The organism is Nonomuraea fuscirosea (genome assembly GCF_003001935.1).
GTDB classification, from domain to species: domain Bacteria; phylum Actinomycetota; class Actinomycetes; order Streptosporangiales; family Streptosporangiaceae; genus Nonomuraea; species Nonomuraea fuscirosea.
The window spans coordinates 112,088-165,569 of sequence record NZ_PVNG01000006.1 but is presented as its reverse complement, the minus strand read 5'-3'; the positions used below and the strand labels follow the sequence as shown (position 1 = coordinate 165,569).

Here is a 53,482-nt window from a genome sequence, read left to right as displayed (position 1 = left end):
CGTCAGCGGTTGAACCAGCGCGCCGCGGGCGCGGTGAGCAGCGCGCCGGCCACCCCCAGCGGCAGGAGCACGCTCAACGGCAGCGACGCCCACACGAAGCGGCCCGCCACCAGCATCGACACCAGGTTGCCGCCGCCCAGGACCGCCTCCACCGCCACCGCGGCCCACCGGACGAACGAGCGCCGCGACGACCACCGCAGGACCAGCCACACCATCACCACCAGGACCACGGCGGGAAGCAGGAACAGCAGCAGGAACAGCGAGGGGGCGCTCGCCGCGGCCGCCAGCACCCCGCCCATCACGACCAGCCCCAGAACGCTGGCGGCCACCTGCACGATCAGCACCACCCGCGCGGCCCGCACGAGACCGGGCATGGGCTCCGCGGGAAGACTGTCGCTCGTCACCCGATCATTGTGCCGCACGCGCAACCGGCCCAGCGTGCCCTGGCCGGGGAACCGGGCAGGAACCGAGAAGCGCCCGGCACCGGGCCGCGTCTAGCGTGATGGTCATGGACATCGCCATTCACGCCAGCTTCCTGCCGCACGACGACCCGGACGCCTCCCTGGCCTTCTACCGCGACCTGCTCGGCTTCGAAGTACGCGACGACGTCGGCTACAACGGCCTGCGCTGGATCACGGTCGGGCCCGCCGGCCGGCCCGGCGCGTCCCTCGTCCTGCAGCCGCCCGGCGCCGACCCCGGCATCACCGCCGCCGAGCGCGCCACCATCGCCCAGATGATGGCCAAGGGCACCTACGCCGGCATCCTGCTGGCCACCGACGACCTCGACGGCCTGTTCGAACGGGCGCGGGCGGGCGGCGCGGAGGTCGTGCAGGAGCCGGTCGAGCAGCCGTTCGGGGTTCGTGACTGCGCCTTCCGAGACCCGGCCGGCAACCTGGTCCGCATCCAGGAACAGCCCTGAACCGCGCTCGTCCCGACGGCGACACGGGCGGTCACACGGGCGGTCACACGGGCGGTCACACGGGCGGTCACACGGGCGGCGGTCCGGTCGCCGACGCAGCGGCGGGCGCCGAAAACCGCGCGCGCCGGGGAGCGAGAGCCCGGCTCTCCGCCACCCTCTCCCCCTTGGCCGAGCCCGGCTTCCGCCGCTACTACCTCGGCCAGACCGCCTCCTTCTTCGGCGACGCCCTCACCCCCCTCGCCATCGCCTTCGCCGTGCTGCACCTCACCGGCTCCGCCGTCGACCTCGGCATCGTGATCCTCAGCACCCGGCTGCCGATCATCGCGCTGACCCTGCTCGGCGGAGCCGCGGGCGACCGTTTCTCGCGCCGCTCCATCATGCTGATCGCCGACCTCACCCGCCTGGCCGCCCACGGCGTCACAGCCGTGCTCCTGCTGACCGGCAGCGCGCACCTGTGGATGCTGGTGGCCCTGCAACTGATCGCCGGCGCCGGATCGGCGTTCTTCAACCCGGCCGCCGTCGGGCTCGTCTCCTCCCTGGCCGGCAAGGAGAACCTGCAGGCGGCCAACAGCCTGATCTCGATCTCCCGCAGCACCGTGTCGATCGTCGCGCTGGGCGTCGCCGGAGCGCTCGTGGCGCTGGTCGGGCCGGGGTGGGCGATCGCGATCGACGCGCTGACGTTCGCGGTGAGCGCCGTCTTCCTGTCGCGGCTCCCGCGCCTGCTCCCCGGCGGCGACCGCGGTCAGGGCCGCGGGCTGCTGGCCGGGATCGGCGAAGGACTCGCCGAGGTGGGGCGGCGCACGTGGCTGTGGGTGTGGATCGTCCATCTCGCCGTCGCCAACGCGCTGGTGATCTCCCCCATCCTCGTGCTCGGCCCGTACGTCGCCGACCGGTCACTCGGCGGGGCGCCGGCGTGGTCGGCGATCGGCATCGCCTACGCCATCGGCGGGCTGGCCGGAGGTGTCGTCAGCGCGCACTGGCGGCCCGCCCGCCCCATGGTGGCCGCCCTGCTGGCGTTCCTGCTGATCGCACCGCTTCCGGCGCTGCTCGCTCTGCCCGCGCCCGTCTGGCAGCTGGTCGCCGCGGGCGTGGCCGCGGGCGGGCAGGTGACGGCGCACAACGTCATCCAGACCACGGCCCTGCAGCGGCATCTGCCGGCCGGCGCGGTGGCGCGGGCAGCCTCGGTCACCATGCTCGGCGGACTCGTGGCGGCTCCCGTCGGCATGGGCCTGGCCGGGCCGGCGGCCTCGTTCTTCGGTACGCGTCCCGTTCTGCTGGCGTGCGCGGCGACCGCCGTGCTCGTCACCGCCGTCACCTTGCTGGTGCCGGCGGTCTGGCGGATCCGGGACGACGGCTCTCGCGAGCCGGTGCCGTCATGACGGGTGGGATGGTCCGGGGCTGCGGCCGGGTAATAACTGGTGGCCCGGGGACACGGTGGATCCGTGGCCGGGTTCGGGACGTCCGCGCGGCCGCGCGCCATTCGCGGTCAGGAGGTCAGGGCGGCGTGCGGGCTCGTTCGCCCGGCCCGCGGGCTCCGGGACCACCGCGCCCGCTCCGGCCCTGACGGCTCCGCCCGAGCCCGGTCCGGCGGGTCGCCGTAATAAGCCCGTGGCCGGTCGCATCCCGCGGCCGGCCCGTCGCAGCCGGGCGGCCGTCCGGGCTCGCAGGCGGCCGCCTTCCCTGTCGTCCGTCAGCGGGCGTGGCCGTGACGGCGGTCTCTCGCCGGTACGTACGTTCTCACCGGGCCGCCGCCCGGCCGGGCCCCGGGCCCTGCGGCGTGCACCGGCGCGCCCCCCCGCGGCAGCTGTTCTTCTCGCGAGCACAGGTGCTAACTCCAGTCGATCAGCGCCCGCCCCGCCCGCGGCCAGGGCGGCACGGCCCCGGATCCCGGACGACGGCAGGCGGGAACGGTCAACGACCCAGGACGAAGAGGCACAGGGCACGGCGAACCGGAGCCCGGCGCCGGCCACCTCGTGCCGGCGCCCGGCGAAGCGTGTCGCCTCGGCCGGCCGGTCGCCCGCACGGCGCCTCCGGGAGGTCCTGATCGTCACCGCTGTCATGGTCGCCTTCAACCGACGCGGGCAGCGGGTCGCCGAGTGCGCCGCGACCCCGTCGTCGCCACCAGGCTATGTCCCCGCGACGGCGTGAGTGTGCCCTGGTCAAGAAGCCACAGCAAGTTTTGACCTGGCCATGAGATTCGCACGGCACACCCCCGGCGGGGCCCGATCGCGATCGGGCCCGGCTTGACCCGCACGCCACGTCACCCGGCAAGCTGGACCCCATGAGCCACTCCGTCGGACAGGTCGCCCGGATCGCGCGCATCACCGTGCGTACCCTCCACCACTACGACGAGATCGGCCTGCTCACCCCCAGCGAACGCACCCACGCCGGCTACCGCCGCTACACCGACGACGACCTCACCCGCCTGCAGCAGATCCTCCTCTACCGCGAGCTCGGCTTCCCGCTCGACGAGATCGCCGTCATCCTCGACGCGCCGCACACCGACGAGCTCACCCACCTGCGCCGCCAGCACGAACTCCTCACCCGCAAGGCCGAGCACCTGCACGAGGTCATCGCCGCCGTCGAACGCACCATCCAGGCCCGCCAGGCCGGCATCGCCCTCACCCCGGAGGAACGCTTCGAGATCTTCGGCCACTTCCGGCCCGAGGACCACGAAGCCGAGGTGGAACGCCGGTGGGGGCACACTCCCCAGTACGAGCAGAGCCGCCGGCGCGTCGCCTCCTACACCAAGGCCGACTGGCTGCGGCTGAAGGCCGAGACCGAGGCCATCAACGACGACTTCGCCGCCGCGTGCAAGGCGGGGCTGCCCGCCGACGGCCCGCACGCCATGGACCTGGCCGAGCGGCACCGCGGCCACATGAACCGGTGGTTCTACGACTGCGACCACGACCTGCACGCGTGCATCGGCGACCTGTACGTCGAGGACAGCCGTTTCACCGAGGTCATGGACGCCGTCCATCCCGGCCTGGCCGCGTATCTCCGTGAGGCGTTCCGCGCCAACGCGCGCCGCGCCGCCGCGCCCTGACCCCTTAACATGCACTTGCGGGCATATAACCGGTCGAGTATATTCGCCGTCATGCCCTTCGACGTGCTAGCCGAACCCGCACGACGCCACATCCTCGACCTCCTCCTCCAACGCCCCCACCAGGTCAACGAACTCACCCACCACCTCGGCCTCACCCAGCCCGGCACCAGCAAACACCTGCGCGCCCTGCGCCAAGCCGGCCTCGTCACCGTCCGCAAAGACGCCCAACGCCGCTGGTACGAACTCAACCCCCAGCCCCTCACCGAGATCGACGCCTGGCTCACCCCCTACCGACGCCTCTGGAACACCACCCTCGACCGCCTCGAAACCCACCTCGACACCATGGAAGACCACACCCCATGAACGAGACCCTCACCCTCCACCCCGACGGCCGCACCACCCTCCAGCTCCAGCGCCGCCTCCCCCACCCACCGGAAAAGGTCTGGCGCGCCATCACCACCCCCGAACACCTCTCCGCCTGGTTCCCCGCCGACGTCACCATCGACGGCGACCGCATCACCTACGGCTTCGGCCCCGACGGCCGCATCACCGTCAACGACCCGCCCCGCACCTTCGCCCACACCTGGGGCGACGACGAACTGCGCTGGCACCTCCAGCCCGACGGCGAGACGACCCTGCTCACCTTCACCCACACCTTCGCCGACCGCCACGGCGCCGCCAGCTTCGCCGCGGGCTGGCACACCTGCATCAAGGCCATGCTCGCCCACCTCGACGGCCGCCCCGCCCGCCTGCCGCAAACCCCCGACCCCGCCACCTCCGCCCGCCTGCACGAGGACTACATCGCCATCCTCGGCCTGCCCTCCGCCGCCATCGACAGCACCGCCGGCCGCGACGGCGTCCGCGTCGAACGCCAGCTCACCCGCCCCGCCGAAGACGTCTGGCAGCTCCTCGGCGGCCCCGCCGCCAGGCCCGGCAGCCCGCCGCCCGAGGCGTTCACCGTCCCCGGGCTCAAGGCGAGACCCGTCACCCGCGCCGAGCCCGCCAAGCTGCTCGCGTACGACACCCCGGAGGGCGGCGTGCGCTGGGAGTTCACCGAGGGCACCGGGCAGGGCCCCCGCCTCGTCGTCACCCACACCGGCGACACGGCCTTCCTCGACGCCTGGCGCGTCCGCGTGGAGGATCTGGCGGCTTCCCTCGTCGAATGAGGTTTGTCGAGTGTCAGGGTGAGGGTGCCCTCTGAACAGCCTTGCCCTTTACAACGTAGATCATTAAGCGGTGAGACCCAGCGCGGCCGCCGTCACCGCCCGCGCCCGCTCCGGCGCCACCAGCAGATCCGTCGAATCCGTCAGCTGATCCACACACCCCAGCGGCGGCAGCCCGGCGACCGCCGCATCCCCCACCGCCGCCATCAGCGCCCCCGCGAACCGCTCCCCGTCGATCACCCGGAACGGCCGGTCGAAGAACGGCCGCACCCGCTCGTCCTGCCGCTCGGCCAGCGCCGCCCGGTTCTGCCAGCCCGCCACCCGCGCGTACGCGGCCGACAGCCCCTCCTCCCGCTCCCGCCACGACCGCGCCGCCACCGCCGACCCCAGCGACTCGGCCAGCTCGGCCGAGCCGGGCATCCGCGCCAGCGCACTGCCCAGCCATTTCGCGTACGGCGGATAGCGGCGGCGCAGCAGCAGCGCCAGGCGCATCACCTCCCGCGCCAGCCGCGCCCCCACCACCGCCGAGCCCAGCTCGTCACCCACCTCGCCGCACCGGCCGGGGAACGGCTCCTCCTGCCAGACGCGGCGCCACTGGCAGGCCAGCACATACCGCCACACGTCCTGCGGATACCAGCGCAACGCCGCCCTGGCCGCCTCCAGCCCCGGCTCCCCCAGCCCGTCGCAGAACACCTCGCCCCGCGTCACCTCCGCCAGGCGCTGCCACGGCACCGACAGCCAGTCCAGCAGCGTCACCCCCTCGCGCGGATCGAAGCCCAGCCGCCCGCGCAGCCACCCGCCCAGCTCCGTCACCGTCACGCCGGGCCGCAGCGCGCCGTGATAGCCGAACACGGTGGGGAACCCGGCGAAGCGCTCCGGCAGCCCGGCCACCACCTTCGCCTCCACCTCGGCCACCCGCTCCCCCGGCACGAACAACAGCACCCTGGGGCCCCAGTCATGGTCGGCCGAACGCGCCGTGTCGAACTCCAGCACCTCCGAGCCGGGCCCGATCAGCGCCGCCCCGTGCGCGACCCCGCTCAGCAGGGGGGCCACCACTTCGCCGTAGAAGGCGCGCGACAACTCGATACCAGGTACAAAATCGGACATCACTCCGCCAACTTTGCACCAGCGGTTCGCGAACCACATCCGGTTTTTCCGCCGGGGCCCGAGACCGCCGACCGGGTGCCGGTTCAGGGGGTGACATGCGCGGCCATCACCGGCCGCCGCCGGTAGCCGATCCGCTCGTACACGCCGATCGCGACGGCGTTGACGTCGTCCACCATCAGCGCGGCCCGCCCGTAGGCCGCCACCAGCTCCCGCGACACCCACCGGCACACCCGCTCGGCCAGCCCCCTCCCCCGGAACGCCGCATCGGTGGCCACACCCGCCAGCAGGCCCACCGTCGGCGCCGACCAGGCGTCCGCCGCCACGGCGGCGAGCCGCCCGTCCACGCGCACGCCCGCCCACCGGCTCACCCCGGCCGCTCCCGGCACGGCGTAGGAGTGCGGCGCGGCGGCCGCCAGCAACGCCGCCACCTCGGCCTCCGCCTCCACCCAGCCCACCGCCTCGCCTAAGACCGACGCAGGGATGGGGGCGGGGGCGGCGGGCAGGCTCATCCACGAGAACCGGCCCCGCTCACGCACCCCGTCCAGCCTCGCCGTCACCTCGCTCATCAGCTCCGCCTCCCCCAGCGGCCGGTACGCGGGCCCCAGCTCACCCAGCGCGTGCCGCAGCAACGCCGCCGCGCAATCGGCGCCGCCCCACACCGCCAGCCGGTCCCGCCGCGAGATCAGCGGGCTGCCCGCCACCACCGCGTCACCCAGCGCCCAAGCCCGGCCCGCACCCGTCAGGCCCTGCGCCGCCCACATCACCAGGTCGTCGTCATCGCAGGCCGAGCCGAGCTCGCGGGCCGAGCGCAGCTCGATGATCACAAGATCGCGCCGGGACGATACCCGGCCGCCTCCGGATGCGCCGCCACGACCTCGCCCACGGCCTGCACGACCGCCGCCACCTGATCGGCCGCCGCCCCCGTGAACGACACCCGGTCGGCCAGCAGCTCCGCCAGCCCGTCGCGATCCAGCGGGAACCGCTCATCGCCACCCAGGCGATCCAGCAGCTCGTTGGCCGCGCCACGCGAGCGCATCGCCAGCGCCGCCGCCACCGCGTGCTCCTTGATCAGCTCGTGCGCCTGCTCGCGGCCCACCCCGGCCCGCACCGCCGCCATCAGCATCTTCGTCGTGGCCAGGAACGGCAGGTAACGGCCCAGTTCGGCGGCGATCACCGCTGGGAACGCCCCGAACTCCTCCAGCACCGTCAGCATCGTCTCCACCAGCCCGTCGAAGGCGAAGAACGCGTCCGGCAGCGCCACCCGGCGGACCACCGAGCACGACACGTCGCCCTCGTTCCACTGGTCGCCGGCCAGCTCGCCCACCATGGAGGCGTAACCACGCAGCACCACGGCCAGGCCGTTGACCCGCTCGCAGGAGCGGGTGTTCATCTTGTGCGGCATCGCCGAGGAGCCGACCTGCCCCTCCTTGAACCCCTCCGTCACCAGCTCCTGACCCGCCATCAGCCGGATCGTCTTGGCCAGCGAGGACGGCGCCGCCGCCAGTTGCACCAGCGCGGTGACGACCTCGAAGTCCAGCGAACGCGGATAGACCTGCCCCACACTGGCGAAACGGTGCTCGAACCCCAGATGGGCGGCCACCCGCCGCTCCAGCTCGGCCAGCTTGCCCCGGTCGCCGCCCAGCAGGTCCAGCATGTCCTGGGCGGTGCCGACCGGGCCCTTGATGCCGCGCAGCGGATAGCGGGCGAGCAGCTCCTCCAGCCGCCGGTAGGCGACCAGCAGCTCATCGGCCGCCGTGGCGAAGCGTTTGCCCAGCGTGGTGGCCTGCGCCGCGACGTTGTGCGACCGTCCCGCGATCACCGTCGCCTCGTGCTCCTCGGCCAGCGTGGCCAGCCGGGCCAGCAGCGCCACCACCCGGTCGCGTACCAGCAGCAGGCTGTCGCGCACCTGCAGCTGCTCGACGTTCTCGGTCAGGTCGCGCGAGGTCATGCCCTTGTGCACCTGCTCGTGCCCGGCCAGCGCGTTGAACTCCTCGATCCGCGCCTTCACATCGTGCCGCGAGACGCGTTCACGCGCGGCGATGGAGTCCAGGTCGACCTGCTCGACCACCTTCTCGTAGTCGGCGAGCGCACCCTCGGGCACCGCCACCCCGAGCTCGGCCTGCGCCCGCAGCACCGCCAGCCACAACCGCCGCTCAGCGATGATCTTGTATTCGGGCGACCACAGGCGGGCCAGCTCCGCCGAGGCGTAGCGGCCGGCCAGGACATTCGGGATACGCGGCTTCGACGTCACGTCGGACAAGTCTATTCACACCGCCCGCGTGCCGGATCAGGGGCCATAGAGGCGGGAAAGGCCGTCCCGCCCCCGTCCCGAGCGACCGGCCCAGGCGCGGTAACGAACCCCTCCGCAGCCTCGCACCTGGCACGACTGTGCAAAGCTCGCAGCCCTTACCTCGTCGGTGTTGTGGCTGTGTAGGGGTTGGGTGTGATCTGCAACATTCCAGCGCCTTTACAACGTAGATTTCTTATTGGGCGAAAGGACGCGCCCGGGCCAACTTCCGCCGGTTCCCCCGCGTCGTATCTGTCGTGGATCTTGCCAGACCCCCGGGGACGCGCATCGCGGCCGCGGCCATCACCCTCCTCTTCTCCCTCGGCGTCGCCGATCAGCTGAAGTCGCCCGCCCTGCCGGCGCCCGCCGCCGCTGCCACCTCGGTCGAGGAGATCGCCGATCGGCTCCGCCGGCACCTCGACGACGACGCCACCCGCGCCCCCTACGTCATCCCTCCCAGCGCTCCCCTCCTCGCATGGTGCCGGCCGCAGGGCGTCGATACCCGGACGCCGCCCGAGGGTGTGCCCGCCTACAGCGGGGAGCTGCTCCTCCCGGAGCTGGAGCAGCCCTTGCGGGTCCGCTTCTGGCTCATCTCCCCCGAGGCGGCGGCCGGCGCGGTCACGGCCGCCCGCCGGGGCAGCGGGGAGTGCGATCGCCCCGGTCGTGACGCGCTCCAGGACGTGGCGGGGTTCGACCGGCTGGGGTGGCGTGGTGTGCGGGCGCTGGTCGCGATGGACGCCTGGGACGACGGCGAGCCGGGCGCCGTGGCGACGATCGTGGCCGCGCGTGGCGGGCTGCTGGCGGAGGTGACGTGGGCCTGGCCGTTCGAGGTGGGCGCCGGGCCCGGCCGGCAGGTGCTGCTCCAGGGCACCGCGTCGGCCACGTCCGTGCTGGGAGCCGTCGGCGGCGACCCTGCCGGACCCGCGCCAGCCACCGCCACGCGGTCGGCCTCGGCCAGGATGGCCGCCGCCCTTCCCCCTGCCTCCTCGTACGGCGAGGACATGACGCTGTGGCCGGCGCCGGGGGCCGGGCCGCGCTCGCACGAACGGGTCTGCGGCGACCCTTCGCACGAGCAGAACGCCCATGCCGGCGCGCCCGCCGTCACCCGCCGTCTCATCGGCGGCGTTTCCGTCCGCGAGGACGTGCTGTTCCTGCCCGACGAGCACAGTGCGGAACGGGCGCGCGCCCGCCCGCTCGGCTGGGACGGCTCATGCTCCTCCGACGAGGACGAACCGTCCTACAGCGTCGATCCCCGGCTCGACCCCTTCACCAGCGGCCCGTGGGCCGGACAGATCAGGACGTTCGCCGTGCGGCACCCCGAGTCGCCGCCCCGGCCCAAGGGCGCCTTCCGCCGCTCGGTCGCTCATGTCGCCGTGGGCGTGCGCCACGGCACGACCGTGGTGCACCTCCGCTGGCAGGGCCCGGCGGGAACGGACCCGGCCGCCGCCCTGCGCACCGGCCGCACCACTCTCATGCGCACCCTCGCCCGCCTGCCCGCCGAAGGCTGACCTGCCGATCCGGTCCCTGATACGCGTACGGCGGGCGACGATCCGCATCGCCGCCCGCCGTACGCGTGTCAGCCTGCCGGAGGTCTTACGCGGGCTGGCCGGCCAGTTTCTCCTGGCCCGCCTCCCCTGCGCCCTCCGCCGGACGTCCGGAGGCGTGCCGCGAGCTGCCGCCGCGCTCCCGGCTCACCACCACGTACAGCGTCGGCACCAGCACCAGGGTCAGCAGCGTCGAGGAGATCAGGCCGCCGATCACCACGATCGCCAGCGGCTGCGAGATGAACCCGCCGGCCCCCGTCACCCCCAGCGCCATCGGCGTCAGCGCGCAGATCGTGGCCACCGCCGTCATCAGGATCGGCCGCAGCCGGCGCCGGCCGCCCTCGATCACCGCCTGCACCACGCCCATGCCCTGCTCGCGGTACTGGTTGATCAGGTCGATCAGCACGATCGCGTTCGTCACCACGATGCCGATCAGCATCAGCATGCCGATCAGCGCCGGCACGCCCAGCGCCGTGTCCGTCGCCACCAGCAGCCCGATCGCGCCCGTGGCCGCGAACGGGATCGACACCAGCAGGATCACCGGCTGGATGAAGCTGCGGAACGTCGCCACCATGATCATGAACACGATCGCGATCGCCACCAGCATCGCCAGCCCCAGGTCGGCGAACGCGTCGGCCTGGTCGGCCGAGACCCCGCCGATCTCGTACGAGGCGCCCGCCGGCAACTGCAGCCCGTCCAGCTTCGCCGTCAGCGCCTGCGTCACCGTGCCCAGGTCGCCGGAGTCCTCCGCCTTGGCCGACACCGTCGCGGAACGCTCCCCGTCGATCCTGGTCACCTGCGTCGGCCCGGCCACCTCACGCACGTCGGCCACCGACGACAGCTTCACCAGCCCGCCCGCCGTGGGCAGCTTCAGGTCCCTGATCGCCTTCAGGTCGTCCGGCGCGTCGGCGCCGCGCAGCACCAGGTCGCTCGTACGGCCGTCGAGCACGATCTGGCCCAGCGGCGCGCCGCGGAACGCCTGCGCCACCGCCTGCCCGACCTGCGCCTCCGACAGGCCCCGCTCGGCGGCCTCCTCCCGGTCCACCACGACCTCGACGCGCGGCGCGCTGGTCTCCAGGTTCGACGACAGGTCCCGCAGGCCGGACACCTCGCCCATCGCCTGCTTCACCTGGTCGGTCGCGGCACGCAGCGCCTCGGTGTCGGGCGCCCGTACGATCACGTCGATCGAGTCGGAGGCGAACCCTCCCCCGCCGCCGCCCCCGCCGCCGACGGTGACCTCGCCGACCCCGGACAGGCCCCCGATCGCCGTACGCAGCTCCTGCTCGATCGTCGCGGTGTCGGAGTCCTCCGCCAGCGTCACCGAGTACGAGGCCCGGTCGGCGCCGCCGCCGGTGCCGCCCATCATGGCGTTGCCGCCGCCCACGTTCACCTGGTACGTCTCGACGCCGTCCTGCGCGGCCAGCACCTCCTCGACCTTCTTGGCCGCCTCGTCCGTGGTCGCGAGGTCCGTGCCGACCGGCATCCGCTGCGACAACGACAGCGTGTTCTGCCCGGAGGAGTCGAGGAAGTTCGTCTGCAGCCCGCCGGCCAGCCCCATCGTGGCGACGAACACCGCCACCCCGATGAGGATCGTCACCAGCTTGAACCGGGTGGCGAAACGCAGCACCGGCAGGTAGGCCCGCTGCAGCGGCGAGCGCAGTTCCTTGGCCTCGGCCTCCTCACGCTGCTTGCGCGCCTGCTCCGGCGTCAGGTCCGGCGTCTTGAGGAACCAGTACGCCAGCACCGGCACCACCGTCAGCGACACCACCAGCGAGGCCAGCAGCGCCACCGTCACCGTGATCGCGAACGGGCTGAACAGCTCGCCCACCAGGCCGCCCACCAGCGCGATCGGCGCGAACACCGCCACCGTCGTCAGCGTCGAGGCCGTCACCGCCCCCGACACCTCCCGCACCGCCGTCAAGATCGCCGGCAGCCTGGCCTCACCGTAGGCGAGATGCCGTTTGATGTTCTCCAGCACCACGATCGAGTCGTCCACGACCCGGCCGACCGCGATCGTCAGCGCGCCCAGCGTCAGCAGGTTCAGCGAGTAGTCGCCGGCCCACAGCGCCAGCAGCGCGATCACCACCGACAGCGGGATCGACACCGCCGTCACCAGCGTCGAACGCACCGACAGCAGGAACACCAGGATGACCAGCACCGCGAACACCAGGCCCAGCAGGCCCTCGGTGGTCAGGCTCTCGATCGACTGCTCCACGTACGGGGCCTGGTCGAACACCACCGACACCGCCGTGTCCGAGCCGTCGCCCAGCGCCCTGGTCAGGTCGGGCAGCTTCTCGCCGATGGCGTGCGAGATCGCCACCGCGTTGCCGTCGGGCACCATCGTCACCGACACGCCCAGGCTCGGCTTGCCGTCGGTGCGGGTGATGGCCGTCGCGGTCTCAAGACCACGGGTGATCTTCGCCACGTCGCCCAGCTTGACCGGCTTGGGCGGCTTCGGCGGCGCGACCGGCTGCTGCGCCGTCTGCCCCTGGCCCGGCTGCCCCTGGCCCGGCTGCCCCGGCCGGCCCGCCTGAGCCTGCGCCTGGGCCTGCTGGGCTTGCTGAGCCTGTGCCTGCTGCTGCTGTTGCTGCAGTTGGGCGGCCGAGGGCTGGGCGGGCGTCAGATACAGGTTCTTCAGCTTGGTCACCGAGTCGACCCGCGAGCCCACCTGCACCGTCAGCGATTTCTCACCCGAGATCAGCGTCCCCGCCGGGATCGGCGTGCCGTTCGCCTTCAGCACGTCGGGGATCTGCGCCGCCGACACCCCCGCCAGCGCCATCTTCTTCGTGTCCGGCTCGATGGTGACGACCTCGTCACGGGTGCCCGTGACCGTCGCCTCCCGTACGCCCTCCACGCTCTGCAGCTCCGGCACCACGATCCGGCGCAGCTTGTCGGCCATCGCCCGCTCGTCGCCGCCGTCGCCGACCGCCAGCACCAGCACCGGGATGTCATCGGTGCTGCCCGCCACGACCTGCGGATCCACGCCGTCCGGCAGCCGCACCCCGCTGATCGCCTGCTGCATCTTGTTCAGCGACGACTCGATGTCGGTGCCGTACTCGAAGGCCACCTGGATCTGCGCCAGGCCCTCCTTCGAGGTCGACGTCATCTGCTCCATCCCGGCCAGCCCCTGGAAGGAGTCCTCGATCGGAGCGGTAACCTGATCTTCGACGATCTCCGGTGACGCACCCGGGAACGGCGCGATCACGAACGCGCCGGGAAACGACAAGGACGGCAGCAGCTGCTGTTTCAGCTGCGGGATCGTGAACACGCCGAACGCGCTCAGCACGATCGCCAGCAAGATGACAAGGCTGCGGTTGAGCAGGCTCAGCCGGGCGAATGCGGTCATACTCCCCCTCCAAGAGTTCGCCCCACACTAACACTTCGCCTTGAACGAATATTTAGACGGACCGAGCTTTCCTGATAACCTTCTCAGGAAGCGAGAGGTGAGTGTGAGCAACGAACGCGAAGAGCTGATCAGCCGGATCACCCAGACCCAGCAGGGCCTGGGCAGGCTGTTCGCCCAGCACCAATCCCCCCTGTTCAGCTCCAACCTCACCATGAGGCAGCTCAAGGTCATCATGATCCTGTCCGCCACCGGCTCCGCCTCCGGCCAGGACCTGGCCCACAACCTCGGCGTCGGCCTCGGCACCGTCACCGGCATCGTCGACCGCCTCGTCGCCCACGGCCTCGTCGGCCGGCACGAGGACCCGCACGACCGCCGCGTACGCCGCGTCGAGCTCACCCCGGCCGGCACCAAGCTGATCGAGGACATGAGCAACACCGGCGTCCAGCACTACCGGCGCATCATGGAGCACCTCGACACCGAGACCCTGCGCGCCCTCGACCGCGTCACCCGGACGATCCGCGACGTGGCCGACAAACTCGCCCGCGAAGGCAGCGCCTGATCCCCTCGCCTCGCCGAGAGGAATTCTCTGTATGGGCGGCGAGTCCTGAACCAGCCCGCCGCCTTTACATTGTAGATCTCTAGGCCAGGCGGGACAGCACCGGGGGCAGCTCGCCCTCGTGCATCACCGTCAGCCGGCGCGTCGCCCGCGTCACCGCCACGTACAGGTCCTGGCCGCCCATCGGCGACTGCCCCAGGATCCCGGCCGGGTCGACCACCACCACCGCGTCGAACTCCAGCCCCTTGGCCTGCGTCACCGTCAGCACCACCACCGGCGCGTCCAGATCCCCTCGCGGGAACAGCGCGGCCACCTCGGCGTGCCGCGCGTCCGGCGTCACGACGCCCAACCGGCCCTCCCCGACCCCGGCCCCGCCGCCACTCCCAGCCCCGGTCCCGGTCCCGCCGCCGGTCCCGCCGCTTCCGGTCTCAGGGTTTCCGGTTCCGGGGCCGGTCTCGCCGTCCGTGCCGAGTTCGGCCCTGAGTGCGGCCAGCTCGGCCGCCACCAGCTCGGGCAGCCCGGACACCGGCAGGCGGACCGCCCGCGGCTCCGCCCCGCCCTCGCGTACCGACTCCGGCGGCTCCTGGCCGGGCGCGTACGCGCGCAGCACGTCGGCCGCCAACCGCATGATCTCCACCGGCGTGCGGTAGTTGACCAGCAGCCGCTCCTCGCGCCAGCGCCCCTCCAGGTACGGGTCCAGCACCTCCCCCCACGTGCGCGCCCCCGCCGCCGACCCGGTCTGCGCCAGGTCGCCCACCACGGTCAGCGACTTGGCCGGCACCCGACGCATGATCATCCGCCAGGCCATCGGCGACAGCTCCTGCGCCTCGTCCACGATCACGTGCCCGTAGGCCCAGGTGCGGTCGGCCACCGCCCGGTCGGCGGTGGTCAGGCCCGTGCCGTCGTCGGCGTGCCGCTCGGCCAGCACGTCGGCCCGGTCGAAGACGCCGGCCTCGGCCAGGCCCGTCGTGGTCAGCACCTCGCTCGCGTACAGCAGCTCCTCGGCCTGCTCCTCCTCCGCCAGCCGGGCGGCCACCCGCCGCGCCGAGTCGTCCTCGCCCAGCAGCTCGGCCGCCTCGTCCAGCAGCGGCACGTCACCGTCCGTCCACTCCGCCTCCACCGGGCGGGTCAGCAGCTGCCAGTCCAGGCCGGGCGGGGAGGCCGCCCACAGCGTCTCCGGCGAGGCCAGCAGCTCAGCCACCAGCCGCTGCGGCGTCAGGTCCGGCCACAGCTCGTCAAGGGCGCGGCGTACCTCCGGCTCGCCCCACAGCCGGGCCGAGGCCAGCTCCACGTCCAGATCGTCGAGATCGCCCTCCAGGTCCAGGGGCTCGCTCAGCTCCGGCTCGCCCTCGATCACCAGCTCCTCGATGTGCAGCGACTCCTCCAGCGCCCGCGCCTCGGCCCTGGCCAGCTCCTTGAGCAGCTCGGTGACGAACAGCTTGCGCGCCATGTTGTGCGGCAGCCGTACCGCGCGCGCCCGCTCGCGCAGCCGGGCGCACGTCTCGTGCGGCACCCGCAGGCGCAGGCCGTCCAGCTCCACCACCAGCTCGCGCTCCGGCACCCGCTGGCGCAGCCGCACCGCCTCCGCCACCACCTCGGCCATGCGCGGGTCGCCCTTGACCACCGCCGCCGCCGGCGTGTCGGACGCCGTCGCGCGCACGCCGGGGAACATCTCGCCGACCGTGGTCATCACCACCTGCGTCTCGCCCAGCGCGGGCAGCACCTGGCCGATGTAGCGCAGGAACATCGGGTTGGGGCCCACCACCAGCACCCCGCGCCGTTCGAGGGTGTCGCGGTGGGTGTAGAGCAGGTACGCCGCCCGGTGCAGCGCCGCCACCGTCTTGCCGGTGCCCGGCCCGCCCTGCACCACCAGCGCCCCCTGCAGCCCGGCCCTGATCACCCGGTCCTGCTCTGTCTGGATGGTGGCCACCACGTCGCCCATCCGGCCGGTGCGGCCCCGGCGCAGCGCGGCCAGCAGCGCCGCCTCGCCCACCAGCGTGCGCCGATCACCCTCGCTCATCCGCTCCAGGTCGAACACCTCGTCGTCGATCCCGACCACGACCCGGTCCTTCAGGTGCAGGTGGCGGCGGCGTACCAGGCCGCCGGGATCGGTCGCGGTGGCCACGTAGAACGGCCGCGCGGCCGGCGCCCGCCAGTCGATCAGCACCGACTCGTGCCGCTCGTCGCGCAGGCCGATCCTGCCGATGTACGTGCGCAGGCCCGACCCGTCGTCCACGCGGCCGAAGCACAGCCCCCGCTCGACCGCGTTCAGCTGCGCCAGCCGCCGCGCCTGCTCAGAGGCCAGCGCCTCGCGTTCCACCATCGCCTGCCGCGTTCCCGCGCCCGAGCCCCTGCCGTACACCTCGCGCAGCGTCGCCTCGGCCCGCTTCCTGGCGACGTCGAGCAGGTCGTAGAGCCGCGCCACGGTGCGCTGCTCGGTGTCAAGGGCTTGCGCAAGACCATCTTGACGATTAGCCATTCCCTGGTATACTCCTAACAGGAGGTCTGTCGACGGCTCGCTTGAAGACATGCAATGTTCGAGCTTAGCGCCGTCCCTCCGACCCGCGCAATCCCTCCCTCGTGACGCGTCCGGTCGCGGCCGTCTCAGAGTGACAACACGGCCATGAAGGCCATGCTGGCCGCCATTCCGGCCGAGCACAGATCCATGCCGTACGCCGTGCGCCGCCCGTCCCCCACCGGCAGGACGCGGACGAGACGGGCGCAGGTCCAGACCACCCCGATCACCACCGCGATCACCACGGGCATCGCCCCCGCCGAGCCGCCTCCGTGCGCGTGCCCGGCCCCCGCGTAACCGGAACCGGACAGCGCCGGCAGCACCAGCAGGGCGGACATCACCACGAAGTCCTGGATGTGATGACCGGACTCCGCGCGGCGGGACGGGGAGCCGCAGAACCAGCCGGCGCCCAGCAGCGCTGCCACCGCGACGGCCACGAACCCCAGATGCCCGGCCGCCATGCCCAGCGCCATGACGACGTGCGGCCACCTCCCGCCGGAACGCGCCGAAGGCAGCAGCGCCGGCAGGAGCGCCAGCGCGCAACCGGCCGACACCCCCGCCACGTGCACGAGATGCATCACCGTCTCCTCACCGTCCGCGCTCCTCGCGCTCTCCGGCTGAACAGACTCCCGGCCCGGCCGGAACTCATCGCACCGGCCGGCTCGGTGACGGAAACCCGCCCTGATCGGGGAGACAGGCGTATGCTGCCGTGATCGAACACTTGTGCTGACGGCGAACGGGAAGACCATGGCGGCTGTCGCTCTCTTTCATCACGTCCTGGGGCTCACCCCTGGCGTCATCGCGTTCGCCGACGACCTGCGCCGGGCCGGGCACATCGTCCACACGCCCGGCCTGTTCGAGGGCCGCACCTTCGGCGGCATGGAGGAGGGCATGGCCTACGTCCAGGAGGTCAGCTTCGGCACCGTGATCGAACGGGGCACCCGGGCGGCCGCCGACCTGCCCGCCGGACTGGTCTACGCCGGCTTCTCCATCGGGGTGCTCAGCGCGCAGAAACTCGCCCAGACCCGGTCCGGCGCGCGGGGCGCGCTGCTGTACTACGCCTGCGTGCCGCTGACGGAGTTCGGCGACGCCTGGCCCGACGGGGTGCCGGTCCAGGTGCACGGCATGGACGCCGACCCCTTCTTCGCCGGCGAGGGCGACCTCGATTTCGCCCGGCAGGTGGTCGAGTCGGCCGGGCAGGGCGAGCTGTTCCTCTACCCCGGCGACCAGCACTACTTCGCCGACCCCACCCTGCCCTCCTACGACCCGGACGCCGCCGCGCTGCTGCTGTCCCGGACGCCGGCCTTCCTCGACGCCGTCTCCTGACGCGCCGCCGGCCTACGGGCGGCGGAAGAGCGCCGACAGCAGGAACGCCTGGCCGAACAGCGGGGCGTCACGCGGCTGTTCCTTCATCGGGCGCAGCTCCACCTCCGTGTAGCCGGAGAAGATCCGGCGCAGTTCCTCCGGCGTGTAGGCCAGCCCTCCGTGCAGGCGGCCGTCGCGGTAGAAGTCCTCGTCGGGCTGCTCGGAGCCCATGCGGCCGGCCGCGAAGCAGGTCAGCCCCAGGTGGCCGCCGGGCGCGAGCACCCGGTCCAGCAGGGCCAGGTAGCTCACGCGGCGGTGCGGCGGCAGGTGGTGCAGGCAGCCGGAGTCGTACACCAGGTCGTACGGCCCCGCCGGCGTCGCGGTGAAGGCGTCCCCACACACGAAGCGCACCTCGGCCCCCGCCTCGCGGGCCCGCTCCCGCCCCCATTCCACGGCCGTGGGCGACAGGTCCAGCGCGTCCACCTCGAAGCCGAGCGAGGCCAGGTGGACGGCGTTGCGGCCCGGCCCGCAGCCCAGGTCCAGGGCGCGGCCGGGAGTCAGCAGCCCCCTGTCCACGTACGACGCCAGGCTCTCGTCCGGCCCGGCCGCGAAGAACGGCACCTGCCTGGAGCGGTCGGCGTAGAAGCCGTCCCACCAGCCGGACGCCCGCTCCGTCCACCGGTCGGCGCCGTCGGCGAACATCCGGTCCAGCAGCTCCATGACGTCGTCGATCGTACGGATGGTGCGATTCACCCGGGACCTCCAGGAAGGGGGGCCGCCCCGCGCGGCCAGGCCCGTCGATCATAGGCCGCCACCACCCGCGTCCGCCCTGGTCAGAGGCCGTTTCCGCATCCCCTTCCAAGCTTCTGAACGGGTGCGGGGAAGGCCGCTTCCCCGCCCTCCTCACTCCCCTCCGCGAGCGCGGCCGGCGTCCGGCGTCGCCGTTCCCGGCGGCGGGCGCGGGCCTTTCAGCGGCGCTCCGGCACCGGCCGGCGGCGGGCGCGGCTGTGGGATTGCTCACACCTCACCCACCCGCTACGACAGTGGCGGCGGGGTGCTAGCTTGACCGTCCATGTCCGACTATCTGCGGGAGCTGTTCTCCCTACACGGCCGGCGCGCGCTGGTGACCGGCGGCAGTTCCGGCATCGGGTACGCCATCGCCGAGGCCATCGGCCGGGCCGGGGCCGAGGTCGTGGTGGTGGCCCGCAGGCAGGCCGAGCTGGACCAGGCGGTCGCCCGGCTGCGCGACCACGGCGTCACCGCCTCCGCGATCAGCGCCGACCTCGGCGACCGCGCCGCCGTCCAGCGGGTCTGCGAGAGCGCCGGCGACATCGACATCCTGGTCAACGACGCGGGCAACAACATCCGCAAGCCCATGGCCGAGCTCACCGTGGACGACTACGAGCGCACGATCGCGGTCAACCTGACCGCCCCCTACCTGCTCGGGCAGCACTTCGGCCCGCGCATGGCCGAGCGCGGCTGGGGCCGGATCATGAACGTCGGCTCGCAGCAGTCGATCAGCGCCTTCGGCGACAGCGGCGTCTACGGGGCGTCCAAGGCGGCGCTGGCCGGCCTGACCCGGTCGCAGGCCGAGGCGTGGTCGGCGCGCGGGGTGTGCGTGAACACGATCATGCCGGGGTTCGTGCTGACCCCGCTGACCGAGCCCGCCCAGGCCATCCCCGGCCGGGTCGAGGTCATGGCCGCCCGGCACATGGCAGGCCGCAACGGAACCCCGGAGGACTTCGCGGGCGCCGCCGTGTTCCTGGCCGGGGACGCCTCCGCCTTCGTCACCGGCCAGCTGCTCTTCGTCGACGGGGGTTTCTCCGTCCACTGACCTTGGTCGTACGGCCGCCCATCGCCTTTACAATGTAGATCAGTCGCGGCGGAACTCCCTCACCCCCACCCCTTCACGCCAGGCGGTGATGACGAGCTCGTCGCCGCTCACCCTGGTCCAGGCCACCTCGGTCAGCTCGATCCGGAATAGGTGGGAGTCGGTGCCCGGCAGCCCGAACGACGCCAGCAACTCCGCGTCGGCGATCTCCACCGCCCGGCCGGCCAGTTTCAGGTCCCCCTCCCACGAGGACGGGTCGTCCCGGTCGGGGTCGCGGGAGGTCACGTGGAGCGCCATCCGCGGGTCGCGGCGCAGGTCGGCGGCCTTGACCGCGCGCGGCATGGAGCCCGTCCACAGCTCGCCGTCGCGGAAACTCGTCTCGACGCCGCTCACCCGGGGCGAGCCGTCTTTGCGCAACGTGGCCAGGACCTTGTGGGTGTAGGCGTCCATGAGGCGCCGCGCCACCGCGGCCAGCTCGGGAGCCTGCTCGTCGAACTCGTTCCATGAAGCCATGGGACCCATCATGGACGCCGCCACCGACATCAGGACCGTCCGGCGACTGATCGGGCGAGGCGTTCACGCGCGGCGGCGGGCGCGGTAGGCGCTGGCCTTGGCGCGGTTCTGGCAGGACAGGCCGCAGAAGCGCCGCGAGGTGTTCTTCGTGACGTCGAAGAAGACCAGCTCGCACCCCTCGGCCTCGCACGAGCGCAGCCGCGCCCCCTGCCCCACCCCGATCACCATGGCCAGCGCCGTGGCCGCGTCGGCGGCCCAGGCGTCGGGCAGGCTCGCCCCCGCGCGGTGGAAGGCCAGGCGCGGCGGGTCTCCGTAGAGGGTGGGGACGGCGCCGTGGCGCAGCAGGACCTGGTTGAGCGCGGTGACGTCGCCGGCGAAGGCGGGGTGCAGCTCGGCGGCCACGCCGGCCAGGCGTTCGGCGTCGGCGTCCGTGAGCGGGCGGCCCGGCGTCCAGCCGTGGCCGTGCAGCGCCTCGTCGAGCGCGGCCCGCCGGTTCGCGGGCGGGGTGACGGGACGGCCGCGGGCGCGGGTGACGTGCAGTTCGTTCACCAGGAGGACGGCGAGCTCCGCCCACCTCCCCACATAACTGTCTATTTGGGATTGACCAGTGATGTGCCAGGCCTCTATCGTCACTGGCATAGCTTATCTAGACAGTGAGGAATTTGGGTCATGAACGCAGCATCCAAGCTCGCCCGCCGCATGTGGCACCAGCTGGAGCCGATTCACGCCGTGCTGTACTTCTCGCCGCAGGCGTCCGACGCGGCGCGGGCGCTGGGATACGACGTCAAGTCGCGCTGGCCCAGCTATTTCGCCTACCGCACCGCCCCGCTGGGACCGGTCGGCGCGCGGCTGGCCACGGCGGCGTACTACAGCTTCAGCCCGGCGACGGTGGCCGAGCACGTGCCCGCCGCGTGGGAGGTGGCCTCGCCCGAGCAGGTGCTGCGGACCCGGATGGAGGCGGTCGACCTGACCTACCGCCACCTGCTCGGCGACCAGGTGGCCGGGCCGGACGTGGCCGAGGCGGCGGAGCTGGCCAGGCGGGCGGCGCAGAGCGTCACGGTGGGCGGGCGGACGTTCGCGGCGGCCAACCTGGACCAGCCCTGGCCGGACGAGCCGCACCTGGTGCTCTGGCAGGCCGCCACCGTGCTGCGCGAGCACCGCGGCGACGGTCACCTGGCGGCGCTGGCCGCGGCCGGGCTGGATCCGTGCGAGGCGCTGGTGTCGTTCGCGGCGATCGGGGCCGCGCCGGTGGCCAACTTCGCCGGACGGGGCTGGAGCGAGCGGGAGTGGGCCGAGGCCGCCGACCGGCTGGCCTCCCGTGGGCTGGTGGACGCCGCGGGGCAGGCCACCGAACGCGGCCGCGAGCTGCGCGACCGGGTGGAGCGGATGACCGACGACCTGGCCGCCGAGCCGTGGCGGCTGCTCGGGGAGGAACGCGCCGGGCGGCTGGCCCAGCTCGCCGCCCCGTTCCTCGGCGCGGTCTTCGAGACCGGCCTGCTGCCGATGACCAGCACCCTCGGCATCGCCACGGTGAAGGTCCCCGACTGACGCGACGGGCCGCAGCCGCAGGCGCGTCCTGGGCCGGCTCGCCGATCGGCCGGCGGCGCGGGAAGGCTAGCGGCGGCCGTACTTCTTGTGCACCGCCTGCTTGCTCACACCGATCGCGTCGGCGATCTGCGCCCAGGCGAGCCCGGCCACCCGGGCGCGCCTGACCTGGACCGCCTCCAGGCGCTCGATCTCGCGGCGCAGCGCGGTGGCGGCGCGCAGGGCGAGCAAGGGATCGTCGTCCTGCGCCTGCCGCACCAGGGTCGCCAGGTCGTTCGTCATCCCCTAAAGGTAGTCCAGCAGCAGCCGGTTGATCTCCTCAGGACGCTCCAGGCTAGGCAGGTGGCCGGCCCAGGGCAGCTCCAGCAGCCGCGCCCGCGGCATGTCGCCGGCCAGCTTGCGGGCGGTGGCCACGAAGTACGGCAGCTCGTGGCCCCCGGTCACGACCAGGGCGGGCACGTCGAGGTCCGGCGGCGACAGCTCCCGTTCGAACTGCTCGGGCTCGGGGTCGGCGCCCAGTTGCAGCTCGAACGCGTGCCGCTGCATCCGCGCCAGCCGCAGCCGGGCGGCCTCGTCCGCCTCCGGGCCGAGCAGGGTGCGCACGTTGAGCTCGGTGGCCTCCTCGACCTGCCCCCGCTCCAGCAGGCGTTCCTCCTCGTCCCAGAACGCCCGCAGGTCCGGGGTGGGTTCCAGGTCGACGATGGGGTTGAGCAGCACCAGCCGCCCGGCCAGCCCGGCCGCGGCCAGCTCCAGCGCCACCCGGCCCCCGCCGGACGAGCCGACCATGGCCGCCCGGGTGACGCCCAGCGCCGCCAGCACCTTGGCCACGTCGTCGGCGTGGTTGTAGCGGCCGTCGGCCTGGTACGGCGTGTGCCCGTACCCGCGGAAGTCCACCTTGATCACCCGGAAGCGGCCGGCCAGCGCCTCCCATTGCGGGTCCCACATGCCGGAGTCGGCCGCCGACGAGTGCAGCAGCACCACCGGCTCGCCCGTGCCGCGCTCTGCGTGCCAGATCGTCATCGTGACTCCACCACCATCCGCACGCCCAGCCCGATGAGCAGCACGCCGGAGATCCGCTCCAGCCGCCGCCGGACCGCGGGCCGGTCGAGGAAGGCCCTGGCCCCGGCCACCGCCCAGACCAGCAGCCCGTACCAGAGCAGGTCCACCGCCACCCACACCAGGGCCAGCGTGACCAGCGTCAGCGGCACGTCGGGCCCGGCGACGCCGGCGGGGACGAACTGCGGCAGGAACGACAGCGCGAACACCGCGGCCTTCGGGTTGGCCAGGCAGGTGCCGAGCCCGGCCAGGTAGGGCCCGCGCCGCCCCGGCGCCGCCTCGGGCGTGGCCGGCGTCCTCTTCCCCGCCTGCCACAGCGCCTGGGCGCCCATCGCGAGCAGCAGCACGGCGCCGGTCACGCGCATGACGTCGTAGGCCAGCTGTGAGGCCACGAGCAGGGCCGACAGGCCGAACGCGGCGGCCAGGCCCCACAGCAGGATCCCGGTCTCGTTGCCGAGCGTGGCGGCCAGGCCGGAGCCGCGGCCCGAGCGCAGCGTCTGGCGCAGGATGACGGCCGTGCTGACCCCGGGCACCATGGCCACCAGGACGCACGCGCCCGCGAATGCGAGAAGGTACATGCCGGGATGCTGACAGATCAGCTGCCGGATCTCGCCTGGTTTTTCGCGTGTGTCCCGGTGTCAGCCGTACAGTTTGGCCAGCTCGGCGACCGCCTCGCCCATGAGCACCCGCAGTTGCGGCGGTCCCAGCACCTCGACGTCGGCGCCCATGCGCAGCAGCACCCAGCGGGCGTGCGTGATCGACTCCACCGGCACGGTCAGCGTGCGCCACCCCTCGGCGTCGGGCTCGCCGGCGGCGGCCAGCGCGGCGCCGACCACGTCGGCGCCCATCGTGAACGCCAGCAGGTCCTCCCGCCCGGGGGCCACCTTGATGACGGCCTCGGCGGTGTACATCCGCTCGCGGAACTCCTTGGCGTACGCCTGCCAGAACCCGCCCAGGTCGAACCCCTCCGGCCGGGCGAAGCGGCCCGGCAGCGTCTCCAGCGTCAGGATCCGCGCCACCCGGTACGTGCGCGGCGACCCGTCGGGCGGCGCCGCCACCAGGTACCAGGAGCCGCCCTTGAGCACGAGCCCGTACGGATGGATGACCCGGTCGACCTCCTGCCGGCCCCACCGCCGGTAGGTCATGTGCAGCGGCCGCTGCTCCCACACCGCCTCCGACACCTCGCTCAGGTGCGGCACGTCGTCGGAGGCGCGGTACCAGCCGGGCACGTCCAGCAGGAACCGCTCGCGCATCCTGGAGGCGTGCGAACGCGGCTCGGGCGGCAGCGCGGCCAGCAGTTTCAGCTCGGCGTTGGCCGCAAGCTCCGCCATGCCCAGCTCGGCGGCCGGGCCCGGCAGCCCGGCCAGGAACAGCGACGAGGCCTCCTCGGCGGTCAGCCCGTTGAGCCGGGTGCGGTAGCCGTCGAGCAGCTGGTAGCCGCCCGCCGGGCCGCGGTCGGCGTAGACCGGGACGCCCGCCGCCGACAGCGCCTCGACGTCGCGGTAGACGGTGCGGACCGACACCTCCAGCTCGGCCGCCAGCTCCGGCGCGGTCATGCGGCCGCGCGTCTGCAGCAGCAGGAGGAGCGAGAGCAGGCGGCTGGCACGCATAACCGCCATTGTATTGCGCACATTGTCCGTGTTTGTATGAACAGATGGAACGTGTGCGCGCCATCATGAACACCCTGCGGACCGCCGACAGCGTCTCCGTGGCCGAACTGGCCGTCGAGCACGGCGTGTCGGAGATGACGATCAGGCGTGACCTGGACGAGCTGGCCCAGCAGGGGGTGGTCCGCCGGGTCAGGGGCGGCGCGCTGTCGCTGCTGCTGCGCGGCGAGGAGCCGCCGTTCGGGGTGCGCGAGCGCGAGGCGGTGGAGGCCAAGCGGCGCATCGGGCAGGCGGCGGCGGAGCTGGTCGCCGACGGGGAGGCGGTGATCCTGGACGGCGGCACGACCGCGCTGGAGGTGGCCCGCGCGCTGACCGGCCGGCGGGTGACCGTGCTGCCGCTGGCGTTGCAGGCCGTGTCGCTGCTGGCGGGCGCGCCTCGGGTGCGGGTGGTGCTGCCCGGTGGCGAGGTGCGCAAGGGCGAGCTGAACGTCACAGGACCGCTCACCGAGAGCTCGATCAGGGCGCTGCGCTTCGACACGGCCGTGATCGGCTGCTGCGGGCTGTCGGCCGAGCACGGCCTGACCGCGCACGACCTGCCGGAGGTGGCCGTCAAGCAGGCCGCCATCGCCTCGGCGCGGCGGGTGGTGGTGGTGTGCGACTCGGGCAAGTTCGCGCGTACGGCGTTCGGCGCGGTCTGCCCGATCGGCCGGCTGGACGTGGTGGTGACCGACCCCGGCATCCCGCCGGAGGAACGCGACGCCCTGGTGGCGGCCGGCGTGACGGTCAAGGAGAGCGGGTGAGCGGCCCCCGGGCCCTGCTCCGCGAGCGGACGGCCGTCTACCTGCTGTTCTTCCTGGCCGGGGCGGCCATCGGCACGTGGACGGCGCGCATCCCGGCCATCAAGGAACGGCTCGGGCTCGGCGACGGCCAGCTGAGCCTGGCCCTGCTGGCCATCGCCGCCGGGTCGGTGCTCGGCATGACGGTGGTGGGCCGGCTGGTCGACCGCCACGGCAGCGCCCGGGTGATGATCCCGGCCGCGCTGGCGCAGGGCGGGGTCCTCGTGCTGCCCGCCCACGCCTGGGATCTGGCCTCGCTGGCCGGGGCGCTGCTGCTGTTCGGGGTGGTGCACGGGGTGCTCGACGTGTCCATGAACGCCAACGCCGTGCAGGTGGAGCGGGCCCTGGGGCGGCCGGTCATGTCGTCGTTCCACGCCGTCTTCAGCGTGGGCGGGTTCGCCGGGGCGAGCACGGGCGGGCTGTTCGCGCACGCCGGGCTGACGCCCGCGGTCACGTTCTGGTCGGCGGGAGCGGTGATCGCGGCGCTGGCGGTCTGGGCGGCGCGGTGGGCGCTGCGGCCCGCGCCCGAGCAGGCGGACGGCGCGCGGGGGCGGGCCGGGCTGCCGAAGGGCATCGTGTTCCTGGGCGTGCTGGCGTTCTGCTGCCTGGTGGGCGAGGGGGCCGCGGCGGACTGGAGCTCGGTCTACCTGAGCGAGGACCTGGCCGCCGCACCGGGAGTCGCCGCCGCCGGATACGCGGCCTTCTCCCTCATGATGACGGCGGGGCGGCTGGCCGGTGACCGCCTGGCCGCCCGGTTCGGGCCGGTGCCGCTGGTGCGCTGCTGCGGCCTGCTGGCGGCGGCCGGGCTGGGGCTCGCGCTGCTGGCCGGGCATCCGGTGGCGGGCGTGGCCGGGTTCGGCTGTTTCGGGGCCGGTCTGTCGTGCATCGTGCCGCAGGTGTTCGCGGCCGCCGGGCACCGGGATCCGGCCTACGCCGGGCGGTCGCTGGCGCGGGTGGCGGCGCTCGGCTACCTGGGCTTCCTGACCGGACCCGTGATCATCGGGGGCGTGGCCGAGCTGACCGGGCTGCCCCGGGCGCTGGCCGTTCCCGCGCTGCTGGCCGCGTTCGTGGCCCTGGCCGCGACGGCGCTGCGCGTCCGCGCAGAAGAGCGGGCGCCCTGAGCGACGGGCGCGGGGCCAGAGCGGGCTCAGGGGCAGAGCGGGCTCAGGGGCAGAGCGGGCTCAGGGGCAGAGCGGGCTCAGGGGCAGAGCGGGCTCAGGGGCAGAGCGGGCTCGGGGGTCAGCCGAACTGTTGCCAGCCGAGCCTGATCACCATCGCCACGACCACGCACAGCAGCACGATCCGGACGAACGACGAGCCCCGCTTCAGCGCCATCCGCGCGCCGAACTGGGCGCCGGCCACGTTGCACACGGCCATGCCGAGGCCCAGCCCCCACTGCACGTGCCCCTGGACCGCGAACACCGCCAGCGCGCCCACGTTCGTCCCGATGTTGATGATCTTGGCGGAGGCCGACGCCGAGACGAAGTCCAGGCCGAGGATGGTGGTGAAGGCGATGATGAGGAACGTTCCGGTGCCCGGCCCCAGGATGCCGTCGTAGAAGGCGATCCCGACGCCGGCCGTGGCCACCGCGGCGGCGACGCGGGGCCGGGTGCGCAGGTGCGGCACGGGCACCGCGCCCATCGCCGGCCGCAGCGTCACGAACGCGGCCACGGCCAGCAGCACCACGATGACGGCCGGCCGCAGCACCTCCGCCGACAGCGAGGCCGCGGCCCACGCGCCCAGCCCGGCGCACACCACGGCCAGCCCCGCGCCCGGCACGGCCACCTGGCGGTCCACCTTGGTGGAGCGGGCGTAGGCGACGGCCGCCGAGGTGGTGCCGAAGACGGACGACAGCTTGTTGGTGGCCATCGCCTCGACCGTCGGCATACCGGTCATCAGCACGGCGGGCAGCTGCAGCAGGCCGCCGCCGCCCACGACGGCGTCGACCCACCCCGCTCCGGCGGCCGCGGTCAGCAACACCAGGACCTGATCCAGCGGCACGCGCCACTCCCCCGATTCCCCCAAGAAACGACAAGAGTGTACAAGTCGGGAATCAGTAGCTCAGTGCCCGCCCTCCCCTGACGTCACCTCCGGGCGCTCAGTCCGGCCGCCTCCACGCGCTCTTGCCGTCACCGAGCGCGCAGGACAGCTCGCGCGCCGTCTCTGCCACCGAGACGCCGATCTCGTGCAGCCTGCCGAGCGAAGCCGCCCGGGTGACGGAGACGCTGATCGCCGCCGTGATCAGCCCGCGGTGGTCGCGTACGGGAGCCGATACGCCCGCCTCGCTGTCGTCCAGCTCGACGTCGGAGACCGCGTACCCGGCCGTCCGCACGTGATCCAGCTCCTTGAGCCACTCGTCGCTGCCGCCGACGCTGCCGTCGAGCCCGGCGGGCAGGATGGTGCCGAGCAGCTCGCGCACGCGTTCCTCGTCCCATTCGGCCAGCAGCGACCGGCCGGCGGCCGCCATGATCACCGGGACGGAGACACCTTCCCAGACCCGGTGGTAGGCGCGCGAGGAGGGCACCGACAGCAGGGTCAGCACCATGTTGCCGCGCAGCACGCACAGGTAGGCGTCCTCGTCGAACGCCGCGGCCAGCCGCCGCACGTAGGGGGCCGAGATCCGGACCAGCCGGGACTGCTCGGTCCGCGCGGCGAGGGCGAACAGCCGCCAGCCGAGGCGGTAGCGGCGGGTGAGCGGGTCGCGCTCGACCATGCCCTCGATCTCCAGCCCGCGCAACGCCCGGGAGACCTGGCTCTTCTCCCTGCCGAGACGCTGGGCGATCCAGCTGACGCCGAAGCCGTCGGCGTCCCGCTCGTCCCCGTGACCTGCGAGTATCTCCAGGATTTCCATGTCCCGTCGCAGGCCGGCCGAGGACATGGGCGGATTGTCTGTCATCCTTGTCCGTTCATCACGAAAGCGTTGCACTAGTGTTGCGCTAGTTGCACCATGTTTTGCGCTCACCGCAACAAATCACATACGTTTGCGAACCCATGCAAGCGTAAGCGAAGGCGGTTCCTCCATGAGTTTCGGCGAGTACGTGGTCTCACGCTGGGACACCCTCTCGCTGGCCGCCGCGGAGCATGCCATGGTGGTGGCCATCGCCATGGCCGTCGCCACCGCCGTCGGCGTGCTCATCGGGCTCCTGTTCTACGACTCCCCGCGAGCGAGGGGAGGTGCGATAGCCGCCTCGGCGGCCGTCCTGACGGTGCCCTCCCTGGCGCTGCTCACCCTCCTCATCCCCATCACCGGGCTCGGCTGGGGCTCCACCCTCGTCGCGCTCACCGCGTACGCCTTCCTGCCGATCATCCGCAACACCGTCACCGGGCTGCGCGGCCTGGACGCCGCCACCGTGGAGGCCGGCCGGGGCATGGGCCTCAGCCGCACCCGCGTGCTGCTGCAGGTGCAGCTGCCCCTGGCCTGGCCACTGATCCTCACCGGAGTGCGCGTCTCGGCGCAGATGCTCATCGGCATCGCCGCCATCGCCGCCTTCGTCGACGGCCCAGGACTGGGCACGCAGATCTTCGAGGGCCTGTCCCGGCTCGGCTCGGTGAACTCGCTCAACGCCACGCTCGCCGGAACGCTCGGCATCGTGGTCGTCGCCATCCTGTTCGACCTGTTCTTCTTCGCCGTCAGCCGGCTGACCACCCCGAGGGGGCTTCGTGTTCGATCGTGACACCGAAGGCGTGCGCATCGAGTTGCGCTCGCTGACCAAGCACTACCCGGGGCAGCCCGCCCCAGCGGTCGACGACGTCACCCTCGACATCCCCGCCGGAGAGCTCGTCGTGCTGGTCGGCCCGTCCGGCTGCGGCAAGACGACCACGATGAAGATGATCAACCGGCTGGTCGAGCCGAGCTCCGGCGAGATCCGCATCGGCGGCCAGGACGTCCTCGGCCTCAACCCCGACCAGCTGCGCCGCCACATCGGCTACGCCATCCAGCAGGTCGGCCTCTTCCCCCACCAGACGGTCGCCCAGAACATCGGCCTGGTGCCCAAACTGCTCGGCTGGAGCGCCGACCGGATCAACGCCCGCGTCGAGGAACTGCTCTCCCTGGTCAGCCTGGAGCCGTCGCTCTTCCGCGACCGCTACCCCCGCCAGCTGTCCGGCGGCCAGCAGCAGCGCGTCGGCGTCGCCCGGGCGCTGGCCGCCGACCCTCCCGTCATGCTCATGGACGAGCCGTTCGGCGCGACCGACCCGATCACCCGCGAGCACCTGCAGAACGAGTTCGCCCGGCTGCAGAAACAGCTGCGCAAGACGATCATCTTCGTCACCCACGACTTCGAGGAGGCCATCAAGCTGGGCGACCGCATCGCGATCCTGCGCGAGCGCTCCCACATCGCCCAGTACGACACGCCCGCCGCCATCCTCGCCGCCCCGGCCGACGACTACGTCGCCGGGTTCATCGGCCAGGACGGCACGCTCAAGCGGCTGGCCCTGCTCAGCGTCGCCGACGTGACCCCGGCGCTGCCGCCGGACACCCGCCTGCCGCAGGTGAGCGCCGACGCCAGCCTGCGCGAGGCGCTGGACCTCATGCTCTCCCACGGCACCGACAAGTGCAGTTCGCCGACCGGCGTGCTCACCTACGCCTCGCTGTGCGAGGCCGTGGGCGCCCCGGCCGAGGCGGTGGTCTCCGGTGACCGCTGACACGCTGCCCGCCGCGCCCGCCCGCCCGGCCGTACGCCGCCCCGGCGCCCTGCGTCACCTGCTCACCCCCGCCGTCGTGGCCGTCGCGCTCGTCGCCCTGTACCTCTGGGTCGGCACGCTCGAACTGGACTCCATCGAGCAGCGCAGCCTGAACGCCGCCGTGATCGTGGCCAAGGCCGTCGAGCACCTGGAGATGACCGCGGCCGCCACCGTCCTGGTGGTGATCATCGCCATCCCGCTGGGCATCGTCGCCTCGCGGGCGCGCAACCGGTTCATCGCCCCGATCATCCTGACCGCGGGCAACCTCGGCCAGGCGGTGCCGTGCATCGGGCTGCTGGTGCTGTGCACGTTCCTGATGGGCGTCGGCTTCCAGACCGCGCTCGTCGGGCTCGTCGCCTACGCCGTGCTGCCCGTGCTGCGCAACACCATGGTCGGCGTGCAGCAGGTCGACCCGGCCCTCGTCGAGGCCGCCCGCGGCATGGGCATGACCAGCGGCCAGATCCTGCGCCGGGTCGAGCTCAAGCTCGCCGTGCCCGCGATCCTGGCCGGGCTGCGCACGGCCCTGGTGCTGACCGTGGGCGTGGCCACGCTGGGCGCGTTCGTCGCCGCCGGCGGGTTCGGCGAGCTGATCATCAACGGGCTCAAGCTGAACCGCATGCCCGTCACCATCGTCGGCGGCGTGCTGACCGCGTGCATCGCCTTCCTCGTCGACTGGCTGGGCGGGCTCGCCGAGAACCTGCTCAAGCCGCGCGGCATGTGACCCCCTTTTCCCCTATGCGGTTGACGTTTTCCGATCATCGAAGAACACGAGGTGTTTCCGACATGCTTTCCCGTCCCGTCCGGACGACCTTCGCCCTGCTCGCCGCCGCGGCACTGACCCTGGGCACCGCCGGCTGCGGCTCGCCAGGGGAGGTCGAGGCGGGCAGCGCGGGCGACGAGCTGGCCGGCGCCAAGTTCATCGTCGGCTCCAAGGACTTCACCGAGAACATCATGCTCGGCAAGATCGCCGTCCAGCTGCTGAAGGCGCACGGAGCGGAGATCGTCGACAAGACCAACCTGGGCGGCACCGTGGCCAACCGCAAGGCCCTGGAGTCCAGTGAGATCGACATGTACTGGGAGTACTCCGGCACCGGGTGGATCGAGCACCTGAAGAACGCCAAGCCCATCCAGGACTCCGCCGAGCAGTTCAAGGCCACCGCCGACGCCGACCTGCAGAAGAACAAGATCCACTGGATCGGCCCGACCCCGCTGAACAACACCTACGCCCTGGCCATCCGCTCGGAGAAGGCGACCGAACTGGGCGTCAAGACGGTGTCCGACGTGGCCGCGCTGGCCAAGAGCAAGCCCGAGGAGGTCAGCATCTGCATCGAGACGGAGTTCTCCACCCGTGACGACGGGCTGCCCGGCCTCAGCAAGGCCTACGACATGACCATCCCCAAGGACCGCGTCAAGCTGCTCGACACCGGCGTCGTCTACACCGAGACCGACAAGGGTCAGACCTGCAACTTCGGCGAGGTGTTCACCACCGACGGCCGCATCGCCGCGCTCGGCCTGACCGTGCTGGAGGACGACAAGAAGTTCTTCCCGATCTACAACGCGGCCATGACGATGCGGCAGGAGACCTACGACAAGTACCCCGCGCTGGAGAAGGTGCTGCAGCCGGTCATCGCCAAGCTGGACGACGCCACCATGCAGCAGCTCAACGCCCGGGTGGACGTCGAGGGCGAGGAGCCGGGCAAGGTGTCGGCGGACTGGCTGGGCAAGCAGGGCCTGCTCGGCTCCGACGCCTGACCGGCCGCCAGGCCCGCCCCGGGCCGTGGCACCCTGCCCTCCCGGGCGCTTCCCCGGCCGGGTCGCCAGGCCGTCCGGGCGGGCCCCGGCCGGGTCGCTAGGCCCGGCCCGGCGCTCCCCCGGCTGTTCTGCCGGGGTCGGGGGCGGCGGCGCGTTCCGCCCGTAGTTCGGCGCAGCTCTCGCCGATGATGTCGAGGAGCTGCTCCACCCGGTCCCGGTGGGTGCGGTGGCTGACGACGCACACCCGGATCATGTACCGGCCGTCGATCCGGGTGCTGGACAGCAGCGCCCGGCCCCGCGCCGTCACACGGCGCAGGAGTTCGGCGTTGAACGCGTCGGCATCCGCACCGTCGCCGTCGCCGTTACCGTCACTGTCGCCGCCGCCGGGGGCCCAGCGGAAGGCGACGGCCGTCAGGCTCGGTCGCCACGGGACCTCGAAGCCCTGCTCGCGCAGCCGCTCGTAGACGAGCTCGGCCAGGTCGAGCTTCTCGTCCAGGGCGCGGCGGAAGGCGCCGAGGCCGTGCAGCTTGATCGGCAGCCACAGCCGCAGGCCGCGGAAGTCGCGGGTCAGCTCAGGGGAGTACTCGCTGAAGTTGGGGATCTCCTCCTCCTCGCTCAGGTCCTGCAGGTAGGCCGCGTCCATGTGGTGGGCCTGGCGCAGCAGGGCGCCGTCGCGTACCAGCAGCGCGCCGATCCCGTACGGCAGGAACAGGGCCTTGTGCGGATCCATCGTGATCGAGTCGGCCAGCTCGATGCCGCGCAGCCGGGCCCGGCCGCGTTCGGTGAGCTGGAACGGGCCGCCGTAGGCGGCGTCGACGTGGAACCAGGCCCCGGCCCGGCCGGCGACGGCGGCGAGCTCGGTGAGCGGGTCGACGGCCCCGGTGTTCGTCGTGCCCGCGCTGCCGATCACCAGGAACGGCCGCAGCCCGGCCCGCCGGTCCTCCTCGATCATCCGCTCCAGCGCGGCCGGATCCATGGCCAGGTCCCGGCCGGTCGGCACGGCGCGGACGTGCGCGCGCGGGACGCCCGCCAGCAGGGCCGCCTTGGCGCAGGAGGCGTGGGTCTGGCCGGTGACGTAGACGGTGCCGTCGAGGAAGCTCTCCCCGAGCCGGGCGTTCCTGGCGGTCACGATGGCGGAGAAGTTGGCCATGGAGCCACCGGAGGTGAGGATGCCGCGCGCCTGCGCGGGATAGCCGAACAGGTCGCAGAGCCAGCGGACGGCCGTCGCCTCGATCTGCGCGCACGCGGGGGCCAGCTGCCAGACGGAGACGTACTTGTTCATCACCGCGGCCAGGAAGTCGGCGAGCGCGGCCGCGTACAGGCCGCCGCCCGGCACGTAGGCGAGGTAGCCGGGACCGGCGCTGGTGGCTCCGACGCGGGCCGCCGCGTGCAGCGTGGACAGCAGGCCGGGCAGCGGGCTGCCCAGCTCGGGAGCCGGCTCGCGCAGCGCCCCCGCCAGCTCCTCGCCGCCGATCGGGTCGAAGGCGGGCAGCTCCGGCAGGTCGCGCAGGTACTCCTCGGCGAAGGCCAGCACGGCCTCACCCATCTGACGCACCTGCTCCGGGCCTGGCTCAAGGGGGTACCGCATGGCATCTGACATGATCCGTATCCTGACATCCACCCCATGCGGGACGACAACCATGGTCCCCGGCGGCCACCGGCCGAAGGGCGACCGTGGCCTCCGGGCGGTCGGCGACCGTGCTCGATGACGACCAAGGAGTAGTCGGCGAATGTGCGCGACGGCGGTTGCGGAGCGGACGTCGAGCGTGATCGACGACGGCCACGGATAGGCTTTGGCGCATGTTCCCGGAGGGAGAGCCCAGGCCGCGCCTGACCGGCACGGCGGGTGGCGAGCCGAAGTACCAGGCCATCTACCGCGATCTCCTCGCCCGGATCGAGGCGGGCGACGTCGCGGCCGGCCAGCCGCTGCCCTCGCAGCGGGAGCTCGCCGACCACTACGGCGTCAGCCTGATGACCGTCCGCCAGGCGTTGCAGCGGCTCGGCGGCGAGGGGCGGATCGAGCAGCGGCACGGGCTCGGCACGTTCGTCGCGGGCCCGCCCGTCATCCCCTACCAGCTCAACAGCCTGGGCAGCCTGGCGGAAGAGCTGGCCGAGCAGGGCATCGACCTGGAGACGGTGCTGCTCGGGGTGCGCCGCGGGCCGGCTCCCGCGCCGGTGCCCGCCCAGCTGGGGCTGGGGCCGCGCGACGAGGTCACGGTGATCGAACGGCTGCGGGTGGTGGGCGGGACGCCGGTGATCCACCAGCTCTCCTACCTGCCGCCCGCCCTGGCGGCGAACCTCGGCTCGGATGCCGGCCTGGACGAGGAGGAGCTGAAGCGGACGCCGCTCTACCGGCTGATCGAGGAGCGGGGCGGGGTCACGCCGTCGTGGGCGACCGAGGCGATCAAGCCGGTGGTCCTGTCGGAGGAGCAGGCCCGCCTGCTGGAGCAGCCCGCGGGAGGCGCCGCGCTGATGAGCGAGCGGGTGACGTACGACGTGGACGATCGGCCGGTGCTGGCCGACCGGGCGATCATGTGCGCGTCGCAGGTGGTGTTCACGACGCGGCGGCAGGCCCCGGAACGCCCGGCGGTCGCCCTGCGCCTCGACCACCCCACCCCCTGACCGCCCAGCACACAACCACCCGGGATCTGACCCGCCGGCAACCGACCGATGCCGCCTGACCACTCGGCACCCGGTCACTCGGGATCTGACCCGCCGGCGCCGGACCCGCCGGCAACCGACCGATGCCGCCTGACCGCTCGGTAGCTGACCCTTCCGCCCTTGACCGGCCGGTACCCTCAGCGCTGGCCACCGGGCTGCTCGGCGACGGGGCGCCGGCGGTTCGAGGCCGGGCTGCGCCGTACGCCGTGGGCGAGTTCGCGAGCCAGGGTCTCCACGGCCGCGATGCCGGCGGCCGGGTCGGGGGCGTCCGTCAGGGCGCGGACGAAGGCCGAGCCGACGATGACGCCGTCCGCGAACGCGGCGACCTCGGCGGCCCGCGCCGCGTCCCCCACGCCGAGCCCCACGCACACCGGCAGGTCCGTGATCTCCTTCACGCGCGCCACCAGGTCCTTCGCCCCCGAGCTCACCAGCTCCCGCTCCCCCGTCACGCCCATCACGGAGGCGGCGTAGAGGAAGCCGCGGGAGGAGCGGGCGGCCAGGTCGATGCGTGCGCGGGTGGAGGTGGGGGCGACGAGGTGGACGCGGTCGAGGTCGTGCCGGTCGGCGGCGGCGTGCCAGGCGGCGGCCTCCTCGGGCAGGAGGTCCGGGGTGATCAGCCCGGCGCCGCCGGCCGCGGCCAGGTCCTCGGCGAAGCGGGCGACGCCGTACCGGTCGATCAGCGTCCAGTAGGTCATGATCAGCGCCGGTGTGCCGTGCAGGGCGCGGACGGCGCTCAGCCCGTCGGCCGGGGTGGTCCCGCGGGCGAGCGCGGCCTCGGTGGCCCGCTGGATCAGCGGGCCGTCCATGAGCGGGTCGGTGTACGGCAGGCCCACCTCGACGACGTCCACTCCGCCCGCGACCATGGCCCGCATGGCCGCCACCGAGGTCGCGACGTCGGGAAACCCGACCGGCAGGTAGCCGATCAGCGCGGCCCGCCCTTCCCGCCCCGCCCGCTCGACGACCGCCCGGGCACTTCCAGGCCCGCTTTCCCGAACCTCCTCGGACAGGCCCGCGCGCCCGCCCTCCATCGACTCCTCAAGCTCGCCTTTCCGAATCCCCTCGGGCGGGTCCGCACGCCCGCTCGGCTTCTCAAGCCCGCCTCGCCGTGGCCTCTCGGATCCGCCCGCGTGGCCGGCTGGTGAACGGTAGTTCATGCGTCCGCCTCCATCAGCCCGAAGTACCGGGCGGCCGTGTCCATGTCCTTGTCGCCGCGCCCGGAGAGGTTGACCAGGACGATCCCGTCCGGTCCCAGCCGCCGCCCCTCCCTGATGGCCCCGGCCAGGGCGTGCGCGCTCTCGATCGCCGGGATGATCCCCTCGGTGCGGCACAGCAACTGGAACGCCTCCATGGCCGCCGCGTCGTCCACGGCCTCGTAGCGGGCCCGGCCGGTGTCGTGCAGCCAGGCGTGCTGCGGCCCGATGCCGGGATAGTCGAGGCCGGCGGAGATGGAGTGGCTCTCCCGGGTCTGGCCGTGCTCGTCCTGCAGCACGTACGTACGGCTGCCGTGCAGGATGCCCGGCGTGCCCCCGGAGACGGCGGCGGCGTGCCGGCCGGTGCCGACCCCGGCGCCGCCGGCCTCCAGGCCGACGAGTTCGACGCCGGGATCGTCGAGGAAGGCGTGGAAGATGCCGAGCGCGTTGGAGCCGCCGCCGACGCAGGCGCAGACGACGTCGGGCAGCCGCCCGGTCAGATCGAGGATCTGCCGCCGCGCCTCGATGCCGATGATCTGCTGGAACTCGCGCACCATGGCCGGGAACGGGTGCGGCCCCGCGACCGAGCCGATGAGGTAGTGGGTGTGCTCGACGTTGGTGACCCAGTCGCGCATGGCCTCGTTCATGGCGTCCTTGAGTGTGCGCGAGCCGGAGGTCACGGGGACGACGGTGGCTCCGAGCAGGCGCATCCTGACCACGTTCAGCGCCTGGCGGCGCATGTCGACCTCGCCCATGTAGATCACCGCCTCCAGCCCGAGCAGGGCGGCGGCCGTGGCGGCGGCGACGCCGTGCTGGCCGGCGCCGGTCTCGGCGATGATCCGGCGCTTGCCCATGCGCCGGGTGAGCAGGGCCTGGCCGAGCACGTTGTTGATCTTGTGGGAACCGGTGTGGTTGAGGTCCTCGCGCTTGAGCAGGACGCGGGCGCCGCCGGCGTGCCGGGCGAAGGACGGCACCTCGGTGATGACGCTCGGGCGGCCCGAGTACGAGCGGTGCAGCTCCTCCAGCCGGTCGCGGAACGCCGGGTCGCCGAGCGCGTCGCGGTAGCCGGCCTCCAGCTCGTCCAGGGCCACGACCAGGGCTTCTGGGGTGAACCGGCCGCCGAACCGGCCGAAGTACGGCCCGGCGCGGCCGGTCAGGGTCTCCGTCTCCGTCATCGGGCACCTCCCTTGTCTCTAGTGTTCTAGAAGACTAGAACTCAAGGGGCGGACTCGTCAAACATCGGTCTCGGCGGCCCGGCGCCTTCCGTACAGTGGAGGCAGGGGCAGCGACCACGACGGCGGGGAGCCGGCCATGAGCGCACACAGCACCCACCCGGACGGCACCCGTGACGGCGGCGGAATCTCGGTTAGCGTCGTGGGCGGCGGCGTCGGAGGGCTCACCACCGCGCTCTCCCTGTTGCACCGTGGCATCGACGCGCACGTCTACGAGCAGGCCGCCGCGCTGAGCGAGGTCGGCGCGGGCGTGCAGATCAGCCCGAACGCCTCCCGCGTGCTGCACGGGCTCGGCCTGGCCGAGGACCTGGAGCGGACGGGGGTCAAGCCGGTGGCCCTGCATCAGCGGCGCTGGGACGACGGCCGCACCCTGGCCCGCTCGCCGCAGGCCGGGCCGCTGGAGGCCGCCTTCGGCTTCCCGCACTACCTGATGCACCGCGCCGACCTGCTCGCCGCGCTCGCCCGGCGCCTGCCCGCCGAACGCCTGCACCTGCGGCACCGTCTCACCGGGCTGACCGATCACGGCGACCACGTCGAGGCGAGGTTCGCGAACGGCGCCCGCGCCGCGGCCGACGTGCTGGTGGGCGCGGACGGGATCCACTCCCCCACCCGCGCCGCCCTGTTCGGGCCCGAGCATCCGCGGTTCACCGGCTGCGTCGCCTATCGCGGCCTGGTGCCGGCCGAGCGGCTGCGCGGCCTGGGGCTGGAGGTCACCACGCAACTGTGGATGGGGCCCCGCGCGCACTTCGTGCACTACTTCGTCGGCGGCGGCCGGCTGGTGAACTTCGTGGCGATCATCGAGCGGGACAGCTGGACGCGGGAGTCGTGGACCGACCGCAGGGACGTCGCCGAGGCGCTCGCCGCGTTCGAAGGCTGGCATCCGCAGGTGCGGGCGATCATCGAGGCGGTGGACGAGACGTACCTGTGGGCGCTGTTCGACCGCGCCCCGCTCCGGCGCTGGTCGGCGGGCCGGGTGACGCTGCTGGGCGACGCCTGCCACGCGATGCTGCCGTTCATGGCGCAGGGGGCGGCCATGGCGGTCGAGGACGCCGCCACCCTCGCCGCCCGCCTGGCCGCCGCGCAGGCCGGCCCCCGCCGGGACCTCGCCGCCGTCCTGCCCGCCGCGCTGCTCCAGTACGAGGCGGCGCGCCTCCCGCGGACGTCACGGCTGCAGGCCATGTCGACGGCCAACAAGACGGAGTTCCACCTGCCCGACGGGCCCGGCCAGGCCGAACGCGACGCCCGGATGTCCGAGGGCGTGCCCGGCATGTCGCTCCAGGCCCTGGCCTGGGTCTACGGCCACGACGCCGCCGCCTGACCCGCCGGCTGACGGGTCCCGTCGGCCGGTGGGTGTCAGCCGCGGCGGGCCGGGGGCCAGCCGTGCCCCCAGCCGCCCTGGATCATCGTCTGGAACGCCCACCCCTCCTCCGTCCGGACGAGCAGGTCCGCGTAGCGCATGTGCTCCTCGCGGCCCTCGATCGTCATCGTGGCGTCGGTCTCGACGACCACGAGGTTCGGGCTGAGGAAGCGTGGGGTGCGGACGGAGGTCAGGCCGAGGCCCGCGGTGCCGCCGCCCATCGCCTCCTTCATCGCCTCGACGTACTCCCGCCTGCTCCACTGCTTGACGGCGGCGTGCCCGCCGGGCACGTCGGTGACCACGTTCATCGGGAAGACCGCCAGGTCGGCGAGCTGCTCGATCGCGCCCTGCTCGGCCAGGGCGTCGTACTGCGCGAACCAGCCCTCCACACTCGCCCGGTCGTCGTCGCTCGGCTGGTAGACCATGAGAACCCCTTTCCTGTCGTACGCCGTACCGTACATCATACGGCAGGTCGGCGCGAACGCCTTTCTCGGCGGACCGCGGGGGCAGGGGCGGTCGAACCGGGGCGGAGGTCCCCGCGTAGTCTCTAGAGACCAGCCAAGACTCGGAGGAACGCTCTGTGGTGAGTGGGATCCCAGGGGCCCGGCCCGCCAGGAGACCGAAACCGAACGCCATCTGCGTCGGCGGCCCCTGTGACGGCATGCTCACCCACATCGAGCAGGATGTCGGCGTCGTACGGGTGCGCTTAAAACCCGACCTCCAGACCCACGGCGTCCGCTACCGCATCACCGCGGGCCGCGTGCACCACCCTTCATGCAACGTCCCGTTCGTCGTGCTGAGCTGGGCCGGCGACGACGGCGGCGACTGACCCCAAGAGCCCCCGGAAACTCCCCGCAAGACCTCCACGAACGCCTCCGGCGCCCCATGCCGCGAGGCGTCCCTGGCATGCCCGGACTCGGCGCCCCATCGTCGCCACGCAGCACTAATTGCAACTTGCTGGCAATTACGAGTTCTGTGCAGAATGTGGTGTTTCCTCTGATCACCCACCTCGCCCCCGGAGTACTCACCGCATGAGAAGGTTGCTCGTCCTGCTGGCGGCCCTGACGCTGACCGCCTGCGGGCAGGCGCCCGCCGTCCAGGAATCCGGGCCCGCCGCGGCGCCGCCGGCCGGTTTCCCCGTCACGATCCAGAACTGCGGCCGCACCCTCACCTTCGACCGGCCGCCGGCCAAGGTGGTGACCGGCTACCACCCCTCGCTGGAGACCCTGTTCGCGCTCGGCCTGGCCGACCGGGTGGCCGGGCGGACGAACTTCTCCGAGAGCGCGTTCCTGCCGGGCCACCGGGAGCTGTACGCGCGGATCAAGGAGATCTCCCCGACGATCATGCTGCCGCAGAAGGAGGTCATGCTCGCCCAGGGCGCCGACTTCGTGCTGGACAACGCGATGGCCTCCTTCGACGCCGCCGGCGGCTACGCCACGGTGGCGGAGCTGGACGCGGCGGACTCCCCGGTCTACATCCTGGGCGGCTGGTGCAGCCCTCGGGAGACGCTCGAGTTCACCCTGGAGGACACCTTCACCGACCTGCACAACCTGGGCCGGATCTTCGGCGTCCCCGACCGCGCCGCCAAGCTGGCCGCCGGCCTGCGCGCCGGCCTCGACGACGTGCGCGAGCGGATCGCCGGCCGGCCGCCGGTCAGGGTGCTGGCCACCGACGGCGGCCGGGGCCCGGTCAACGCCTACGGCGGCGCCGGCCTGACCCACCAGATGATCACCGCAGCCGGCGGGCGCAACGTGCTGGAGGACGTCGAGGGCGACTACACCGAGGTCAGCGCGGAGCAGGTCAGCGCCGCGCAGCCGGAGGCGGTCCTGGTCAGCGAGTACGCCACGCTGCGGGGCGAGACGACGCCGAGCGTGCGGGCCAAGACCGCCGACACCTTCGCCGTGGTCAGGAACAGCCCCGCCGCCGCGGACCGGCGGGTGCTGGCGCTGCCGGTGGCGGCCCAGCATCCCGGTTACCGCAACCTGCTGGCCATCGCCGACATCGCCCGCTTCCTGCACCCCGGCGCGTTCCCCGCATGACCGCGGCGACCACCCCCGCCCAGGCGCCGGGCCGGCGCCGGGCCCGTTACCTCGCGCTCGTCGCCGGGCTGGCCGTGGCCGTGCTCGCCTCCACCTGGCTGGCGGTGAGCATCGGCGCGGTGCACGTCGCGCTGCCGCAGGCGTGGGGCATCGTCGCCGACCGGCTGGCGCCCGGCCTGTTCCCGCGCACGTGGACGCCGGTGCAGGAGCAGATCGTGTGGGAGTTCCGGCTGCCGCGGGCGCTGCTGGCGCTGCTGGTCGGGGCCGGGCTGGCGGTGGTCGGGGCGGTGCTGCAGGCGCTGGTGCGCAACCCGCTCGCCGACCCGTTCCTGCTCGGCGTCTCCTCCGGCGCGTCGTTCGGCGCGGTGCTCGTGCTGATCCTGGGCGCGGGGGCGCTGGGCGGGCTGTCGCTGTCGGGCGCCGCCTTCGCCGGCTCCCTGCTGGCCCTGGGCCTGGTGTACGCGCTGGCGCAGCGGGCCGGCCGGATCACGCCGTCGCGGCTGGTGCTGGCCGGGGTCGCGCTGGCCTACCTGTTCCAGGCCCTCTACAGCTTCGTGCTGCAGCAGGCGCAGAGCGGCCGGGCCGCCCAGCAGGTGCTGTTCTGGCTCATGGGCAGCCTGGGCGGGGCCCGCTGGCACATGTTGCCGCTGCCGGCCGCCGTGCTGGGCGCGGGGCTGGCGTACCTGCTCACGCGGCATCGCCCGCTGAACGCGCTGGCCGCCGGCGAGGAGAGCGCCGTCTCCCTCGGCGTGAACGTGCCCCGCCTGCGGGTCACGCTCTTCGTCCTGACCTCCCTGCTGGTCGGCGTGCTGGTGGCCACCAGCGGCGCGATCGCGTTCGTCGGGCTGATCGCGCCGCACGCGGCCCGCCTGCTCGTCGGCGCCGACCACGGCCGGGTGCTGCCGGTCACGGCGCTGCTCGGCGCGGCGTTCCTGCAACTGGTGGACGTCGCGGCGCGCACCGTGAGCGCGCCGCAGGAGCTGGCGCTGAGCATCGTCACCGCGCTGTTCGGCGTGCCGTTCTTCCTGTGGCTGCTGCGCCGCCGCTCGGCCGAGCGGGCGGTGAGCGTCGCGTGAGGCTCGACGTGAGCGGCGTCTCTGCGCGCCTCGACGGCCGGGGCATCGTGCACGAAGCCGGCTTGCGGGTGGACGGTGGCGAGTTCGCCGCCCTGGTCGGGCCGAACGGTTGCGGCAAGTCCACCCTGATGCGGACGATCTACCGGGCGCTGCGGCCCTCGGCCGGGCTCGTCACCGTGGACGGCGACGACGTGCACCGCCTGCCCTGGCGCGAGTCGGCCCGGCGCACGGCCGTGGTGGCGCAGGAGACGCCGGCCGAGCTCGACTTCACGGTGGGCGAGGTGGTGCTGATGGGACGCACGCCGTACCGGCGCGTCCCGGCCGCCGACGAGGAGCGGTGCGCGCGGGCCCTCGACCGGGTCGGCCTGTCCGGCGCGCGGGAGCGCGTCTACGCCACCCTGTCCGGCGGCGAGAAGCAGCGCGCGCTCGTCGCCCGCGCCCTGGTCCAGGAGACGCGCCTGCTGCTGCTCGACGAGCCCACCTCGCACCTGGACGTCCGCCACCAGCTGGAGATCCTGCATCTCGTCCGCGAACTGGGGGCCGAGCTGGGCATGGCCACGCTGGCCGTCCTGCACGACCTCAACCAGGCCGCCGCGTTCTGTGACCGGCTCTACGTCATGAGCGCCGGCCGCATCGTGGCGGGCGGCCCGCCCGATCGGGTCCTCACGCCGGAGCTGATCTCGCGGGTGTACGGCGTGCGCGCCGTCCACCGGACCCAGCTCGTCTTCGAGCGGCTCGGGGGCGGCCCCTGACCCCGATCCCCATTACGATACAGTGCTGCTCTGTATTTGAATGGGAAAGGACGGGATCAGCCATGGGTGCGTACGTGCTCGGGTTCCGCGAGGTGAGCAGGGAGCGGCTCCCCCTGGCCGGAGGCAAGGGCGCCAACCTCGGGGAGCTGTCGTCCATCGGCGGCGTCGAGGTCCCGTACGGGTTCTGCGTCACCACCGAGGCCTACCGGCAGGTCGTGGAGGAGGACGCGGACGCCGGGGCGCTGATCGACGGGCTGGCCGGGCTGCGGGCGGACGACCGCGAGGCGATCGCCGTCGCCGCGGCGCGGCTGCGTACCGTCATCGAGGGGCTGAGCGTGCCGGAGGAGATCCGGCGCGAGATCGCCCGGCACCTGGAGCAGGCGGGCGGCGACGGCGTGCCGTGCGCGGTGCGTTCCAGCGCGACCGCCGAGGACCTGCCCGCCAGCTCCTTCGCCGGGCAGCAGGACACCTACCTCAACGTCCGCGGCGCCGCCGCGGTGATCGACGGCGTGCGGCGGTGCTGGGCGTCGCTGTTCACCGACCGGGCGGTGACCTACCGGATCAGGAACGGCTTCGAGCACCGCGCCGTGCGGCTGTCGGTGGTGGTCCAGCAGATGGTCTTCCCCGACGCGGCGGGCATCATGTTCACCGCTGACCCGGTCTCCGGCAACCGGCACGTGGTCTCGATCGACGCCGGGTTCGGCCTCGGGGAGGCGTTCGTCTCGGGGCTGGTCAACGCCGACAACTACCGGGTCAGGGGCGGGCGGATCATCGGCAGGACGGTCGCCGTGCAGACGAAGGAACTGCGCGCCGCCCCCGGCGGCGGCACCCTGGAGCAGCCGGTCGAGCCGGAACGACAGGGCGTCCAGAAGCTCACCGACGCCCAGATCCTGCGTCTGGAGAGCCTGGGCCGGCGGATCGAGGCGCACTACGGCGAGCCGCAGGACATCGAGTGGGCCCTGTCCGACGACCGCCTGTACGTGCTGCAGAGCCGCCCCGTCACCACGCTCTACCCCGTGCCGCCCGCGCACGACGGCAGGAACCACGTGTACGTCTCCTACGGCCACCGGCAGATGATGACCGACGCCTTCGCCCCGCTCGGCCTGTCGTTCTTCGCCCTGCTGCACGACCGGCTCGGCCGCACCGCGGGCGTGGTGGCGGGCAACCGCTTCTACAAGGACGTCTCCGCCGAGCTCACCTCGGCCTGGGCCAGGCCGGCCACCCTGAAGAGCCTCGGCAAGGTGGACGTCCTCATGGCCGACGGCCTGCGCACCGTGCTCAAGGACAAGGAGTTCACCGCCTCGCTGGCGCGCGGCAGGACCTCGATGCTGGACTTCGGCGACGCCGGCCCGCTGACGATCGCCCGCCAGTACCTCAAGCTCTCCCGCGCGGACGACCCCGGTGTCGTGCCCGCCCTCATCGCGCACACCGAGGAGACGGTGGAACGGCTGCGCGCCGGCCTGGCGGGCAGGTCCGGCGACGAGCTGTTCCAGTACATCCTCGACGACCACTCCGTCCTGGCCGAGCTGACCTTCGACCCGCAGCGTGGCCGCGGCCTTCGTCGGCATTCAGGCGGTGAACTGGGTCGACAAGCACATGGAGTCCTGGCTCGGCGTGCGGAACGCCGCCGACGCGATCGCCCACTCCGCCGACCACAACGTGGTGGCCGCCATGGGGCTCGGCCTGCTGGACGTCGCCGACGTCGTCCGCGCGCACCCCGAGGTCGTCCGCCACCTGGAGACCGCCCCGCGCGGGGAACTCCTCGCCGGCCTGGACGGGCTCGCCGGCGGCGCCGCCGTACGGGAGACGCTGGAGGGCTATCTGCGCGCGTACGGGATGCACTGCGCCGGCGACATCGACATCACCAGGACCAGGTGGAGCGAGGACCCGGCGCCGCTCGTCCCGCTCATCCTGGCGAACGTGCGCGCCTTCGCGCCCGGCGAACGCCGCCGCAGGACGGAACAGGGCCGCGCCGAGGCGGAACGCGCCATGGAGGACCTGCTCGGCCGGGTCGGGAAACTGCCCGGCGGCGCGGCCAAGGCCAGGAGGGCGGCCAGGAAGATGCGCCTGATCCGCCACTTCATCGGCTACCGCGAGTACTCCAAGCACTCCCTGCTGCTGCGCTACGAGCTGTACAAGCGGGCCCTGATGGCGGAGGCGGCGCGGCTGGCGGAGCGCGGGGTCGTCGAGAAGCCCGAGGACGTGTACTTCCTGTCCATCGAGGAGTTCAGGAGCGCGGTCGCCACCGGCGAGCTGGACCCCGCGCTCGTCACCGCCCGGCGGGAGGCGCACGAGGTCTACCGGAAGCTGACCCCGCCGCGCGTGATCACCTCCGAGGGTGAGGTCTTCTCCGGCGCGTACGACGCCGGCGCCCTGCCCGAGGGGGCGTTGGCGGGCATCGCCGTGTCGTCCGGCGTCGTGGAGGGCCGCGCCCGGGTCATCCGCGACCTCGCCGAGGCCGACGTCGAGGAGGGGGACATCCTGGTGACGGTCTGCACCGACCCGAGCTGGTCGCCGCTGTTCGTCTCGGTCAAGGCCGTGGTAATGGAGGTCGGGGGCGTGATGACGCACGGCGCCGTGGTGGCGCGTGAGTACGGCCTGCCCGCCGTCGCCGGGGTGGACGGGGCCACCGAGCGCATCGAGGACGGCCGGCTGATCCGGGTCAACGGCAGCGAAGGCTATGTCGAACTGCTCCCCTGAAACGCTCCAGGCGGCTAGGCGGGCTCGGTCGGCTCGGCCCGCTCGTACAGGTCCACCGCGGCGAGCGCCTGCTCGACGTTGTCGTACACGGACACGGCCCGCTCGGCGCCGGTGATCTCCAGCAGCCGGGCCACCCTGGGCCGGAGCCCGGCCAGGTGCACGCCCGCGCCGTGGACGCGGGCGAGCGTCGCCGCGGCCAGCAGGACGGCCAGCCCGGAGCTGTCGAGGAACGTCAGCCCGCTCACATCGACGACCAGGTGCTCGTCCAGCCGCCGGCGCACCTGGTCGAGGTAGGTCTCCAGGTCGGCCGAGGTGGTGGCGTCCACCTCGCCGGCGATCGTGATCACGCTCACTCCGGGCAGGTGACGGCCGGCCAGGCGCATCACAGACCTCCGGAGGGGGACGCGGGCGGCGCGCACACCGCCGCGGCCGCCTCCTCGACTCCGGCGTGCACGTTCAGGACCTCCTCGACACCGGTGATCTCCAGGACCCGGGCGGGAACGTCGCGCACCGCGGCCAGGTGCAGGCAGCCGCCCCGCTCACGTACGCCGGCGTGCACGCGCAGCAGCGTGTGCAGGCCGCTGCTGTCCATGAAGGTGAGCCCGTCGAGATCGAGGAGCAGCGGCTCGCCGGGCCGGCCAGAACCGCCGATGAAGGATTCGAGGTCCCCGGCGTTGGTGGCGTCGAGTTCCCCGATGACGCTGATCACTTCGCCGGCCGCCAGGGACCGGCGGCTCAGGCTGAGGGCAGACATGGCGACCTCGTGACGCTCAGAGTGCCGACAGGGTGCACGGAGGCATTGCGGTGAACGCCGTGCACTCCGTAGGTTACGACTGAAGACTGTTGCACGAAAGACTATTCGTCATAGGATCTTCATGTAAAACTTTTCATCCATCTCCGCAGAGCCGGAGAAGCCGCGGAGGAAGCACACACAACCGTGCACGCAACCGAGAACGAACCGTCCACCTGGACCTTCCTGACCCACCACGCACGGGTGCTGGTGGCGATCACACGCGACCCCGGGGTGCGGCTGCGTGAGATCGCCGAGGGCATCGGCATCACCGAGCGGGCGGTGCAGAAGATCGTGTCCGACCTCTACCAGGCCGGCTATCTGACCCGGGAGCGGGTCGGCCGGCGCAACCACTACAGCCTCAACCTCGACCAGCACTTCCGCTATCCGACGGAGGCCGACCTGCCGATCAGCCTGCTGATCGGGATCTTCACCCAGCGCGGGCTGCCGCACCAGGACGGCTGACGGCGCCTTTGCCAAGACCATGCGCACCCGGGCAGGCCGCCAGGACGGTGCCCGGGTACGGATGGGTCGACGGGGAAAGGGGATCGCCGCCGCCGGCGGTCGACTCGGGAGGGGGCCCGCCGATGTCCGGGTGGAGCATCCACGAGCTCACCGCGATCGGGACGGCCGAGAAGCTGCAGCTGTCCTCCCGTCGCGGCGACGGCACCCTGCGCCGTCCCGTGCCGGTCTGGGTGGTGCGGCACGGCGACGAGCTCTACGTCCGCTCCATGCACGGCCGCGAGGGCGCCTGGTACCGGGGCACGCTCACCCGGCACGAGGGCCGCGTCTCGGCCGGCGGCGTCGAGCGGGACGTCGGCTTCGCCGACGCCGACTCCTCCCTCGACGACGAGATCGACGGGGTGTATCTCGCCAAGTATCACCGTTACGGGCCGAACCTCCTGGCCGGCGTCGTCAGCCCCGAGGCCAGGGCCGCCACGATCAGGCTCGTGCCCCGCTGATCCCGGCTCCGGGAGGCGGCTGCCGCCGACTCGTCACCGTCTGGCTGTCGCCGCCGGCTCGGACGTAGGCACGCGTACGGGAGCGGCGGGGCGCATGAGGTGGACCAGCAGGGCCAGCCCGGCGAAGAGGGCGGCGGCGACGAGGCCGGTGACGTGCAGGCTCGTCGTGAACGCGGCGCGCGCGGCGTGCAGCAGCTCCGCGGCCTGGCCGGCGGGGAGGTGCCCGGCGGCGGCGATGGCGCCGGCCAGCGAGTCGGACACCGAGTCGGCCAGCGGACGGGGCAGCTCACTGGTCGTCGAGCCGGGCAGGGAGCCGGGCAGCGACTCCGTGAGTGAGCTGGACGTGCCGTTCATGCGGCTGCCGTAGACCACCGCGCCGAGCGCTCCGAGCAGTCCCAGGCCGAGCGAGCCGCCGAGGTAGTTGCCGGTCTCCGACATCGACGCCGCCGAGCCCGCGCGGTGCGGCGGCACGGACCCGACGACCAGCCCGGTGCCGAGCGCGAACAGCGGGCCGGTGCCGAGCGCGAGCACGGTGATGCCGGTCATCACCAGTGGCAGGGAGCCGGCGCCGCCCACGGCGGCCAGCAGCAGCGCGCCCAGCGCGGAGCAGGCCAGCCCGGCGGCGATCGCGGTCGTCCGGTCCATCCGCCTGGCCAGGGCCGGCGCGAACATGGTGCCGGCCGCCGTGCCCAGTCCCATCGGCGCGAACAGCACCGCCGCGGCGACCGGCGAGTGTCCGAGGACGCCCTGGAGGTACTGGGTGACCATCAGCCCGGTGCCGGCCATGGAGACGCCGGCCAGGACCAGGGCGACGAGCACGGCGGTGAACGGGCGGTTGCGGAACAGGCTCAGGTCCAGCAGCGGGGCCTCCAGCCGCAGCTGGCGGCGGACGAACACGGCGCCGACAGCCGCCCCGGCGACGAGGGCCACCGCCGGCCCGGCCTGCGCGCCCTCGACGGTCAGCTGCTTGATGCCGTAGATCACCGCCAGGACCGCGACGAGGGACAACCCGACGCTGACCGGGTCCAGCCGACCGGCCTGGTCGCTGCGCCGCTCCGGCAGCAGGAAGGGCCCGGCGAGCAGCAGCACCGCCATCGCCGGGACCGCGACCAGGAACACCGACCCCCACCAGAAGTGCTGCAGCAGCAGCCCGGCGAGCACGGGCCCGAGCGCACCGCCGGTGAACTGGCAGGTCGCCCAGATGGCGATGGCCCGCCCGCGCCGCCGTTCGTCGCGGAACAGGTCGGTGATCAAGGCGAGGGTGGACGGGGTCAGGCTCGCGCCGGCGACGCCCAGCAGCGCGCGCACGACGATCAGCATCAGCGGGCTGACCGAGAAGGCGGCCACGACCGACAGCACCAGGAAGGCCGCCGCGCCGATCATCAGCAGTCTCCTGCGCCCGATCCGGTCGCCGAGCGTGCCCATCGTGATGACCAGGGCGGCCACGGTGAATCCGTAACCGTCGGTGATCCACAGTTGCTGGACGCTGGACGCGCCCAGGTCGGCGCTCAGTTGCGGCAGGGCCAGGAGCAGGGCCGTCATGTCCATGGCGACGAGCAGGGTCGGTAGTGTGAGGACGGCCAGTCCCAGCCAGGCCCGGTTGACACGCATGTTGCGAACTTCCTGTTCTCTCGACGTTTCGCCGGGAGGTCGGAGCGGCCGGACGTTTCTTGACATCGGCGCGGGCCGGATTTTCGCCGCGTACGCGCACCGCCGGGGTTCCATGAGAGATTTCGCGAAAAGTCCGGCCGGGGATGTCAAGACGGCGGCGGCGGCTCCGACCAACCGGCGAAGGGCCCCGCTCCGGGGCTCGCACCACACGAGGAGTACGCGATGAAGTTCCTGATCAACCTGCACATCAACCCGGCCGTGCTGGACGCGCTGACCGACGAGGAGAAGGCGGCGATCGGCGACGGCCACGCCGCGTTCATCGAGGCGCTGAAGAAGTCCGGCGAGCTGATCACGACGCAGGCGCTGGCCGACCCGTCGCAGGCGGCGGTGGTGTCCGTGCGCGGCGGCCAGCCGGTGGTGACCGACGGCCCTTTCCTGGAGGCCAAGGAGTTCCTGGGCGGCTTCTACCTGATCGACTGCGAAAGCAAGGAACGGGCGATCGAGCTGGCGGCGCAGATCCCGGACAGCGCGATCGAGGGCCTGGGGGTGGAGGTGCGTCAGGTGATGTTCGCTGACGGACAATTGGAGTCATGACATCTCCGGCCATCGAGGACCTGCTGCGTGAGCTCACGCCGCAGGTCCTCGGCACGTTGCTCCGCCGCCACGGGCAGTTCGAGGGCTGCGAGGACGCCGTCCAGGAGGCCGTGCTCGCCGCGGCCGTGCAGTGGCCGGCCGAGGGGGTGCCGGACAACCCGCGCGGCTGGCTGACCACCGTCGCCTCCCGCCGGCTCATCGACCAGCTGCGCAGCGACCACGCGCGGCGCGAACGGGAGTCGGCCACGGCCGCGGAGGTGCCGCCGGAAGAGGTCCCCGACACCGACGACACGCTCGTGCTGCTGTTCCTGTGCTGCCATCCGACGCTGACCGGGGCCTCTCAGACGGCGCTGACGCTGCGGGCGGTCGGCGGCCTGACCACCGCCGAGATCGCCCGCGCGTTCCTGGTGCCCGAGGCCACGATGGCGGCCAGGATCAGCCGGGCCAAGCAGCGCATCAAGGCGGCCGGCAGCTCGTTCAGCCTGCCGGACGGCGCGGAGTGGCAGGAGCGGCTGCGGGTCGTCCTGCACGTGCTCTACCTGATCTTCAACGAGGGCTACACCGCCTCCTCGGGCAGCGAGCTGCACCGCGCCGACCTCGCGCGCGAGGCGATCCGGCTGACCAGGATGGTGCACGCGCAGCTGCCCGGGGACGCCGAGGTGACCGGGCTGCTGGCGCTGATGCTGCTGACCCACGCGCGGCGCGAGACCCGTACGACGGCGGCCGGTGACCTGGTGCCGCTGGACGAGCAGGACCGCAAACAGTGGGACCGCGCGATGATCGACGAGGGCATCGAGCTGGCCAAGTCGTCACTGGCCGCGCCGGAGCTGGGGCCGTACCAGCTCCAGGCCGCCATCGCCGCCACGCACGCCGACGCCGCCTCGGCGGAGGAGACCAACTGGGCGCAGGTGCACGCCCTCTACCTGATCCTGGAACGCATCGCGCCCAACCCGATGGTCACCCTCAACCGGGCCATCGCCCTCGCCGAGATCGAGGGCCCGGCGGCCGGGCTGGCGCTGCTGGCCACGCTGGACGGTGACGCGCGGCTGGCCGGGCATCACCGGCTGCTGTCCGTACGGGCGCATCTGCTGGAGCAGGACGGGGACCCTGGCGGGGCGTACGAGCACTACCGGCTCGCCGCGAAGGCCACCGCCAGCCTGGCCGAGCAACGCTACCTGGAGTCCCGGGCCCGCCGGGTACGGCCTTAGCCCGAGCAGCCGGTCGGTCACATGAGCGGGGGGACGACGATCAGGTCGTCCTTGCGCGCGGTCAGCTCGCACACGACGTCGATGACGCCTTCGACCGCCCTGACGGCCTCGGTGAGGGCGATGGCCCGCGACCGGGTCGCGACCTCGCCGGTGAGCGTGACGACGCCGCGATCGATCCGCACGCCCACCCCGTCCGGACCGGCGAGCGCCGCGTCGACGTCGGCCGCCAGCTCGTGCTCGGGGCGGGTGAAGACGCGCAGGACGTCGCGCTGGTGCAGGGTGCCGGCGATCCGCCCGGTGACCGGGTCGATCACGGGCAACTGCTTGACGCGCTTCTCGTGCATCAGGCGGGCGGCGTCGCGTACGGGGGAATTCGGCGTGACGGTGATCGCCGGGGAGGTCATGAGGGTGCCCGCGGTCACCGCCGCGGCCTTGCGGTGCTCCTGGCGCCGCCTGGACGACTCGAAGATCGACACGCTGTGCCGTACCTGATCGACCTCCTTGAGCAGGAGATCGTCCTCGGAGACCACGCCCACCGGCCGGCGGTCGGCGTCGATGACGGTCACCGCGCCCACCGCGAACCGCTTCATCGCGGCCACGATGTCCGCGAACGACGCGTCCTGCTGCACCGCTATGGCCACCCTGCCCATGACGTCCTTGACTGTGATCGGCATGACGTCCACCTCACCTTCTCCCCTTACCGTCCTCCGCGACGGGCCGGCCCGGCAGCGGCGAACGTCCCGAGTCGTATGGGTCCAACGGCCCTGACCGCACAGATACCGCCGATGCCCCTCGGCCCCCGCCGCACGATCCCCGTCGCCGCACCGGCCTCTGCCATGGCCACCGTCCTCGGCGCGAACCCCGCGACCTTCACCGCCGCCGACGTCGCTCTCCAGCTCACCGAAACCGCTGAACCACGTGCTCGGCGGCCAGGACCCGGCCGCGGGCCAGGGTCCAGGTCTGGTCGCGCGTCAATGTCGGCTGCCGGATATATCGGCACGTGCCCTACCTTCTACTGAGCGAGTGCCGACAGAGAGGATCTCCCGTACATGAGGCATCACGAGAGCGCGGCCGGAAGGCCGGGTGGGCGGCGATGAGCGGCGCGGAGCTGATCGAGCGTGTGCACGCCCTGCTGGAAGCGCCCCGGCCCTGGTCCGTCACCCAGGTCGGCGACCCCGTGCTGCGCCGCACGGCCGCGCCCTACGACGGGCAGCTGCCCGACGGGCTGCTGCGCGAGCTGCTCGACGCGATGTTCCGGCACCTGCCCGGTGTCGGGGTGGGGCTGGCCGCGCCGCAGATCGGCATCCCGCTGGCGCTGGCCGTCATCGAGGACCCCGCCGACGTCCCGCCGGACATCGCGGCCGCGCGGGAACGGCCGCCGCAGCCGCCGCTCGAACTCGTCAATCCCGTCGTCACCCCGCTCGGCTCCGAGCACCGCGCCTTCTACGAGGGATGCCTGAGCGTCGAAGGCATGACCGCCGTCGTCGCCAGGCACGCGCGGGTCCGGCTGTCGGCGCTCGACGGGAGCGGGCGCGCGTACGACGCCGAGTTGTCCGGATGGCCGGCGCGCATCGCCCAGCACGAGACCGACCACCTGAACGGCCTGCTGTACCTGGACCGGGCCGATCTCCGCTCGCTCTCGACGATCGCCAACCACGAACGTTTCGTGGCCGCCCCGCAGGCCGGCCCCGCACCGGCCTGACCGATCCCGCTCCGGGAACGTTTTCCGGAGCGGGAGCACCGGTGTGCGCCTTGGATCCGGCGTCGTGCCAGGGGGCCGACGTTTGGGTGGCGTGAGTCGGGCGATCATCTCACCTGGGGGAAACGGTCACGATGTGTCACATTCGGGGGTCGAATCCCGTCATGAAGGTATCTGGGGGAAACCCCGAAACCGCACGGCAGGGTGAGCATGGAGACCTCTTCACACATCGAGCACACCGGTCCCGGCGCCTGGCGGATCGCCATGGACGCCACCGAGGCGACGCTGTCCGTGGGCACGTCGGGGCGGCGGCGTTCGCTGTCCGATCCGCCCGGCGTCAGCGGCGCCTTCTACCTGCGGCCGAGCGGCGCGCTGGCCGGGTTCGCCCTGCGCCTGCCGCTGCGGCCGCCCGCTCCCGGGGCCGAGGCGCCGGTGCTGCTGTGGGAGTCGGCCGACCTGGAGAGCGAAGGGCGGGCGTGGCTGCGGTTCGGGCGGCAGGAGGTGTGCCGGGCCGTGTCCGTGCTGTGTGCCGGGGTTCCGGGCGCGCACCCGTACGTGAAGATCGTCTTGGAGACGGCTTTCTCGTCGTGGAGCCTGCGCCTGCCCGGGGTGCGGTGGCCCCGGCCCCGGATGGTGACGCTCAGGCTGTTCAGCGAGATCCGGCCGGCGTGACGCGCGCGGCGGGGCGCGGTTACGAGACCTCGTAGACGCGGGTGGTGCCGAAGACGCTCTCGCCGCCCCGCCGCCGCCAGGGCGCCACCGTGCGCAGGTGGCGGAAGCGGCCGGTGCGCAGCAGGCGGTGCTCCTCGACGGGGTTGAAGTAGATCAGGGTGAGCGGGCGCGGGTTGCGGTCGACCGAGTCGAGCAGGCGGTCCATCGTGGTGGCGAACGTCTCTCCTCTGAACGGGTTGTTCAGGAAGACCACGCTGACGTCGTCGGGGATGCGGTAGTCGAGCACGTCGGAGCGGACGAACTCCACCTCGCCGGCCCGCAGCCGGAGCCTGGCGCCCGACAGGTTGGCGCGGGCGACCTCGGTCAGCTCGGCGGACAACTCGACGCCGATCACCCGCTTGAACGGGTACGCGCTGGCCGCCTCCAGCACCATGCGGCCCTTGCCGGCGCCGAGGTCGAGGAACACGTCGTGGCCGGCGACGTCGCGGGCGGGCAGCGCCCGGCGCAGGGTGCCCCAGTGGGCGGGCGAGTAGTAGACGCGTTCGGGGTGGTCGAGGCCGAAGTCGGCGAGATCGGCGAAGTCGGCGGTGCTCACGCCGTAGCGGCGGTCGTACAGGAGGCGGGCGAGCCTGCGGCGCAGCGGGCGCAGCCGGATGGGCAGGCCGCCCATCATCAGGACCTCTTCGACGGGCAGCGCCGCCTCGCAGACCAGGGCGATGGGCGCGCTGGTGGCGAGGGCGCCGAACAGCAGCGGGATCCGCTCGCGGACGTCTGTGCGTGGGGCCGGGATGGAGGGGACGGCGGCGTGCTGGGGGCGGGCCAGGTCGTCGATCAGGGTCACGGCACGTCTCCTCGGGAGATGCGGGGTGGCTCCGGACGGCGGGGGCGGGCCAGGCTGCGGCGCCGTTCGCCGTCTCGATTATGACCCGCCGCAGGCCGCCACGTCACACGCCCGCATACTGCACCGCTCGCCGCCAGGCACCACGTCACACGCCCGCATACTGCACCGCTCGCCGCCAGGCACCACGTCACACGCCCGCATACTGCACCGCTCGCCGCCAGGCACCACGTCACACGCCCGCATACTGCACCGCTCGCGGCCGGACGCCGCGTGTCGTCGTCAGGAGGCCGGGCGGACGTGGGGTGCGTCCGCGCGGCGGCGGGCCGTGGCGCGCACGGCGGTAACGGTCAGCAGCAGTGTCAGCGCCGACACGCAGGCCAGCAGAACCAGGCCCAGCCCGTACGAACCGGACCTGCCGTACACGAAGCCCATGACCAGCGGCGGCACGAACCCGCCGAGCCCGCCCGCGGCCCCGACCAGGCCGGTG

55 protein-coding genes and 1 pseudogene (1 of these 56 only partly in view) are annotated in these 53,482 nt (G+C 73.0%); 30 read left to right on the top strand and 26 right to left on the bottom strand.

The annotated features are described in order from the left end of the window. Positions 1-2: 2 nt before the first annotated feature. Positions 3-404 (bottom strand): hypothetical protein, encoded by a 402-nt coding sequence (locus B0I32_RS15790; protein WP_146178167.1) that lies wholly within the window; start codon positions 402-404, stop codon positions 3-5. A gap of 104 nt (positions 405-508) precedes the next feature. Between B0I32_RS15790 and B0I32_RS15785 the strand changes: the two genes are divergently transcribed. The 5 genes from B0I32_RS15785 (at position 509) to B0I32_RS15765 (ending at position 5,131) form a co-directional block, all read left to right on the top strand. Then, a complete protein-coding gene (locus B0I32_RS15785; protein WP_106240143.1) occupies positions 509-919 on the top strand; it encodes a VOC family protein in 411 nt (136 codons plus the stop codon). Then, positions 865-2,298 carry an MFS transporter gene (locus B0I32_RS15780; RefSeq protein ID WP_106239521.1) on the top strand — a complete coding sequence of 478 codons (1,434 nt, stop codon included), beginning with the start codon at positions 865-867 and terminating at the stop codon, positions 2,296-2,298. The genes B0I32_RS15785 and B0I32_RS15780 overlap by 55 nt, the downstream gene beginning before the upstream one ends. Before the next feature lie 902 nt (positions 2,299-3,200). Continuing rightward, positions 3,201-3,965 carry a MerR family transcriptional regulator gene (locus B0I32_RS15775; protein WP_106239518.1) on the top strand — a complete coding sequence of 255 codons (765 nt, stop codon included), beginning with the start codon at positions 3,201-3,203 and terminating at the stop codon, positions 3,963-3,965. A gap of 51 nt (positions 3,966-4,016) precedes the next feature. After that, positions 4,017-4,328 (top strand): ArsR/SmtB family transcription factor, encoded by a 312-nt coding sequence (locus B0I32_RS15770; protein WP_106239517.1) that lies wholly within the window; start codon positions 4,017-4,019, stop codon positions 4,326-4,328. Next, on the top strand, positions 4,325-5,131 hold the full coding sequence (locus B0I32_RS15765) for an SRPBCC domain-containing protein (protein ID WP_106239514.1): 807 nt from the start codon (positions 4,325-4,327) through the stop codon (positions 5,129-5,131). Before B0I32_RS15770 ends, B0I32_RS15765 begins: the two co-directional genes overlap by 4 nt. Positions 5,132-5,194: 63 nt before the next feature. On the opposite strand, the gene B0I32_RS15760 is transcribed toward B0I32_RS15765, so the two are convergent. The 3 genes from B0I32_RS15760 to purB form a co-directional block, all read right to left on the bottom strand. Further along, positions 5,195-6,235 carry a DUF4037 domain-containing protein gene (locus B0I32_RS15760; RefSeq protein WP_181307433.1) on the bottom strand — a complete coding sequence of 347 codons (1,041 nt, stop codon included), beginning with the start codon at positions 6,233-6,235 and terminating at the stop codon, positions 5,195-5,197. An 83-nt stretch (positions 6,236-6,318) separates the two neighbouring features. Next, a complete protein-coding gene (locus B0I32_RS15755; protein WP_219911834.1) occupies positions 6,319-7,059 on the bottom strand; it encodes a GNAT family N-acetyltransferase in 741 nt (246 codons plus the stop codon). Then, entirely contained in the window at positions 7,056-8,486 is a 1,431-nt protein-coding gene (purB, locus tag B0I32_RS15750; RefSeq protein ID WP_106240138.1) for an adenylosuccinate lyase, read from the bottom strand. The genes B0I32_RS15755 and purB overlap by 4 nt, the downstream gene beginning before the upstream one ends. Positions 8,487-8,779: 293 nt before the next feature. Here purB and B0I32_RS15745 point away from each other — a divergent pair, with 293 nt between their 5' ends. Next, on the top strand, positions 8,780-10,030 hold the full coding sequence (locus tag B0I32_RS15745; RefSeq protein ID WP_106239511.1) for a hypothetical protein: 1,251 nt from the start codon (positions 8,780-8,782) through the stop codon (positions 10,028-10,030). Positions 10,031-10,115: 85 nt separating this feature from the next. On the opposite strand, the gene B0I32_RS15740 is transcribed toward B0I32_RS15745, so the two are convergent. After that, the gene (locus tag B0I32_RS15740) at positions 10,116-13,412 is read right to left on the bottom strand and encodes an efflux RND transporter permease subunit (protein ID WP_106239509.1); all 3,297 of its coding nucleotides are present in this window, start codon (positions 13,410-13,412) and stop codon (positions 10,116-10,118) included. A 103-nt stretch (positions 13,413-13,515) separates the two neighbouring features. Here B0I32_RS15740 and B0I32_RS15735 point away from each other — a divergent pair, with 103 nt between their 5' ends. Next, positions 13,516-13,971 carry a MarR family winged helix-turn-helix transcriptional regulator gene (locus B0I32_RS15735; RefSeq protein WP_106239507.1) on the top strand — a complete coding sequence of 152 codons (456 nt, stop codon included), beginning with the start codon at positions 13,516-13,518 and terminating at the stop codon, positions 13,969-13,971. Positions 13,972-14,050: 79 nt separating this feature from the next. Here the strand turns inward: B0I32_RS15735 and B0I32_RS15730 are convergent, their stop codons facing one another. Together B0I32_RS15730 and B0I32_RS15725 are read right to left on the bottom strand one after the other, a co-directional pair. Further along, positions 14,051-16,447: a HelD family protein gene (locus B0I32_RS15730; RefSeq protein WP_106239505.1), complete on the bottom strand. Its 2,397-nt coding sequence runs from the start codon at positions 16,445-16,447 to the stop codon at positions 14,051-14,053. Positions 16,448-16,572: 125 nt separating this feature from the next. After that, the gene (locus B0I32_RS15725) at positions 16,573-17,061 is read right to left on the bottom strand and encodes a hypothetical protein (protein WP_106239503.1); all 489 of its coding nucleotides are present in this window, start codon (positions 17,059-17,061) and stop codon (positions 16,573-16,575) included. A 145-nt stretch (positions 17,062-17,206) separates the two neighbouring features. Here B0I32_RS15725 and B0I32_RS15720 point away from each other — a divergent pair, with 145 nt between their 5' ends. Then, a complete protein-coding gene (locus B0I32_RS15720) occupies positions 17,207-17,809 on the top strand; it encodes a dienelactone hydrolase family protein (RefSeq protein WP_281262600.1) in 603 nt (200 codons plus the stop codon). Positions 17,810-17,821: 12 nt separating this feature from the next. On the opposite strand, the gene B0I32_RS15715 is transcribed toward B0I32_RS15720, so the two are convergent. Beyond that, the gene (locus B0I32_RS15715; protein ID WP_106239501.1) at positions 17,822-18,541 is read right to left on the bottom strand and encodes a class I SAM-dependent methyltransferase; all 720 of its coding nucleotides are present in this window, start codon (positions 18,539-18,541) and stop codon (positions 17,822-17,824) included. Between the two features lie 319 nt (positions 18,542-18,860). Between B0I32_RS15715 and B0I32_RS15710 the strand changes: the two genes are divergently transcribed. Beyond that, entirely contained in the window at positions 18,861-19,622 is a 762-nt protein-coding gene (locus B0I32_RS15710) for an SDR family NAD(P)-dependent oxidoreductase (RefSeq protein ID WP_106239498.1), read from the top strand. Between the two features lie 39 nt (positions 19,623-19,661). On the opposite strand, the gene B0I32_RS15705 is transcribed toward B0I32_RS15710, so the two are convergent. Together B0I32_RS15705 and B0I32_RS15700 are read right to left on the bottom strand one after the other, a co-directional pair. Then, the gene (locus B0I32_RS15705; protein ID WP_106239496.1) at positions 19,662-20,132 is read right to left on the bottom strand and encodes a pyridoxamine 5'-phosphate oxidase family protein; all 471 of its coding nucleotides are present in this window, start codon (positions 20,130-20,132) and stop codon (positions 19,662-19,664) included. Between the two features lie 63 nt (positions 20,133-20,195). Next, positions 20,196-20,681, bottom strand: coding sequence for a CGNR zinc finger domain-containing protein (locus B0I32_RS15700; RefSeq protein ID WP_106240134.1), 486 nt, complete (start codon positions 20,679-20,681; stop codon positions 20,196-20,198). 120 nt (positions 20,682-20,801) lie between these two features. Between B0I32_RS15700 and B0I32_RS15695 the strand changes: the two genes are divergently transcribed. Further along, positions 20,802-21,680, top strand: a complete 879-nt coding sequence (locus B0I32_RS15695) for an SCO6745 family protein (RefSeq protein WP_106239493.1) — start codon at positions 20,802-20,804, stop codon at positions 21,678-21,680. 66 nt (positions 21,681-21,746) lie between these two features. Here the strand turns inward: B0I32_RS15695 and B0I32_RS15690 are convergent, their stop codons facing one another. From B0I32_RS15690 to B0I32_RS15675, 4 genes are read right to left on the bottom strand one after another with little or no spacing between them, the layout of a single operon-like run. Continuing rightward, positions 21,747-21,959 (bottom strand): hypothetical protein, encoded by a 213-nt coding sequence (locus B0I32_RS15690; protein WP_106239492.1) that lies wholly within the window; start codon positions 21,957-21,959, stop codon positions 21,747-21,749. A 3-nt stretch (positions 21,960-21,962) separates the two neighbouring features. Next, the gene (locus B0I32_RS15685; RefSeq protein ID WP_106239489.1) at positions 21,963-22,697 is read right to left on the bottom strand and encodes an alpha/beta fold hydrolase; all 735 of its coding nucleotides are present in this window, start codon (positions 22,695-22,697) and stop codon (positions 21,963-21,965) included. Continuing rightward, entirely contained in the window at positions 22,694-23,311 is a 618-nt protein-coding gene (locus B0I32_RS15680) for a LysE family translocator (protein ID WP_106239487.1), read from the bottom strand. Before B0I32_RS15680 ends, B0I32_RS15685 begins: the two co-directional genes overlap by 4 nt. A gap of 60 nt (positions 23,312-23,371) precedes the next feature. Next, positions 23,372-24,343 (bottom strand): helix-turn-helix transcriptional regulator, encoded by a 972-nt coding sequence (locus tag B0I32_RS15675; RefSeq protein WP_106239485.1) that lies wholly within the window; start codon positions 24,341-24,343, stop codon positions 23,372-23,374. Between the two features lie 44 nt (positions 24,344-24,387). Here B0I32_RS15675 and B0I32_RS15670 point away from each other — a divergent pair, with 44 nt between their 5' ends. Both B0I32_RS15670 and B0I32_RS15665 read left to right on the top strand, forming a co-directional pair. Beyond that, positions 24,388-25,140: a DeoR/GlpR family DNA-binding transcription regulator gene (locus B0I32_RS15670; protein WP_245955848.1), complete on the top strand. Its 753-nt coding sequence runs from the start codon at positions 24,388-24,390 to the stop codon at positions 25,138-25,140. After that, the gene (locus B0I32_RS15665; protein ID WP_106239484.1) at positions 25,137-26,297 is read left to right on the top strand and encodes an MFS transporter; all 1,161 of its coding nucleotides are present in this window, start codon (positions 25,137-25,139) and stop codon (positions 26,295-26,297) included. The genes B0I32_RS15670 and B0I32_RS15665 overlap by 4 nt, the downstream gene beginning before the upstream one ends. Positions 26,298-26,415: 118 nt before the next feature. Here B0I32_RS15665 and B0I32_RS15660 read toward each other — a convergent pair whose 3' ends face one another. Beyond that, complete coding sequence (locus B0I32_RS15660; RefSeq protein WP_425438104.1) at positions 26,416-27,177, bottom strand: sulfite exporter TauE/SafE family protein; 762 nt, start codon at positions 27,175-27,177, stop codon at positions 26,416-26,418. 97 nt (positions 27,178-27,274) lie between these two features. Further along, positions 27,275-28,054 carry an IclR family transcriptional regulator gene (locus B0I32_RS15655; protein ID WP_181307431.1) on the bottom strand — a complete coding sequence of 260 codons (780 nt, stop codon included), beginning with the start codon at positions 28,052-28,054 and terminating at the stop codon, positions 27,275-27,277. A 142-nt stretch (positions 28,055-28,196) separates the two neighbouring features. On the opposite strand from B0I32_RS15655, the gene B0I32_RS15650 reads away from it, so the two are divergent. The 4 genes from B0I32_RS15650 (at position 28,197) to B0I32_RS15635 (ending at position 31,611) form a co-directional block, all read left to right on the top strand. Further along, positions 28,197-28,850 (top strand): ABC transporter permease, encoded by a 654-nt coding sequence (locus B0I32_RS15650; protein WP_106239480.1) that lies wholly within the window; start codon positions 28,197-28,199, stop codon positions 28,848-28,850. Then, positions 28,837-29,820 (top strand): ABC transporter ATP-binding protein, encoded by a 984-nt coding sequence (locus B0I32_RS15645; protein WP_106239477.1) that lies wholly within the window; start codon positions 28,837-28,839, stop codon positions 29,818-29,820. Before B0I32_RS15650 ends, B0I32_RS15645 begins: the two co-directional genes overlap by 14 nt. Further along, positions 29,810-30,580: an ABC transporter permease gene (locus B0I32_RS15640; RefSeq protein ID WP_219911833.1), complete on the top strand. Its 771-nt coding sequence runs from the start codon at positions 29,810-29,812 to the stop codon at positions 30,578-30,580. Before B0I32_RS15645 ends, B0I32_RS15640 begins: the two co-directional genes overlap by 11 nt. Before the next feature lie 62 nt (positions 30,581-30,642). Then, the gene (locus B0I32_RS15635) at positions 30,643-31,611 is read left to right on the top strand and encodes a glycine betaine ABC transporter substrate-binding protein (protein WP_106239474.1); all 969 of its coding nucleotides are present in this window, start codon (positions 30,643-30,645) and stop codon (positions 31,609-31,611) included. Positions 31,612-31,708: 97 nt separating this feature from the next. Here B0I32_RS15635 and B0I32_RS15630 read toward each other — a convergent pair whose 3' ends face one another. Beyond that, complete coding sequence (locus B0I32_RS15630; protein WP_219911832.1) at positions 31,709-33,157, bottom strand: pyridoxal phosphate-dependent decarboxylase family protein; 1,449 nt, start codon at positions 33,155-33,157, stop codon at positions 31,709-31,711. A gap of 254 nt (positions 33,158-33,411) precedes the next feature. Here B0I32_RS15630 and B0I32_RS15625 point away from each other — a divergent pair, with 254 nt between their 5' ends. Next, the gene (locus tag B0I32_RS15625; protein WP_106239470.1) at positions 33,412-34,233 is read left to right on the top strand and encodes a GntR family transcriptional regulator; all 822 of its coding nucleotides are present in this window, start codon (positions 33,412-33,414) and stop codon (positions 34,231-34,233) included. Between the two features lie 176 nt (positions 34,234-34,409). Here the strand turns inward: B0I32_RS15625 and trpA are convergent, their stop codons facing one another. Further along, complete coding sequence (trpA, locus tag B0I32_RS15620; protein ID WP_106239468.1) at positions 34,410-35,300, bottom strand: tryptophan synthase subunit alpha; 891 nt, start codon at positions 35,298-35,300, stop codon at positions 34,410-34,412. A 122-nt stretch (positions 35,301-35,422) separates the two neighbouring features. Beyond that, complete coding sequence (trpB, locus tag B0I32_RS15615) at positions 35,423-36,637, bottom strand: tryptophan synthase subunit beta (protein WP_106239465.1); 1,215 nt, start codon at positions 36,635-36,637, stop codon at positions 35,423-35,425. A gap of 136 nt (positions 36,638-36,773) precedes the next feature. Here trpB and B0I32_RS15610 point away from each other — a divergent pair, with 136 nt between their 5' ends. Further along, entirely contained in the window at positions 36,774-38,012 is a 1,239-nt protein-coding gene (locus tag B0I32_RS15610; RefSeq protein WP_219911831.1) for an FAD-dependent monooxygenase, read from the top strand. Positions 38,013-38,047: 35 nt separating this feature from the next. Here B0I32_RS15610 and B0I32_RS15605 read toward each other — a convergent pair whose 3' ends face one another. Further along, positions 38,048-38,476: a hypothetical protein gene (locus B0I32_RS15605; RefSeq protein WP_106239463.1), complete on the bottom strand. Its 429-nt coding sequence runs from the start codon at positions 38,474-38,476 to the stop codon at positions 38,048-38,050. Between the two features lie 236 nt (positions 38,477-38,712). Between B0I32_RS15605 and B0I32_RS57650 the strand changes: the two genes are divergently transcribed. The 6 genes and pseudogenes from B0I32_RS57650 (at position 38,713) to B0I32_RS59835 (ending at position 44,618) form a co-directional block, all read left to right on the top strand. Further along, positions 38,713-38,880, top strand: coding sequence for a hypothetical protein (locus tag B0I32_RS57650; RefSeq protein WP_181307429.1), 168 nt, complete (start codon positions 38,713-38,715; stop codon positions 38,878-38,880). 202 nt (positions 38,881-39,082) lie between these two features. Beyond that, positions 39,083-40,090 carry an ABC transporter substrate-binding protein gene (locus B0I32_RS15600; RefSeq protein ID WP_106239460.1) on the top strand — a complete coding sequence of 336 codons (1,008 nt, stop codon included), beginning with the start codon at positions 39,083-39,085 and terminating at the stop codon, positions 40,088-40,090. Continuing rightward, positions 40,087-41,166 carry a FecCD family ABC transporter permease gene (locus B0I32_RS15595; protein ID WP_106239458.1) on the top strand — a complete coding sequence of 360 codons (1,080 nt, stop codon included), beginning with the start codon at positions 40,087-40,089 and terminating at the stop codon, positions 41,164-41,166. The genes B0I32_RS15600 and B0I32_RS15595 overlap by 4 nt, the downstream gene beginning before the upstream one ends. Further along, positions 41,163-41,918 carry an ABC transporter ATP-binding protein gene (locus B0I32_RS15590; protein WP_106239456.1) on the top strand — a complete coding sequence of 252 codons (756 nt, stop codon included), beginning with the start codon at positions 41,163-41,165 and terminating at the stop codon, positions 41,916-41,918. The genes B0I32_RS15595 and B0I32_RS15590 overlap by 4 nt, the downstream gene beginning before the upstream one ends. Positions 41,919-41,980: 62 nt before the next feature. Next, positions 41,981-42,868: pseudogene (locus B0I32_RS59840) on the top strand (PEP/pyruvate-binding domain-containing protein); the annotation flags it as partial. Positions 42,869-43,493: 625 nt separating this feature from the next. Further along, positions 43,494-44,618, top strand: a complete 1,125-nt coding sequence (locus B0I32_RS59835; protein ID WP_245955847.1) for a PEP-utilizing enzyme — start codon at positions 43,494-43,496, stop codon at positions 44,616-44,618. Positions 44,619-44,632: 14 nt separating this feature from the next. On the opposite strand, the gene B0I32_RS15580 is transcribed toward B0I32_RS59835, so the two are convergent. Both B0I32_RS15580 and B0I32_RS15575 read right to left on the bottom strand, forming a co-directional pair. Continuing rightward, complete coding sequence (locus B0I32_RS15580; RefSeq protein WP_106239454.1) at positions 44,633-45,001, bottom strand: STAS domain-containing protein; 369 nt, start codon at positions 44,999-45,001, stop codon at positions 44,633-44,635. Beyond that, positions 45,001-45,372, bottom strand: coding sequence for an STAS domain-containing protein (locus B0I32_RS15575; RefSeq protein ID WP_106239452.1), 372 nt, complete (start codon positions 45,370-45,372; stop codon positions 45,001-45,003). Before B0I32_RS15575 ends, B0I32_RS15580 begins: the two co-directional genes overlap by 1 nt. Before the next feature lie 183 nt (positions 45,373-45,555). On the opposite strand from B0I32_RS15575, the gene B0I32_RS15570 reads away from it, so the two are divergent. Both B0I32_RS15570 and B0I32_RS15565 read left to right on the top strand, forming a co-directional pair. Then, a complete protein-coding gene (locus tag B0I32_RS15570) occupies positions 45,556-45,873 on the top strand; it encodes a helix-turn-helix transcriptional regulator (RefSeq protein ID WP_106239450.1) in 318 nt (105 codons plus the stop codon). Between the two features lie 122 nt (positions 45,874-45,995). Further along, entirely contained in the window at positions 45,996-46,370 is a 375-nt protein-coding gene (locus tag B0I32_RS15565; RefSeq protein WP_106239447.1) for a DUF2255 family protein, read from the top strand. Positions 46,371-46,403: 33 nt separating this feature from the next. On the opposite strand, the gene B0I32_RS15560 is transcribed toward B0I32_RS15565, so the two are convergent. After that, the gene (locus B0I32_RS15560; RefSeq protein WP_106239445.1) at positions 46,404-47,981 is read right to left on the bottom strand and encodes an MFS transporter; all 1,578 of its coding nucleotides are present in this window, start codon (positions 47,979-47,981) and stop codon (positions 46,404-46,406) included. Between the two features lie 222 nt (positions 47,982-48,203). On the opposite strand from B0I32_RS15560, the gene B0I32_RS15555 reads away from it, so the two are divergent. Continuing rightward, positions 48,204-48,575 carry a YciI family protein gene (locus B0I32_RS15555; protein ID WP_106239443.1) on the top strand — a complete coding sequence of 124 codons (372 nt, stop codon included), beginning with the start codon at positions 48,204-48,206 and terminating at the stop codon, positions 48,573-48,575. Next, positions 48,572-49,783, top strand: a complete 1,212-nt coding sequence (locus B0I32_RS15550; protein WP_106239440.1) for an RNA polymerase sigma factor — start codon at positions 48,572-48,574, stop codon at positions 49,781-49,783. The genes B0I32_RS15555 and B0I32_RS15550 overlap by 4 nt, the downstream gene beginning before the upstream one ends. 17 nt (positions 49,784-49,800) lie before the next feature. Here the strand turns inward: B0I32_RS15550 and B0I32_RS15545 are convergent, their stop codons facing one another. After that, on the bottom strand, positions 49,801-50,457 hold the full coding sequence (locus tag B0I32_RS15545) for a CBS domain-containing protein (RefSeq protein ID WP_106240121.1): 657 nt from the start codon (positions 50,455-50,457) through the stop codon (positions 49,801-49,803). 419 nt (positions 50,458-50,876) lie between these two features. Here B0I32_RS15545 and B0I32_RS15540 point away from each other — a divergent pair, with 419 nt between their 5' ends. Beyond that, on the top strand, positions 50,877-51,485 hold the full coding sequence (locus B0I32_RS15540) for a peptide deformylase (RefSeq protein ID WP_106239437.1): 609 nt from the start codon (positions 50,877-50,879) through the stop codon (positions 51,483-51,485). Between the two features lie 207 nt (positions 51,486-51,692). Then, entirely contained in the window at positions 51,693-52,154 is a 462-nt protein-coding gene (locus B0I32_RS15535; RefSeq protein ID WP_106239434.1) for a hypothetical protein, read from the top strand. A 19-nt stretch (positions 52,155-52,173) separates the two neighbouring features. Here B0I32_RS15535 and B0I32_RS15530 read toward each other — a convergent pair whose 3' ends face one another. Together B0I32_RS15530 and B0I32_RS15525 are read right to left on the bottom strand one after the other, a co-directional pair. Further along, positions 52,174-52,995 (bottom strand): class I SAM-dependent methyltransferase, encoded by an 822-nt coding sequence (locus tag B0I32_RS15530; RefSeq protein ID WP_245955846.1) that lies wholly within the window; start codon positions 52,993-52,995, stop codon positions 52,174-52,176. 279 nt (positions 52,996-53,274) lie between these two features. Further along, positions 53,275-53,482, bottom strand: partial view of an MFS transporter gene (locus tag B0I32_RS15525; protein WP_106239429.1) — the end only. 1,025 nt of this gene lie beyond the right edge of the window; the window shows 208 of its 1,233 coding nt (coding positions 1,026-1,233); the start codon falls outside the window, past its right edge; its stop codon occupies positions 53,275-53,277.

Bases quoted from the DNA above. Each gene is read 5' to 3' on its own strand.
- B0I32_RS15680 (WP_106239487.1), bottom strand. From the start codon at position 23,311: ATGTACCTTCTCGCATTCGCGGGCGCGTGCGTCCTGGTGGCCATGGTG.
- B0I32_RS15610 (WP_219911831.1), top strand. From the start codon at position 36,774: ATGAGCGCACACAGCACCCACCCGGACGGCACCCGTGACGGCGGCGGA.
- B0I32_RS15690 (WP_106239492.1), bottom strand. From the start codon at position 21,959: ATGACGAACGACCTGGCGACCCTGGTGCGGCAGGCGCAGGACGACGAT.
- trpA (WP_106239468.1), bottom strand. From the start codon at position 35,300: ATGGAGGGCGGGCGCGCGGGCCTGTCCGAGGAGGTTCGGGAAAGCGGG.
- B0I32_RS15695 (WP_106239493.1), top strand. From the start codon at position 20,802: ATGAACGCAGCATCCAAGCTCGCCCGCCGCATGTGGCACCAGCTGGAG.
- B0I32_RS15635 (WP_106239474.1), top strand. From the start codon at position 30,643: ATGCTTTCCCGTCCCGTCCGGACGACCTTCGCCCTGCTCGCCGCCGCG.
- B0I32_RS15650 (WP_106239480.1), top strand. From the start codon at position 28,197: ATGAGTTTCGGCGAGTACGTGGTCTCACGCTGGGACACCCTCTCGCTG.
- B0I32_RS15765 (WP_106239514.1), top strand. From the start codon at position 4,325: ATGAACGAGACCCTCACCCTCCACCCCGACGGCCGCACCACCCTCCAG.
- B0I32_RS15670 (WP_245955848.1), top strand. From the start codon at position 24,388: ATGGAACGTGTGCGCGCCATCATGAACACCCTGCGGACCGCCGACAGC.
- B0I32_RS15545 (WP_106240121.1), bottom strand. From the start codon at position 50,457: ATGCCGATCACAGTCAAGGACGTCATGGGCAGGGTGGCCATAGCGGTG.
- B0I32_RS15595 (WP_106239458.1), top strand. From the start codon at position 40,087: ATGACCGCGGCGACCACCCCCGCCCAGGCGCCGGGCCGGCGCCGGGCC.
- trpB (WP_106239465.1), bottom strand. From the start codon at position 36,637: ATGACGGAGACGGAGACCCTGACCGGCCGCGCCGGGCCGTACTTCGGC.
- B0I32_RS15685 (WP_106239489.1), bottom strand. From the start codon at position 22,697: ATGACGATCTGGCACGCAGAGCGCGGCACGGGCGAGCCGGTGGTGCTG.
- B0I32_RS15630 (WP_219911832.1), bottom strand. From the start codon at position 33,157: ATGGGTGAGGCCGTGCTGGCCTTCGCCGAGGAGTACCTGCGCGACCTG.
- B0I32_RS15770 (WP_106239517.1), top strand. From the start codon at position 4,017: ATGCCCTTCGACGTGCTAGCCGAACCCGCACGACGCCACATCCTCGAC.
- B0I32_RS15580 (WP_106239454.1), bottom strand. From the start codon at position 45,001: ATGCGCCTGGCCGGCCGTCACCTGCCCGGAGTGAGCGTGATCACGATC.
- B0I32_RS57650 (WP_181307429.1), top strand. From the start codon at position 38,713: ATGCTCACCCACATCGAGCAGGATGTCGGCGTCGTACGGGTGCGCTTA.
- B0I32_RS15730 (WP_106239505.1), bottom strand. From the start codon at position 16,447: ATGGCTAATCGTCAAGATGGTCTTGCGCAAGCCCTTGACACCGAGCAG.
- B0I32_RS15555 (WP_106239443.1), top strand. From the start codon at position 48,204: ATGAAGTTCCTGATCAACCTGCACATCAACCCGGCCGTGCTGGACGCG.
- B0I32_RS15535 (WP_106239434.1), top strand. From the start codon at position 51,693: ATGGAGACCTCTTCACACATCGAGCACACCGGTCCCGGCGCCTGGCGG.
- B0I32_RS15560 (WP_106239445.1), bottom strand. From the start codon at position 47,981: ATGCGTGTCAACCGGGCCTGGCTGGGACTGGCCGTCCTCACACTACCG.
- B0I32_RS15540 (WP_106239437.1), top strand. From the start codon at position 50,877: ATGAGCGGCGCGGAGCTGATCGAGCGTGTGCACGCCCTGCTGGAAGCG.
- B0I32_RS15550 (WP_106239440.1), top strand. From the start codon at position 48,572: ATGACATCTCCGGCCATCGAGGACCTGCTGCGTGAGCTCACGCCGCAG.
- B0I32_RS15785 (WP_106240143.1), top strand. From the start codon at position 509: ATGGACATCGCCATTCACGCCAGCTTCCTGCCGCACGACGACCCGGAC.
- B0I32_RS15710 (WP_106239498.1), top strand. From the start codon at position 18,861: ATGTCCGACTATCTGCGGGAGCTGTTCTCCCTACACGGCCGGCGCGCG.
- B0I32_RS15725 (WP_106239503.1), bottom strand. From the start codon at position 17,061: ATGCATCTCGTGCACGTGGCGGGGGTGTCGGCCGGTTGCGCGCTGGCG.
- B0I32_RS15740 (WP_106239509.1), bottom strand. From the start codon at position 13,412: ATGACCGCATTCGCCCGGCTGAGCCTGCTCAACCGCAGCCTTGTCATC.
- B0I32_RS15675 (WP_106239485.1), bottom strand. From the start codon at position 24,343: ATGCGTGCCAGCCGCCTGCTCTCGCTCCTCCTGCTGCTGCAGACGCGC.
- B0I32_RS15600 (WP_106239460.1), top strand. From the start codon at position 39,083: ATGAGAAGGTTGCTCGTCCTGCTGGCGGCCCTGACGCTGACCGCCTGC.
- B0I32_RS15625 (WP_106239470.1), top strand. From the start codon at position 33,412: ATGTTCCCGGAGGGAGAGCCCAGGCCGCGCCTGACCGGCACGGCGGGT.
- B0I32_RS15705 (WP_106239496.1), bottom strand. From the start codon at position 20,132: ATGGCTTCATGGAACGAGTTCGACGAGCAGGCTCCCGAGCTGGCCGCG.
- B0I32_RS15575 (WP_106239452.1), bottom strand. From the start codon at position 45,372: ATGTCTGCCCTCAGCCTGAGCCGCCGGTCCCTGGCGGCCGGCGAAGTG.
- B0I32_RS15775 (WP_106239518.1), top strand. From the start codon at position 3,201: ATGAGCCACTCCGTCGGACAGGTCGCCCGGATCGCGCGCATCACCGTG.
- B0I32_RS15655 (WP_181307431.1), bottom strand. From the start codon at position 28,054: ATGTCCTCGGCCGGCCTGCGACGGGACATGGAAATCCTGGAGATACTC.
- B0I32_RS15565 (WP_106239447.1), top strand. From the start codon at position 45,996: ATGTCCGGGTGGAGCATCCACGAGCTCACCGCGATCGGGACGGCCGAG.
- B0I32_RS15760 (WP_181307433.1), bottom strand. From the start codon at position 6,235: ATGTCCGATTTTGTACCTGGTATCGAGTTGTCGCGCGCCTTCTACGGC.
- B0I32_RS15605 (WP_106239463.1), bottom strand. From the start codon at position 38,476: ATGGTCTACCAGCCGAGCGACGACGACCGGGCGAGTGTGGAGGGCTGG.